This is a genomic window from Streptomyces sp. NPDC033180 (assembly GCF_055577645.1).
On record NZ_JBVIPU010000005.1, the window covers coordinates 380,691 to 431,351 of the forward strand.

At 69.4% G+C, this 50,661-nt stretch carries 42 protein-coding genes and 1 pseudogene (1 of these 43 cut by a window edge); 23 read left to right on the forward strand and 20 right to left on the reverse strand.

Features of this window, described 5'->3' with window-relative positions; all coding sequences use genetic code 11:
- The 5 genes from ACZ5WE_RS18305 to mce all read right to left on the reverse strand — a co-directional run.
- Positions 1 to 21, reverse strand: partial view of an ABC transporter permease gene (locus ACZ5WE_RS18305; protein WP_467689116.1) — the start only. Its footprint begins 750 nt before the window's first position; only the first 21 of its 771 coding nucleotides appear in the window; the start codon lies at positions 19 to 21; the stop codon falls past the left edge of the window.
- 3 nt (positions 22 to 24) lie between these two features.
- Positions 25 to 1,020 carry an ABC transporter ATP-binding protein gene (locus ACZ5WE_RS18310; RefSeq protein WP_467689118.1) on the reverse strand — a complete coding sequence of 332 codons (996 nt, stop codon included), beginning with the start codon at positions 1,018 to 1,020 and terminating at the stop codon, positions 25 to 27.
- 77 nt (positions 1,021 to 1,097) lie between these two features.
- On the reverse strand, positions 1,098 to 2,033 hold the full coding sequence (locus ACZ5WE_RS18315) for a coiled-coil domain-containing protein (protein WP_344529168.1): 936 nt from the start codon (positions 2,031 to 2,033) through the stop codon (positions 1,098 to 1,100).
- Positions 2,034 to 2,214: 181 nt separating this feature from the next.
- Positions 2,215 to 6,132: a polarized growth protein Scy gene (gene scy, locus ACZ5WE_RS18320; protein ID WP_467689120.1), complete on the reverse strand. Its 3,918-nt coding sequence runs from the start codon at positions 6,130 to 6,132 to the stop codon at positions 2,215 to 2,217.
- A 266-nt stretch (positions 6,133 to 6,398) separates the two neighbouring features.
- The gene (gene mce, locus ACZ5WE_RS18325) at positions 6,399 to 6,839 is read right to left on the reverse strand and encodes a methylmalonyl-CoA epimerase (RefSeq protein WP_160507259.1); all 441 of its coding nucleotides are present in this window, start codon (positions 6,837 to 6,839) and stop codon (positions 6,399 to 6,401) included.
- Between the two features lie 136 nt (positions 6,840 to 6,975).
- On the opposite strand from mce, the gene ACZ5WE_RS18330 reads away from it, so the two are divergent.
- Positions 6,976 to 8,178 carry an acetyl-CoA C-acetyltransferase gene (locus ACZ5WE_RS18330; RefSeq protein ID WP_467689122.1) on the forward strand — a complete coding sequence of 401 codons (1,203 nt, stop codon included), beginning with the start codon at positions 6,976 to 6,978 and terminating at the stop codon, positions 8,176 to 8,178.
- 52 nt (positions 8,179 to 8,230) lie between these two features.
- Positions 8,231 to 9,187, forward strand: coding sequence for a methylmalonyl Co-A mutase-associated GTPase MeaB (gene meaB, locus ACZ5WE_RS18335; protein WP_467689124.1), 957 nt, complete (start codon positions 8,231 to 8,233; stop codon positions 9,185 to 9,187).
- A 144-nt stretch (positions 9,188 to 9,331) separates the two neighbouring features.
- Here the strand turns inward: meaB and ACZ5WE_RS18340 are convergent, their stop codons facing one another.
- Positions 9,332 to 10,039, reverse strand: a complete 708-nt coding sequence (locus ACZ5WE_RS18340; RefSeq protein ID WP_467689126.1) for a PepSY domain-containing protein — start codon at positions 10,037 to 10,039, stop codon at positions 9,332 to 9,334.
- Positions 10,040 to 10,184: 145 nt separating this feature from the next.
- Between ACZ5WE_RS18340 and ACZ5WE_RS18345 the strand changes: the two genes are divergently transcribed.
- Together ACZ5WE_RS18345 and ACZ5WE_RS18350 are read left to right on the forward strand one after the other, a co-directional pair.
- Positions 10,185 to 10,871 carry a response regulator transcription factor gene (locus ACZ5WE_RS18345; protein WP_467689128.1) on the forward strand — a complete coding sequence of 229 codons (687 nt, stop codon included), beginning with the start codon at positions 10,185 to 10,187 and terminating at the stop codon, positions 10,869 to 10,871.
- Entirely contained in the window at positions 10,868 to 12,304 is a 1,437-nt protein-coding gene (locus tag ACZ5WE_RS18350; RefSeq protein WP_467689130.1) for a sensor histidine kinase, read from the forward strand. Before ACZ5WE_RS18345 ends, ACZ5WE_RS18350 begins: the two co-directional genes overlap by 4 nt.
- A 3-nt stretch (positions 12,305 to 12,307) precedes the next feature.
- Here ACZ5WE_RS18350 and ACZ5WE_RS18355 read toward each other — a convergent pair whose 3' ends face one another.
- The 4 genes from ACZ5WE_RS18355 to ACZ5WE_RS18370 all read right to left on the reverse strand — a co-directional run bounded on the left by ACZ5WE_RS18355 (position 12,308) and on the right by ACZ5WE_RS18370 (position 14,998).
- Positions 12,308 to 12,784, reverse strand: a complete 477-nt coding sequence (locus tag ACZ5WE_RS18355) for a MarR family winged helix-turn-helix transcriptional regulator (RefSeq protein ID WP_467689132.1) — start codon at positions 12,782 to 12,784, stop codon at positions 12,308 to 12,310.
- Between the two features lie 117 nt (positions 12,785 to 12,901).
- Positions 12,902 to 13,699 (reverse strand): AIM24 family protein, encoded by a 798-nt coding sequence (locus ACZ5WE_RS18360; RefSeq protein WP_467689224.1) that lies wholly within the window; start codon positions 13,697 to 13,699, stop codon positions 12,902 to 12,904.
- An 8-nt stretch (positions 13,700 to 13,707) separates the two neighbouring features.
- Positions 13,708 to 14,358 carry an AIM24 family protein gene (locus ACZ5WE_RS18365; RefSeq protein ID WP_467689134.1) on the reverse strand — a complete coding sequence of 217 codons (651 nt, stop codon included), beginning with the start codon at positions 14,356 to 14,358 and terminating at the stop codon, positions 13,708 to 13,710.
- A gap of 1 nt (position 14,359) precedes the next feature.
- Complete coding sequence (locus ACZ5WE_RS18370) at positions 14,360 to 14,998, reverse strand: AIM24 family protein (RefSeq protein WP_467689136.1); 639 nt, start codon at positions 14,996 to 14,998, stop codon at positions 14,360 to 14,362.
- 168 nt (positions 14,999 to 15,166) lie between these two features.
- On the opposite strand from ACZ5WE_RS18370, the gene ACZ5WE_RS18375 reads away from it, so the two are divergent.
- The 7 genes from ACZ5WE_RS18375 (at position 15,167) to glxA (ending at position 22,024) form a co-directional block, all read left to right on the forward strand.
- A complete protein-coding gene (locus ACZ5WE_RS18375; protein WP_467689138.1) occupies positions 15,167 to 15,511 on the forward strand; it encodes a DUF3817 domain-containing protein in 345 nt (114 codons plus the stop codon).
- Positions 15,508 to 15,801 (forward strand): MTH1187 family thiamine-binding protein, encoded by a 294-nt coding sequence (locus tag ACZ5WE_RS18380; protein ID WP_160507269.1) that lies wholly within the window; start codon positions 15,508 to 15,510, stop codon positions 15,799 to 15,801. Before ACZ5WE_RS18375 ends, ACZ5WE_RS18380 begins: the two co-directional genes overlap by 4 nt.
- A gap of 152 nt (positions 15,802 to 15,953) precedes the next feature.
- Complete coding sequence (locus ACZ5WE_RS18385) at positions 15,954 to 16,646, forward strand: hypothetical protein (RefSeq protein ID WP_467689140.1); 693 nt, start codon at positions 15,954 to 15,956, stop codon at positions 16,644 to 16,646.
- The gene (locus ACZ5WE_RS18390; protein WP_467689141.1) at positions 16,646 to 17,329 is read left to right on the forward strand and encodes a DUF4166 domain-containing protein; all 684 of its coding nucleotides are present in this window, start codon (positions 16,646 to 16,648) and stop codon (positions 17,327 to 17,329) included. The genes ACZ5WE_RS18385 and ACZ5WE_RS18390 overlap by 1 nt, the downstream gene beginning before the upstream one ends.
- Entirely contained in the window at positions 17,326 to 17,958 is a 633-nt protein-coding gene (locus tag ACZ5WE_RS18395) for a TetR/AcrR family transcriptional regulator (protein WP_467689142.1), read from the forward strand. The genes ACZ5WE_RS18390 and ACZ5WE_RS18395 overlap by 4 nt, the downstream gene beginning before the upstream one ends.
- A gap of 271 nt (positions 17,959 to 18,229) precedes the next feature.
- Positions 18,230 to 20,056 (forward strand): glycosyltransferase family 2 protein, encoded by a 1,827-nt coding sequence (locus ACZ5WE_RS18400; protein WP_467689144.1) that lies wholly within the window; start codon positions 18,230 to 18,232, stop codon positions 20,054 to 20,056.
- 3 nt (positions 20,057 to 20,059) lie between these two features.
- Positions 20,060 to 22,024, forward strand: a complete 1,965-nt coding sequence (gene glxA, locus ACZ5WE_RS18405; RefSeq protein WP_467689145.1) for a radical copper oxidase GlxA — start codon at positions 20,060 to 20,062, stop codon at positions 22,022 to 22,024.
- A 28-nt stretch (positions 22,025 to 22,052) separates the two neighbouring features.
- Here the strand turns inward: glxA and ACZ5WE_RS18410 are convergent, their stop codons facing one another.
- On the reverse strand, positions 22,053 to 23,084 hold the full coding sequence (locus ACZ5WE_RS18410; protein ID WP_467689147.1) for a glycoside hydrolase family 6 protein: 1,032 nt from the start codon (positions 23,082 to 23,084) through the stop codon (positions 22,053 to 22,055).
- Between the two features lie 91 nt (positions 23,085 to 23,175).
- On the opposite strand from ACZ5WE_RS18410, the pseudogene ACZ5WE_RS18415 reads away from it, so the two are divergent.
- The 5 genes and pseudogenes from ACZ5WE_RS18415 to ACZ5WE_RS18435 form a co-directional block, all read left to right on the forward strand.
- Positions 23,176 to 23,607: pseudogene (locus tag ACZ5WE_RS18415) on the forward strand (MFS transporter); the annotation flags it as partial.
- A 10-nt stretch (positions 23,608 to 23,617) separates the two neighbouring features.
- On the forward strand, positions 23,618 to 24,130 hold the full coding sequence (locus ACZ5WE_RS18420; protein ID WP_467689149.1) for a MarR family winged helix-turn-helix transcriptional regulator: 513 nt from the start codon (positions 23,618 to 23,620) through the stop codon (positions 24,128 to 24,130).
- Positions 24,131 to 24,273: 143 nt separating this feature from the next.
- Entirely contained in the window at positions 24,274 to 24,606 is a 333-nt protein-coding gene (locus tag ACZ5WE_RS18425) for a DUF3817 domain-containing protein (RefSeq protein ID WP_467689151.1), read from the forward strand.
- A 105-nt stretch (positions 24,607 to 24,711) separates the two neighbouring features.
- On the forward strand, positions 24,712 to 26,412 hold the full coding sequence (locus ACZ5WE_RS18430; protein WP_467689153.1) for an acyl-CoA mutase large subunit family protein: 1,701 nt from the start codon (positions 24,712 to 24,714) through the stop codon (positions 26,410 to 26,412).
- Between the two features lie 171 nt (positions 26,413 to 26,583).
- A complete protein-coding gene (locus ACZ5WE_RS18435; protein ID WP_467689155.1) occupies positions 26,584 to 27,684 on the forward strand; it encodes an alpha/beta fold hydrolase in 1,101 nt (366 codons plus the stop codon).
- Between the two features lie 14 nt (positions 27,685 to 27,698).
- Here the strand turns inward: ACZ5WE_RS18435 and ACZ5WE_RS18440 are convergent, their stop codons facing one another.
- Both ACZ5WE_RS18440 and ACZ5WE_RS18445 read right to left on the reverse strand, forming a co-directional pair.
- The gene (locus tag ACZ5WE_RS18440) at positions 27,699 to 29,084 is read right to left on the reverse strand and encodes a sensor histidine kinase (RefSeq protein ID WP_467689157.1); all 1,386 of its coding nucleotides are present in this window, start codon (positions 29,082 to 29,084) and stop codon (positions 27,699 to 27,701) included.
- On the reverse strand, positions 29,081 to 29,821 hold the full coding sequence (locus ACZ5WE_RS18445; RefSeq protein WP_467689159.1) for a response regulator transcription factor: 741 nt from the start codon (positions 29,819 to 29,821) through the stop codon (positions 29,081 to 29,083). The genes ACZ5WE_RS18440 and ACZ5WE_RS18445 overlap by 4 nt, the downstream gene beginning before the upstream one ends.
- Positions 29,822 to 29,900: 79 nt before the next feature.
- On the opposite strand from ACZ5WE_RS18445, the gene ACZ5WE_RS18450 reads away from it, so the two are divergent.
- Together ACZ5WE_RS18450 and ACZ5WE_RS18455 are read left to right on the forward strand one after the other, a co-directional pair.
- Positions 29,901 to 31,082, forward strand: coding sequence for a UDP-N-acetylglucosamine--N-acetylmuramyl-(pentapeptide) pyrophosphoryl-undecaprenol N-acetylglucosamine transferase (locus ACZ5WE_RS18450; protein ID WP_467689226.1), 1,182 nt, complete (start codon positions 29,901 to 29,903; stop codon positions 31,080 to 31,082).
- Positions 31,079 to 32,098, forward strand: a complete 1,020-nt coding sequence (locus tag ACZ5WE_RS18455; protein ID WP_467689160.1) for an SDR family NAD(P)-dependent oxidoreductase — start codon at positions 31,079 to 31,081, stop codon at positions 32,096 to 32,098. The genes ACZ5WE_RS18450 and ACZ5WE_RS18455 overlap by 4 nt, the downstream gene beginning before the upstream one ends.
- A 634-nt stretch (positions 32,099 to 32,732) precedes the next feature.
- On the opposite strand, the gene ACZ5WE_RS18460 is transcribed toward ACZ5WE_RS18455, so the two are convergent.
- Positions 32,733 to 33,380 carry a TetR/AcrR family transcriptional regulator gene (locus tag ACZ5WE_RS18460; protein WP_467689162.1) on the reverse strand — a complete coding sequence of 216 codons (648 nt, stop codon included), beginning with the start codon at positions 33,378 to 33,380 and terminating at the stop codon, positions 32,733 to 32,735.
- Positions 33,381 to 33,752: 372 nt separating this feature from the next.
- Here ACZ5WE_RS18460 and ACZ5WE_RS18465 point away from each other — a divergent pair, with 372 nt between their 5' ends.
- From ACZ5WE_RS18465 to ACZ5WE_RS18480, 4 genes are all read left to right on the forward strand, one after another.
- Entirely contained in the window at positions 33,753 to 34,739 is a 987-nt protein-coding gene (locus ACZ5WE_RS18465; RefSeq protein ID WP_467689164.1) for a tetratricopeptide repeat protein, read from the forward strand.
- Positions 34,740 to 35,330: 591 nt separating this feature from the next.
- Positions 35,331 to 35,948, forward strand: coding sequence for a DUF6230 family protein (locus ACZ5WE_RS18470; protein ID WP_467689166.1), 618 nt, complete (start codon positions 35,331 to 35,333; stop codon positions 35,946 to 35,948).
- 141 nt (positions 35,949 to 36,089) lie between these two features.
- Complete coding sequence (locus tag ACZ5WE_RS18475) at positions 36,090 to 36,644, forward strand: DUF6114 domain-containing protein (RefSeq protein WP_467689167.1); 555 nt, start codon at positions 36,090 to 36,092, stop codon at positions 36,642 to 36,644.
- Positions 36,634 to 37,998, forward strand: coding sequence for a hypothetical protein (locus ACZ5WE_RS18480; protein ID WP_467689169.1), 1,365 nt, complete (start codon positions 36,634 to 36,636; stop codon positions 37,996 to 37,998). Before ACZ5WE_RS18475 ends, ACZ5WE_RS18480 begins: the two co-directional genes overlap by 11 nt.
- Positions 37,999 to 38,116: 118 nt before the next feature.
- Here ACZ5WE_RS18480 and pyk read toward each other — a convergent pair whose 3' ends face one another.
- From pyk to pta, 3 genes are all read right to left on the reverse strand, one after another.
- Entirely contained in the window at positions 38,117 to 39,547 is a 1,431-nt protein-coding gene (gene pyk / locus ACZ5WE_RS18485; protein ID WP_467689171.1) for a pyruvate kinase, read from the reverse strand.
- A 110-nt stretch (positions 39,548 to 39,657) separates the two neighbouring features.
- Positions 39,658 to 40,869 (reverse strand): acetate kinase, encoded by a 1,212-nt coding sequence (locus tag ACZ5WE_RS18490; RefSeq protein WP_467689173.1) that lies wholly within the window; start codon positions 40,867 to 40,869, stop codon positions 39,658 to 39,660.
- A 64-nt stretch (positions 40,870 to 40,933) separates the two neighbouring features.
- A complete protein-coding gene (pta, locus tag ACZ5WE_RS18495; RefSeq protein WP_467689175.1) occupies positions 40,934 to 43,012 on the reverse strand; it encodes a phosphate acetyltransferase in 2,079 nt (692 codons plus the stop codon).
- Positions 43,013 to 43,313: 301 nt separating this feature from the next.
- Between pta and ACZ5WE_RS18500 the strand changes: the two genes are divergently transcribed.
- Positions 43,314 to 44,339, forward strand: coding sequence for a 6-phosphofructokinase (locus tag ACZ5WE_RS18500; protein WP_467689177.1), 1,026 nt, complete (start codon positions 43,314 to 43,316; stop codon positions 44,337 to 44,339).
- Between the two features lie 39 nt (positions 44,340 to 44,378).
- Here ACZ5WE_RS18500 and ACZ5WE_RS18505 read toward each other — a convergent pair whose 3' ends face one another.
- The 3 genes from ACZ5WE_RS18505 to ACZ5WE_RS18515 form a co-directional block, all read right to left on the reverse strand.
- The gene (locus ACZ5WE_RS18505; RefSeq protein ID WP_467689178.1) at positions 44,379 to 45,122 is read right to left on the reverse strand and encodes a helix-turn-helix domain-containing protein; all 744 of its coding nucleotides are present in this window, start codon (positions 45,120 to 45,122) and stop codon (positions 44,379 to 44,381) included.
- 780 nt (positions 45,123 to 45,902) lie between these two features.
- Complete coding sequence (locus tag ACZ5WE_RS18510) at positions 45,903 to 46,469, reverse strand: hypothetical protein (protein ID WP_467689180.1); 567 nt, start codon at positions 46,467 to 46,469, stop codon at positions 45,903 to 45,905.
- Positions 46,470 to 46,650: 181 nt separating this feature from the next.
- Entirely contained in the window at positions 46,651 to 50,595 is a 3,945-nt protein-coding gene (locus ACZ5WE_RS18515; RefSeq protein ID WP_469157296.1) for a DUF6531 domain-containing protein, read from the reverse strand.
- Between the last annotated feature and the right edge of the window lie 66 nt (positions 50,596 to 50,661).

Here is a 50,661-nt window from a genome sequence, read left to right on the forward strand (position 1 = left end):
CAGTACCTGCGTCGCGGCCATCGTTCAGGACCCCTTCTTCGGCTGCTGCCAGCTCTCGCCCCAGCCCGCGGCCTGCGCGGAGGGCGGCGGGGCGGCGCCGCCGGGGCCCGCGTGGTCGGCATGCGCGTGATACTCCACCGACTCCGCGGTGAGCTGCATGAACGCCTCCTCGAGCGAGGCCCGCTGGGGGCTGAGCTCATGGAGTACGAGCTGATGGCGGGCGGCCAGCTCACCGAGGTCCTCCGAGGGGGTGCCGTCGACCTCGAGGGTGCCGTTGCCCGTCTCGACGGCGGTGACGCCCTCTTGGTGCAGCACGTCGAGGAGGCGCTCGCGCTGCGGGGAGCGCAGCCGGACGTAACTGCGCGAGTTCTGCTGGATGAAGTCCGCCATGGACGTGTCCGCCAGGAGCCGGCCCTGCCCGATGACGACGAGATGGTCGGCGGTCAGCGCCATTTCACTCATCAGGTGGGAGGAGACGAAGACCGTGCGGCCCTGGGAGGCGAGGGACTTCATCAGGTTGCGGATCCAGTGGATGCCCTCCGGGTCGAGGCCGTTGACCGGCTCGTCGAACATGAGGATCTCGGGATCGCCGAGCAGCGCGCCCGCGATGCCGAGCCGCTGCCCCATGCCGAGCGAGAAGCCCTTGGCCTTCTTCCTGGCGACCTGCGTCAGGCCCACCGTGTCGAGGACCTCGTGGACGCGGGCCCGCGGGATGCCGTTGCTCTGCGCGAGGCACAGGAGATGGTTGAAGGCGCTGCGCCCGCCGTGCATGGCCTTGGCGTCGAGCAGGGCGCCGATGTACTTGAGCGGATCCTTCAGCTGGGCGTACCGCTTGCCGTCGATCCGCGCAGCGCCCGCCGTGGGGTTGTCGAGCCCGAGCATCATCCGCATCGTCGTGGACTTGCCGGCGCCGTTGGGCCCGAGGAAGCCGGTGACCATGCCCGGACGCACGGTGAAGGTGAGGTCGTTGACGGCCAGCTTCTCGCCGTACCGCTTGGTCAGCCCCTCGAGCTCGATCATGCGGCCACGCTAAAACGGGACAGAGCCCCCTGCCACTTGGACAGAGGGCTCTGACAGTGCCCCGAGGGGCTACGTACTCAACGCGTCTGCTGAGCAGGCACCCCACGAGACACCGGCTCGTCCTCGGCAGGCGTACCCGCGGCAGCCACAGCCGCACCGGTGAGCGTGGCCAACATCTCGCGCACGTTGGTGAGCTGAGCGTTGATCGAGTCCCGGCGGTTGGTGAGCGCGGCGAGCTCCCGCTCGGACTCGCTCCGGATCCGGTCCGCCTTGGCGTTCGCGTCTGCCACGATGTCCTCGGCCTGACGCTGAGCCGTCTCCACCGTCTGACGGGCGCGACGCTCGGCGTCCGTGCGGAGCTTCTCGGCCTCCAGGCGCAGCTGCTCGGCCCGGTGCTCGATCTCCGCGAGACGCTTCTCCGCCTTGGCCTGACGCGATGCCAGGTCACGCTCCGACTGCTCGCGGCGCTTGGCGAGGTTCGTCTCGAAGTCGGCCGCGGCCTGGGCGGCCTTGGCGCGGGTCTCCTCGAAGAGGGCGTCCGCCTCCTCGCGCTTCTGCTGGGCGTCCTTCTGCGCCTCGCTGCGCAGGGTGCCCGCCTCGCCCTTGGCCTTCTCGACGATCCGGACGCCCTCGTCCTCCGCCTTGGCCTTGCGCTCGGCCGCGAACGACTCGGCGTCGTTGCGCACCTGCTGGGCCGCCGACTCGGCGAGTTCACGGTGCTGCTCGGCTGCGCGACGAGCCTCCTCGCGCAGGTCCTTCGCCTCCTCCTCGGCGAGGCGGAGGATCTTCTCGACGCGGGCACCGAGGCCCGCGTACGACGGTTCGGCGTCGGCTACCTGCGCCTGCGCGTTCTGCGTCTCGAGGTGCAGCTCCTCAATGCGCTTTTCCAGAGCAGTGATACGAGCAAGAGCGCTGTCACGGTCGGAGACGAGCTTGGAGATACGTTCGTCCACCTGAGCGCGGTCGTACCCACGCCGCACAAGCTCGAAGCCGTAGGGGGAAGTGTCGCTCATGGGGTTCCTGTCGAATGAGACCGGTGAGGTGATAGGGGAATCCTAGGGGTCCAAGCGGCGTGTCATCGAGCAGATGCCCGTTTGATCTGGAGAATGACACCCCTTTTGAGTGGCTAACCGCCGGAGCACTTGCCAGCGACAGTGCCGAAGGTCCTTACGATGCACGCGAGATGTTCTTTGGCTAGCCCTCAGAAGGCTTGCCACCCGATCGGGTTGACCCTGCCGCCGCACCGGCCTTGACGCCACCATCCTTCGGGCCGGGGACCGATGGGGCCTCAAAAGACTCCAACGCCTCCAGTACGTCCTGGACACGGGAAATCTCGGCGTTGATGTCCTCGCGGCGCCGCACGAGAACCTCGAGCTCGCGTTTGCCCTCATCAACCGTCCGCTCGGCCTCGGCCTGCGCCTCCGCCTTGACGCGCTCGGCCTCGCGCACCAGCTCGGCCACCTTCGTCTCGGCCTCCTTGAGTAGCGCCTCGGCCCGCTTCACGGCGGAGATACGGACCTTGCCGGCCTCGGAACTGGCGTCCGACACCAGCTCCTTGGCCTTCGCCTCGGCCTCGGCACGCTGCTCCTCGGCGGCCTTCACCAGGGCGTCGCAGCGCTCACCGGCCGTCTTCATCGCCTCGGCGGACTCGCGGCGCGCACGCTCGTGCAGCTCCTCGATCTCCGTGGTGAGGCGGTCACGCTGCTCCTCGGAGCGCTCCCTTATGGCGGTCGCGTCCCTGCGGGCGCCGACGAGCAGCTCGTCCGCGTCCGTACGGGCCTTCTCCACCAGGGAGTTGCCCTCGACCCGCGCCTCGGAGACAAGCCGGTCGGCCTCCGTGCGGGCGGCGCCGACCATCGTGTCGGCCTGCGCCTCCGCGTCCGTGGTGGCCTTGAGCGCCTTCTCCTGGGCGTCGCTCGTCAGCTTCTCCGCCTCGGCCGCCGCCTCCGTGATGAGGGTGTCGACCTGCTCGGCCGCCTCGGAGCGGCGCTTGTTGGCCGCCTGGCGGGCCTCGTCCAGGGTGTGTTCGGCCTCGTCCCGCGCCTGCGAGGTGAGCCGCTCGGCCTCGGCGGCGGCCTCCGCCTTGACGCGCTCGGCCTCCGACCGGATGCGCTCGGCGTGCTGCTGGGCGGAGCCGACCGTCTCGGCGGCGTCCGCGCGAAGCCGCTCGGCGTCGCCCGTCGCGTCCGAGATGAGCTTCTCGGCCTTGGCCACCGACTCCGAGCGCACCCGCTCGGCCTCCGAAACCGTCTCACTGCGCAGCCGCTCGGCCTCGGTACTCGTCTCGGCCCTGAGCCGCTCGGCCTCCGCGACCGTCTCGTTCTGCAGCCGCTCCGCCTCGCTGCGCGCCTCGCCGATCAACTGGTCGGCCTGGCTCGCCGCGTCGCTGCGGATGCGGTTGGCGTCCTCACGGGCGTCGGCACGGGTACGGGACGCGTCCTGCTCGGCCGACGCGATCGCGTCCGAGGCCTCCGTACGCGAACGCTGGGCGTACTCCGAGGCGTCCGAACGCAGCCGCTCGGACTCCGTGATCGCCTCCGAAACGGTGCGCTCGGCAAGCGACTTGGCGGCCTCGGTCTCTTCGTTCGCCTCGCGTCGGGTACGGGTGGCGTCCTCGGCGGCGCGCTCCCGCTCGGCGTACGCGTCGGCGCGGACGCGGTCCGCCTCCTCCTGCGCCTCGGTCCTCGTGCGCTCCGCCGCGTGCTCGGCGGCGCTGCGCAGGCCCGCGATCTCCTCCTGTGCCGACTCCTGCAGGCCCGCCACCGAATCCCGTACGGACTGGGCGGTCTGCTCGGCGGTGGAGACCATCTCCGTCGCCCTGCGGTCGGCTTCCTCGACGAGGCGGACGGCCTCGGCCTGTGCCTCCTCGACGCGGTTGCGGGCGGACGCGAGGAGCTCCTCGCTCTGCTCGCGGGCCCGCTCGCGCTCCTGGTCGGCCTCCGCGCGCGCGGAGCTGAGGGTTTCCTCGGCCTCACGGCGGCGCCTCGCGGCCTCCTCCTGGGCGGCGGACAGCGCCTCGGCTGCCTCCGCGCCCACCCGCTCGGCGGCGGCCGCGGCCTCCGAACGGAGCCGGTCGGCCGACTCCTGGGCCTCGGTCTTGAGCCGCTCGGCCTCGGCGGCGGCGTCCGAACGCAGCCGCACGGCGACGTTCTCGCCCTCCGCGCGCGCCTGCGAGGCGTCGGCCGCGGCCTCGGTGCGCAGCCGCTCGGCCTCGGTCTCGGCCTGCGACTGAAGGGTGCGGATCCGCTCGGCGGACTCCGAGCGGAGGCGGTCCGTCTCGTCCGCGGCTTCCTTGCGGATGCGCTCGGCCTCGGCGCGGGCGTCGGTCAGCCCCTGCTCGGCGGATGCGACACGCTCCTCGGCCTCCGTGTGCAGGCGCGTCAGCTCGTCGGCGGCCTCGGCCTGACGTGCCGCTATGGCCCGCTCGGTCTCCTCGTGCAGGGCCCGCGCCGCGTCCTCTGCCTCGGACTTCGTGCTCTCCGCCTGCTCGGCGGCCTCCTCGCGGTGCCGCTCGGCCTCCGCGCGAGTGCGCTCCAGGGTCTCCTCGGCCTGTTTGCGCAGGGTCGTGGCGCGCTCGATGGCCTCCGTGCGCAGGCGCTCGCTGTCGGCGGTGGCCACCGACCGCAGCTCGTCCGCGTCGGCCTTGGCCTTGGCGAGCAGCTCCTCGGCGGACCTGGCCGCCTCCTCGATCTGCTGGACGGCCTCGCGCCGGGCCTCGCCGCGGATCCGCTCACCCTCGGTGACCGCGTCGGCCCGCAGCTGCTCGGCCTCGCCGCGCAGCCGGCGTGCCTCCTCCTGCAGCTCAACGGTCTTGGCGCGGTACTCCTTGGTGTCGTCCTTGGCCGTGCCCTTGAGCTGCTCGGCGATGTCGTGCGCCTCGGCACGCAGCCTGTCCGCCTCGGCCTCGGCCTCGGTGCGGATCCGCTCGGCCTCCTCGGTGGCGGCCTTCGTCGTGTCCTTGGCGTCCTTGGACGCCTTCTCGAGTACGTCCTCCGCCGTGCGGGCGGCCTTGGCGAGCTGGCCCGCGGTCTCCTCGGCGGTGATCGTGCGCGCCTTCTCGGAGGCGTCCTTGACCAGCTGCTCGGCCTCGGCGCGGGCATCGGCGACGAGCTGCTCGGCCTCGGCCTTGGTGGCCTCGACCTCCTTCGTGGCCTCGCCGACCAGGCGGGCGACCTGCTCCTTGGCGGTGCGCGTGCGCTGTTCGTTGGCGCCCTCGGCGGCCGAGAGCTGCTTGGAGGCGGACTCCTTGGCCTCGGCGAGGACCTTGTCGGCCTCGGCGCGCGCCTCGCGCAGAGCCGTCTCGGCCTCCGTCATGCGCTGCTCGGCGGCCCGGCTCGCCTCGGTGGCCTGGCGGCGTGCCTGCTCCGACTCGGTGGCCGTGGTCGAACGCAGCTGCTCCGCGTGGTCGGTGGCCTCCTGCGCCTGCGTGGACGCGGCGTTCAGGAGGCGCTCGGCGTCCGAGCGGGCCCGGCGCAGGATCGCCTCGGCATCGGCGCGGGCCGACTCGGCGTCGCTCGACATGCGCTGGCGGGCCTCTTCGGCCACGCGCTCGGCCTCGGCGCGGGCGGCGGCCAGGGCCTGGTCGGCCTCGGCTCGCGACTCGTCGAGCAGGCGGCGGGCCTGCTGTTCCGTGCGCGCCCGCAGCTGCTCGGCCCACGCCACGTTCTCGTTGACGTGCGACTCGACGGTCTGGCGGCGCTCGGACAGCTCCTGGTCGAGCTGCTGACGGCGTGACACCGCCTCGGAGTGCAGCTCGGACTGGAGCCTGGCCTGCTGCTCGGCGTGCTCCTGGAGGATGCGCTGGGTCTGCGCACGGGCGTCGCGCAGCTCACGCTCGGCGTCCTGGCGCAGCTGGTCGGCCTGGATCTGGGCATTACGGAGCAACTGCTCGGCCTGGTAACCGATGTCCGCGCCGTCGTAGGCCGGGCGGGACGCGAGGTTGCGACGCGCCTCGTGCAGCTTGGCGCGCAACACCTCGACCTGGTAGCCGAGGTCTTCGGCGTGCTGAACAGCCTTCTCTCGCTCGGTCTTCAGCCGGTCCATCTCGGCCTCGAACCGCGAAAGATGGTCCGTCTCAGCCCGCGAGCTCTCTTGGCGTTCGTAGCCCCGCACTGCGCGGTCCCATCCTTCCCCAAGCTCTGAACTTCGTTCGAGCAGGGGAGACCCCACTCCGGTCGCACGTTTCGTACGAGCCCTGTCCATCCGCCGAACGGGGCCCACGGGGAATGGTGTCAGATCAACAGCAGAGCTTGGGCTGCTGCCCTGACGCTCGTCCCCCGAAACCCGGACCCCGGCAAGCGGCCGCCCAGCGTACGGACGGCCGGCCGCCCGAACTTCGGACGGCCGCCCCCAACCCTACCGGCCCAAGTATGCGGAGGTCAGTGCTCCGGTGACTCCTGGGCCGCCGAGGTGACGAGTTCGGTCAGCACACCGTGGCAGTCCTTGGGGTGCAGGAAGGTGATGCGGGAACCCATGGACCCGATGCGGGGCTCCTCGTAAAGGACGCGTACGCCCTTGTCCTTGATGGCCGCGGCGTCGCCGTCCACGTCCGCGGTGCCGAAAGCGATGTGGTGCACACCCTCGCCGTTCTTCGCCAGCCACTTGCCGACGGCGGAGTCATCGCGAGTGGGTTCGAGGAGCTGCAGGTAGGAAGCGCCGCCGTCACCCGTCTCATTGATCTTGAGCATGGCCTCGCGCACGCCCTGCTCTTCGTTGACCTCGGTGTGGAACACCGTGAAGCCATATGTCTCCCGGTAGAACTCGACGGTCTTGTCGAGGTCGAAACAGGCGATCCCGATGTGATCGATTCGCGTCAGCATGTTTTAAGTGCAGCCCTTCCGGCGGTGATTACGCAACGTGCGCGCGATCACACCTAACGCCCGATGACGCGCGGCGTACCGCTCAGTACATTCAAGTAAACCCTCATTAACTCCTCCTCCCAAGGGGCCGTGGCACATGTCTGGAACGACCGGTACCACCTCAGTGATCGTCGCGGGCGCGCGAACGCCCATGGGCCGCCTGCTCGGCTCCCTGAAGTCCTTCTCCGGCGCCGACCTGGGCGGTTTCGCGATCAAGGCCGCGCTGGACCGGGCCGGGATCGGCGGCGACCAGGTGCAGTACGTGATCATGGGCCAGGTGCTCACCGCCGGGGCAGGGCAGATCCCGGCACGCCAGGCCGCCGTCAAGGCGGGCATCCCCATGAACGTCCCCGCGCTCACCGTCAACAAGGTGTGCCTCTCCGGGCTCGACGCGATCGCGCTCGCCGACCAGCTGATCCGCGCGGGCGAGTTCGACATCGTCGTCGCCGGCGGCCAGGAGTCGATGACGAACGCGCCGCACCTCCTGCCCAAGTCGCGGGAGGGCTACAAGTACGGCGCCATCGAAATGCTCGACTCCATGGCGTACGACGGCCTGACCGACTCCTTCGAGGACATCGCCATGGGCGAGTCCACGGAGAAGCACAACACCCGCCTCGGCATCGCGCGCACCGAGCAGGACGAGATCGCCGCAGGCTCCCACCAGCGCGCGGCCGCCGCCCAGAAGAACGGCATCTTCGAGGCCGAGATCACCCCGGTCGAGATCCCCCAGCGCAAGGGCGGTCCGGTCCTCTTCTCCCAGGACGAGGGAATCCGCGCCGAGACGACCGCCGAGTCGCTCGGCAAGCTGCGCCCCGCCTTCACCAAGGACGGCACGATCACCGCGGGTACCTCCTCGCAGATCTCCGACGGCGCCGCCGCGGTCGTCGTGATGTCCAAGGCCAAGGCCGAGGAGCTCGGCCTCGACTGGATCGCGGAGATCGGGGCGCACGGAAACGTGGCGGGCCCGGACAACTCGCTCCAGTCGCAGCCGTCGAACGCGATCCAGCACGCCCTGAAGAAGGAGGGCCTGGACGTCGCGGACCTCGACCTGATCGAGATCAACGAGGCCTTCGCCGCGGTCGCGGTGCAGTCAATGAAGGACCTCGGGGTGTCCTCGGAAAAGGTGAACGTCAACGGCGGGGCCATTGCCCTGGGTCACCCGATCGGGATGTCCGGCGCACGCGTCGTCCTGCACCTCGCCCTGGAGCTCAAGCGCCGTGGCGGCGGCGTGGGCGCTGCCGCGCTGTGCGGTGGCGGCGGGCAGGGTGACGCGCTGATCGTGAAGGTGGCGAAGGCCTGACGCGCTGCGCGCGTGTATGCCTTCCCTACGTCTTGGAACGGAGCTGTCTGACATGCAGGACGTCCCCTCCCTGGTGGAGCAGGCCCGCGAGGGCAGGCCGCGGGCCGTGGCCCGGCTGATCTCACTGGTCGAGGGGGCTTCCCCGCAGCTCCGCGAGGTCATGGCGGCGCTGGCTCCGCTGGCGGGCCACGCGTACGTGGTGGGCCTCACGGGTTCGCCCGGTGTCGGCAAGTCGACTTCGACGTCGGCGCTCGTGTCGGCCTACCGCAGGGCGGGCAAGCGGGTCGGCGTCCTGGCCGTCGACCCCTCGTCCCCCTTCTCCGGGGGCGCGCTGCTCGGCGACCGGGTCCGCATGTCGGAGCACGCGTCCGACCCCGGCGTCTACATCCGCTCCATGGCGACGCGAGGGCACCTGGGCGGCCTGGCGTGGTCGGCGCCGCAGGCGATCCGGGTCCTGGACGCGGCGGGCTGCGACGTGATCCTGGTCGAGACGGTCGGCGTGGGTCAGTCCGAGGTGGAGATCGCCTCGCAGGCGGACACGTCGGTGGTGCTCCTCGCCCCCGGGATGGGCGACGGGATCCAGGCGGCGAAGGCGGGCATCCTGGAGATCGGCGACGTGTACGTCGTGAACAAGGCGGACCGGGACGGCGCGGACGCGACCGCGCGCGAGCTCAACCACATGCTGGGGCTCGGGGAGTCCCGCGGAGCGGGGGACTGGCGCCCGCCCATCGTGAAGACGGTGGCCGCGCGGGGCGAGGGGATCGACGAGGTCGTCGAGGCCCTGGAGAAGCACCGGGCGTGGATGGAGGAGCGGGGGGTCCTGGCCGAGCGCCGCGCGGCGCGGGCGGCCCGCGAGGTGGAGACCATCGCGGTCACGGCCCTGCGGGAACGGATCGCGGACCTCCATGGGGACGCGCGGCTGTCGGCTTTGGCGGAGCGGATCGTGGCGGGGGAGCTGTCCCCTTACGCGGCGGCGGATGAGCTGGTGGCGAGTTTGACTGCCGGGTAATCGGGTGGTTGGGCGGGAAAGATCCGCCGCGAAGCGGCGGTCGGGGTGTACCGGTCGACGAATCCGCACCCATGACACGACACGAACCGCCCCGCAGGGAAATCCCTGCGGGGCGGTGGGGCTGACTGACGGAGGGGGGATCCGTCAGTCGTCGGAGCCGTCGTCGTCCGAGTCGTTGTCGTCGGAGTCATTGTCATCGTGGTCATCGTGGCTGTCCGACTTGTCGGCGCTGACCTTGCCCGACTGCAGGTCGACCTTCCAGTCGGACTCCGCACCCTTGCCGGAGGCGGTCTCCGCCTCCCAGGCCTTGGCCGTGCCGTCGTCGTCCAGGTCCACGGACGTGACCGTGCCCTTGGCGGCGGCAGCCTTCGCCGCGTCCTCCGCCGTGGTGGACGCACCCTTCAGGGCGGCGGCCACGCGGTTCGCGTCGCCGTCCTCGTCCTGCTCGGTGTGCGAGCCCAGGACCTTGCCGGTGCCCGGGTCGACCTGCACGCTGTGCCAGGTGTTGCCCTTGCCGAGCACGTCGACGTCCCAGACCAGGCCGCCGTTGTCCTCGTCGTCCAGCTCCGCGGAGACCGCCGTACCGGACTTGTCGGCCAGCGCCGCCTTGATCGCGTCGGCGGCCGTCACCTTGGCGGCCTTCGCCTCGGCGGTGTTCTCCTTGGCGTCGTCCTGGTCGTTGTCCCGGTCGTCGTACCGGTCGTTGTCCGGGTTGTCGTCCTTCAGCTGGACGCTCGACTTCTTTGCGGCGGCCGACGAGTCGTCGTCGCCGGTGGCAGCGAGCGCTGTCGCCGTACCGCCCCCGGCCAGGGCCAGGGCTGCGACGGTGGCGATGACGATGTTGCGCTTCATAAGGGGTTCCTCCCGAGACGGTGGCTGTGCGGCCCGTGGGCCGCTGCCGTTCGCTTTCGACAAGAACCAATCTGGCCGATCGACCCTGAAGCCAGCCTGAAGCCACCTGAAGAACTCTTCAGCTTCGCTCTGCCACCCTGAACGCATGCGCCTGTTGATCGTGGAAGACGAAAAGCGCCTCGCGCTGTCCCTGGCCAAGGGCCTGACGGCCGAGGGTTACGCCGTGGACGTCGTGCACGACGGCATCGACGGGCTGCACCAAGCGAGCGAGGGCACGTACGACCTGGTCATCCTCGACATCATGCTGCCCGGCATGAACGGCTACCGCGTCTGCTCCACCCTGCGCGCCGCCGGACACGACGTACCGATCCTGATGCTCACGGCCAAGGACGGCGAGTACGACGAGGCCGAAGGGCTCGACACCGGCGCCGACGACTACCTCACCAAGCCCTTCTCGTACGTCGTGCTCGTTGCCCGTGTGAAGGCGCTCCTGCGTCGCCGTGGCAACGCGGGGCCGTCCCCCGTCCACATCCTCGGCGACCTCAAGGTCGACACCGCGGCCCGCCGCGTCTTCCGCGGCGAGGACGGCGGGGACGGCGAGGACGTCGAAGTGACGCTCACCGCCAAGGAGTTCGCGGTGCTCGAGCAGCTCGTCCTGCGGTCGGGCGAGGTCGTCTCCAAGGGCGACATCCTGGAGCACGTCTGGGACTTCGCCTACGAAGGCGATCCCAACATCGTCGAGGTGTACATCAGCGCGCTGCGGCGCAAGCTCGGGGCGTCGCTGATCAAGACGGTGCGCGGCGCCGGATACCGCCTGGAGGCCCCCCGATGAAGCGCTTCCTCAGTTCCGTCCGTGCCAGGGCCACGATCGGCGCCACCCTCGTCGTCGCCGTCGCGCTGGTAGCCGCGGGCGCCGCCGTCCTGCTCTCGCTGCGCGCGAATCTGACGGACCAGGCGAGCGGCCAGGCCGAGTCCGCCGCTCGCGGGGTGGCATCGCAGCTCGCCGCGAACAAGGACTACGGCGAGCTGGACCTGGACGACGACAACACCCCGGTGCAGATCGTCGACAGCGACGGGCGACTTGTCGCCGCCAGCGAGGACCTGGAGAGCATCAGTGGCACGGGGACCGGCGCCGTCAAGCCGCAGCCGGCATCCAGCACGCCCGCCAAGGGCGACGACGATGACGACGACGCGAGCGAGGGCGACGCGCTCGACCCCGGGGAGATCTCCGATGACCCGCCCGACGTCACCTCCGGCACCGCCACGGTCGACGGCGAGACGAAGGACTTCCGCTTCGCCGCGGTCGAGGTGAACGTCGAGCAGAAGGGCGGCGACCTCACCGTCTACGCGGGCGCCTCGCTCGCCGCCCAACAGGGCGCGGTGTCCACGGCGTTGACGTCCATGCTCATCGGTTTCCCGCTGCTCCTGGCCGTCATCGCCCTGGTGACCTGGCTGGTGACGCGCCGCGCCCTGCGCCCGGTGGACGCGATCCGTTCCGAGATGGCGGCGATCACCGCGTCGGAGGACCTCTCGCGCCGCGTGCCCGAGCCGGACACGCACGACGAGATCGCCCGCCTGGCCACGACGACGAACGAGACGCTCGCCGCCCTGCAGAGCTCGGTGGAACGTCAGCGCCGCTTCGTGGCCGACGCCTCGCACGAACTGCGCAGCCCCATCGCCTCCCTGCGCACCCAGCTCGAAGTGGGCTCGGCCCACCCGGAGTTGCTGGACGTGGACGGTGCGGTCGAGGACACCGTACGACTGCAGGAACTGGCCGCCGACCTGCTCCTCCTCGCCCGCCTCGACGCGGGTGAGAAGCCGGGCGGTGGGCATGTGGACCTGGCGGCCCTGGCGCGCGAGGAGCTCTCGCAGCGCACGCGGGACCGCGCCGACGTCCGGATGGATCTGAAGAACGTCGACGTCACCGGGTCACGGAGCCAGTTGGCGCGCGTGCTCGGCAACCTCGTGAACAACGCGCAGCGCCACGCGCGCTCGCACGTCACGGTCACCACCCGCGCCGAGGGGGCGTGGGCCGTCCTCGAGGTCTCCGACGACGGAAACGGTGTGCCGGAGAGCGAACGCGAACGGATCTTCGAGCGCTTCGTCCGCCTCGACGACGCCCGCACCCGGGATGACGGCGGGGCGGGTCTGGGCCTCGCCATCGCGCGCGATGTCGCCGTACGCCACGGCGGGACCCTTTCGGTCCGTGAGGCCCCCGGCGGGGGAGCGCTCTTCGAGCTCAGGGTCCCTGCCGCCGCTCCGTAGGGGTCAGGGCTTGCCCCGCTGGGCACGGAGGTGTTCCGCGATCGGGGACAGGGCCTTGTGGAGTTCGCCGAGCGCCTCGGGGGAGATCAGGTCGACGAAGTGCTGGCGGACCGAGGCCACGTGGTGCGGGGCGACCCGCTGCATGGTCTCCATGCCCTCGTCCGTGAGGACGGTGTAGAGCCCGCGCCGGTCGGACTCGCAGTTCTCCCGGCGGACCAGGCCCGCGTTCTCCATACGGGTGATCTGATGGGACAGGCGGCTCTTGGACTGCAGTGTGGCGGTCGCGAGATCGCTCATACGCATCCGCTTCTCTTCCGATTCGGAGAGATGCACGAGGATGTCGTAGTCGTTCATGGTCAGGTTGAACGGCTGGAGGTCCTTCTCGAGCTGATAGGTCAGCATCCTGTTGACCTCTACGTGGGTGCGCCAGGCGCACTGTTCCTCGTTGGTCAGCCACTGCGGGGCCGTATCGGTCTCCATGGAATCGATTCTACCTAAGAAGTTGAAAGGTGAACGAATGTGGGTGTGTGACGCGCGCCTCTAGCCCCCCGGGAAAGGGGGTACAGGCGTTCGCCGTCACACTCCGCAGACTACCGCTCACAGGCCGAAGCGACGCTGGAGGTCCCCCAGTTGTCCGGGAAGGCGCGGTTGCCCCGGCTGCTGGCCGTGTGGACTGCCCTGACCCGGGGCGCCCCGGCCGCCCGGCACACCCGCCTGCTGCGGCACCGCGCCCGTCGCCTGCTCGGCCATGAGTGCCTCCGAGGACTGCAGGAGCACCGTGCCGGCCCCCACGAACTCGAACTGGTGCTCCTCACCTGAGGTTCCACCGACCCCGGTCAGTGCCCGTACGCCCCCGATGACTCCGGTCAGATACCCGTGGTCGTAGTGATGGCAGGGCGAAGGGCAGTCGGCCCAGCCCACCAGGGCCTGTGGATCGACCCGGATCGGCGGCTCCATGAACACCACCGGGCCGTTCGACGCGGCCACGAACTTTCCGGTTCCGATCAGGGTCAGAAAGCCCGGGACGATCGATTGCTTCAGTGCGAGAGTTGGCTGAAAAGCGAGGAGGTTGCCCGAGCGAATGGTCAGGTTGCCGTCCTCCAAGTCGTACGAATTCACGTCGAAGGCCCGGTCGGCGAGGAGCATCTTGCCCTGGCCGTCGGCCACCACCCAGTCGCTGGCGTGCAGGGGCGAATGAAAACTCGTGCGCACCAGACCGTCCAGGCGGCCGTGCCCGATGCCGTTGAACTCGATCGACCCGTAGTAGGCGATCATCTTCCCCTTCTGCAGGAACCACTGGCTCCCCTTGAGCTCCACGCAGAAGGTGTACGCGTTCACGCTGTCGTCGCTCGGCAGCGTCATCGGGTCGAGGGCCGCGGGCGCTCCCACGGGCATTGAGGGGTTCACAGCTTCTCCTCCGACGCCTGGACGTACACCGAACCGCTACCGGACAGCTCCAGTTGGAACGCCTCGCCCGAGCCCCGCCCCACCATGTCGCGCCAGCCGAGCGCGGTGGAGAGCTTGTTGCGTACGTCGCCGTGGTGCGCCACATAGGCCTGCGGGTCGACATGGACCGGGCGCTGCGGGGTGATCGGCACCTCGATGACTCCGCCGTGCGCCATGACGGCGGCCGCGCCCTGGCCCTTGAGGGTGGTCGTGAAGAGGCCCTGGCCGGTGACCTGCCCGCGGACCATGCCCATGACGCCGCCCTGCGAGCCCAGGAACATCGTGCCCTGCTGGAGGGTCCCGTCGAAGGCGAGCAGCCGGTCCGCCTCCACGTAGAGGGTGTCCCCGGAGAGGCTGATCACCTGGATGTGGTGGCCGCCGTGCCCGAAGAGGACCGTGCCGCTGCCCTCGACTGTCATCAGGGGCGTCGCCTCATTGGCCACGCGGCGCCCGATCATGGAGGCCAGGCCGCCCTGCCCGCCCTGGATGTTGGGCGTGAACGCCACATCTCCCTTGTAGGCGAGCATGGCGCCGCGCTGGCTGAACAGGCGCCGGCCCGGAAGGACCGTCGCCTCGACCATCTTCGAGTTGATCTCTCGGAAGGGCATGTCAGACGTCCCCCGCGATCGTGTTCCGTTCGCTGGGCTGGACGTAGACGAGCCCGTCGCCCTCGAAGCGGATCTGGAAGGCCTCGCCGCCGCCCTCGCCCAGCAACGTACGGAAAGTGACGCCCGACTGGAGGTGCTGGTGGAGGTCTCCCTGATGCGCGACATACGCCCCCGGGTCCACCGTCAGCGGATACTGCCGGCTCACGCGCAGCACCACCGCGGGCCCGTCGGACATGATCGCCGCCTGGCCCGAGCCCTCGACGGTCGTGGTGAACAGGCCATTGCCCTGCGAGGCGCCGCGGACGCCGGTGAAATGCGTGCCGGTGCGCAGGCCCCCGTCCGTGCACAGGAGATTGCCGGCCTCGACGAAGAGCTTCTCGCCGCGCAGCTCCACGAGGTTGATCTCGGTGGCGCGGTCGGCGAACCAGCACGTGCCGTGCCCCTTCACCTCCATCACCGTCATCTGCTCGCCGGTGACGCGGCGGGTCACCATGCCCCGTATGCCCTCGCCGCCGCCGGTCATCTTCTTGAAGGCCATCTGGCCGTCGTACGCGACCATCGAGCCGTTCTTCGCCTTGACGGCGTCGCCGGACATGTCCACGGCGAGCACCCTGCTGCCTTGCAGTCGGAACGTTGCCACGTATCGACGGTAGCCGTCGGATATGGGGTCGGAACAGGGCAACGGCCCCTGAGCGAACCCGGAGAGCACCCCGATGTCACAATAGGGGTCGCTTGTGCGCGCATTCACAAGATCAACGCCGCCGAGCGGCCCCGCCCCTCGCTCCCACCCTCCCACCGAAGGTGATCCGTGGACATCAAGACCGCTTCCGCACTCCGCCGCCTCCGTCTGGTCTCGGCCCCCGAGGCCGTCTCCTTCCTGCTCCTGATCATCTGCTCGGCGCTCAAGCGGACCACGGACTTCAACGCCGTGCCGGTGATGGGCATGGTCCACGGCCTGCTCTTCATCCTGTACGTGCTGTTCTGGCTCGACGCCTGGAACCGCACGAAGTGGAACCTGAAGACGGCCGCCCTCTACTTCGTCCTCTCCGTCCTGCCGACCGGCGGTTTCTTCGCCGAGCGGAAGCTGAAGCGTGAGGCCGAGGCCGCCGTGATCGCGTCGCGCGCCCGCCGCGAAGGTGTCGTGAGCGCATGATCGTCGCCTTCTCCGTGACCCCGCTGGGCGTCGGCGAGGACGTGGGCGAGTACGTCGCCGACGCGGTCCGTGTCGTCCGTGAATCCGGCCTGCCCAACCGGACGGACGCGATGTTCACCTCCGTCGAGGGCGAGTGGGACGAGGTGATGGACGTCGTCAAGCGCGCCGTCGCCGCGGTCGAGGCGCGGGCGCCGCGTGTCTCCGTCGTCATGAAGGCGGACATCCGCCCCGGGGTGACGGACGGGATGACGTCGAAGGTCGAGACGGTGGAGCGACACCTTTCCGCCTAGCCGACCCCGTAGCGAACAGCCGCTTCCGAGAAGAGCCCCCGCCGTCAGTCGGCGGGGGCTTCTTCTTCGCCCGCGGACTTGAGCGACCGCTCAAAATTCCCTACGATCGCCTTGAGCGGTCGCTCAAAACTGCACTGACATGGGGGAATGTCGTGAGCCTGTACGTCGAAGCACGCATAGCCGCCGACCTCGAGGAGCTCTGGGCACGCACCCAGGAGCCGTCCCAGCATCAACGCTGGGACCTCCGCTTCACCGAGATCGACTACCTGCCGCAGGTGCCGGGCGAGCCGCGGCGCTTCCGGTACGCCACGCGCGTGCTGCCCTTCCTCACCATCGCCGGCACCGGGATCTCCGCGGGCGAGAAGCGCCGCGCGGACGGCACCAGGACGTCGGCACTGCGCTTCGCGTCACCGCACCCGCTCTCGCTCCTCCAGGAGGGCTCGGGCTACTGGCGCTACGTCCCCGTCCCCGACGGCGGCATCCGGTTCCTCACCGGCTACGACTACCGGCCGCGCTGGGGCCGCTTCGGCTCGCTCGCCGACCGGGTCGCCTTCCGTCCCCTGATGGGCTGGGCCACGGCCTGGTCCTTCGACCGCCTGCGGCTCTGGCTGGAGCGGGGCATCACGCCCGAGCGCCAGCTGCTGCACGCGCTGGCCGAGGCGGGGGTGCGCGCCGGGTGCGTGCTCCTTGCCGCTGTCACCGCGCCGATGGTGGCGCCGGCCGCCCTGGCCCTCGCCTTCGTGCTGCCGCCCCTGCCGACGACACCGGCGGCACGCCGCTGTCTGCGTAATCCACCGCCACGCACGCGTGCGCCGCGCGTCCTGACGGCCCTCCAGGAGTCCTGATGCCGACATCGATCTTCCGTACGGTGATGGGCGACGACTTCGACCGCCTGCACCCCCAGCTGCAACGCCGCTTCTCCGTGGGCCTGGCCGGCGGCGAGGCGTGCACGGGCCGAGGCGTCATGGACCGCATCTGGCACGGCAGGGGCTTCGTGAAACCGTTCCTGGCCTTGGGAGGCACCCGCAACATCCTCGTCCCGCGCGCGGGACGCCACGTGCCCTTCACCATCGAGAACGTGCCGTACCTCGACACGTTCGGCCGTGAGACGGTGAGCTTCGTGCGCACCTTCGATCTGCCAGGCCGCTCCCGCCGCTTCGACGCCCAGATGGTTCTGGGCCCCAAGGGCGACCGGATCCTCGACTACCTGGGCACTCACCAGCACCTCGCGAGCGACCTCCACCTGCGGGCGGAGCCGGACGGCTCCCTGCTGATCCGCTCCGGGACGCACCGCTTCCGGGAGGGGCCGGTGGACGTCCGCGTCCCCGGCCTGATCGGCGGCGACGCCGAGGTGCGGGAGTCCTACGACGACGCCACGGGCCGCTTCCGCATCCGGGTCAGGGTGGTGAACCGGCACTTCGGGCCGCTCTTCGGGTACGAGGGTTCCTTCACGGCCCAGTACGCGGATGTCCGCGGCTGCGGTGTGCGGCCTGGGCTGCGGCCCGTGCGCGAGGAGGCGAGGGCGTGAGCGCCGAGACGAAGCAGAAACTCCTCGAAGGGGCCCTGCGCACGCTGACGGAGCAGGGCATCGCGAAGACGTCCGCGCGGACGATCGCGGCTGCCGCAGGGGTCAATCAGGCACTGGTCTTCTACCACTTCGGGTCGGTCGACGAGCTTCTGGCGGCGGCCTGCCGTCATGGCTCGGAGCAGCGGGTCTCGCGCTACCGGGAACGGCTCGACGCGGTCTCCTCGCTGGGCGAACTCCTCGAATTCGGCCGCGAGATGCACGAGGAGGAGTGGGCCGCGGGGCATGTCGCGGTCCTCGGCCAGCTTCTCGCCGGAGCGCAGACGCAACCTCGCCTCGCGCCCGCGACGGCGGCGGGCCTTGCCCTGTGGATCGAGGAGATCGAGAAGGTCCTGGTGCGCGTCTTCGCGTCGACGCCGCTGGGGGAGTTCGCGGACCCCGTGGGGCTCGCGCGAGCGGTGGCGGCGTCCTTCGTGGGGATGGAGCTGTACGAGGGGGTGGACGAGGCCGGGGCGTCCAGGGCGTTGGACGCCCTGGAGCAACTGTCCCTCCTGGTGGCGGCGGTTGAGGACCTGGGGCCGATCGCGCAGCGGGCCATGCGGCATCGCCTACGGCGGGTTGCGCGGTCCTGAGGTCCGCCCTGCGCGGGGCGAGCCTTGTCCGCCGGGCCCCGGCGGTGCGCTGACGTACAGACTTTTCCCGTACGCCCGCCCGTTTCCCCGCATCCGATCACCCCGCACCCCGGCGCTTGTCCCGCAACCGCAGCCGAACCGGGCAGCATAAAACCCCTCGCACGGACGCACCCCGTTCGACACGCCGAGGAAACTCCACTTTTGTGTGGGTATCGGCTCGTTCGCACCTGAACCTGCCAGACCCAGATCACCCCACGACCTGGAGGGCGCTGTGCGGCCGGAGGGCTACGACTACGACACCCACAGCACACTCGCCGGACCGCTCACCGAGCCGGACGGCGGCAGCGGCGACGGGGGGCACTATCGGGTGCAGTACAACAAGCTTCTCTCCGGTGAGCCCCACCGAATACGAGCCGTCATCCTGATGACGCTCGCCCCCGTCCTCACCGGCCTCCTCCTCGTGTACCTCGTGTGGCCGACCCACTGGACGGAACGCGAGGGCGCAGACCGCTGGCTCATCGGCCTCGACGTCACGATGCTCGTGGCCATCGGCCTGATCGAGCTCTTCATGCTCGTCAATGTCATATCCATCGCCCACGCGACGATGGTGGCGAGGGACCCGATCCCGGTCACCCCCGAACCCGGCACCCGCGTCGCGTTCCTCACGACGTACGTTCCGGGCAAGGAACCCCTCAGCATGGTCCGCGCCACCCTCGAGGGCGCGAAGGCCGTACACCACACAGGCCCCCTCGACGTCTGGCTCCTGGACGAGGGCGACGACGTGGACGCCAAGGCGCTGTGCGAGGAACTGGACGTACGTCACTTCACCCGCAACGGAGTGCCCGAGTGGAACCGCGAGAAGGGTGTCCACAAGGCCCGCACCAAGCACGGCAACTACAACGCCTGGCTCGCGATGCACGGCGGCGACTACGACTTCTTCGCCTCCGTGGACACCGATCACGTTCCGCTTCCGAACTTCCTCGAGCGGATGATGGGGTACTTCCGGGACGATGACGTCGCGTTCGTCGTCGGGCCCCAGGTCTACGGAAACTACGACTCACCCGTCACCAAGGCCGCCGAATCCCAGCAGTTCCTCTTCCACGCCCTGATCCAGCGCGCCGGCAACCGCTACCGCGCGCCCATGTTCGTCGGCACCAACAACGTCGTACGTATCCAGGCGCTCCGCCAGGTCGGCGGCCTGTACGACTCCATCACCGAGGACATGGCGACGGGCTTCGAACTGCACCGCCACAAGAACCCCGTCACCAGGCGCCACTGGCGGTCGGTCTACACCCCGGACGTGCTCGCCGTCGGTGAGGGGCCCGCCTCCTGGACGGACTTCTTCACGCAGCAGATGCGCTGGTCGCGCGGGACGTACGAGACGCTGTTCAAGCAGTACTGGAAGGCGCCGTTCACGATGCCGCCCGGCCGCCTCTTCTCGTACACGATGATGCTCGTCTACTACCCCATGACGGCCGTCAACTGGGTGCTGGGCGTGCTGAGTTGCATCCTCTTCCTCTGGTTCGGCGCTTCCGGTACGCAGGTCGCCGCCTCCGTCTGGCTGATGCTCTACAGTGACGCGGCGGCGCTCCAGGTGGGCCTCTACCTCTGGAACCGCAGGCACAACGTCTCCCCGCACGAACCAGCGGGCTCCGGTGGCCTCGCCGGCATGGCGATGTCCGCGCTCTCCGCGCCCATCTACGCCAAGTCGCTCGGCGCCGCCGTCGTGCGCCGTCCGAGCCGCTTCGTGGTCACGCCCAAGGGCGGCGACGCGAGCCCCGACCGGGTGCTCACCTTCCGGATCCACCTCTGCTGGGCGGCGGTGCTCGCCAGTTCCCTGGCCGCCTCGTTCGTGCTCGGCCACACCCACGCGGCGATGCGCACCTGGGCCGTCCTGGCACTGGTCATCGCGCTCGCCCCGGTCGCCATCTGGAGCTTCTCGCTGGTCAGGGAGCGCAGGGCGGGTGCGGTGCGCGAAAAGGCCCGCGAGCGGATTCGCCAGCGCGCCAGGAAAGACGCGGAAGGCCTCGGCACCCAGGGCGCGGACGGCGAGCCGGAGCCGGCGTTCGCCACCGGTACGACGACAGGAGGGAACTGACCCATGGCTTACCGGCCCTCTCAGCGGACGAAGAAGACACTCCTCGGAGTCGGGGCGGGCGCGCTGCTCGTCGGGCTCAACGCACCGGCGGCACTCTCCTTCGCCGAGGAGAGGTACCACGAGTACAAGATCGCCCAGCCCGGATACAAGGCCAAGTACGGCTCCTGGAAGCAGATCGGCATCCCCGAGGAGTTCCGCACCAACGCCATCCACGCCGCGCTCCTGCACACCGGCAAGGTCCTGATCGTCGCGGGCTCCGGGAACGAGCAGAAGAAGTTCGACAAGGGCTCCTTCGACACGATCCTGTGGGACCCGAAGACGGACACGTTCAAGAAGGTCAGGACTCCGGAGGACTTCTTCTGCGCGGGCCACGCCCAACTCCCCGACGGCCGCCTCCTGGTGGCGGGCGGCACGGCGCGATACGAACTCCTCGACGGCGAGATCAACCGGGCCGGCGGCGGCATGCGCGTCAAGAACGAGAACCCCGACAAGGCCATCGTCCTCAAGAAGGGCACCCGTTTCCGCTCGCCGTCGGGCATCGAGTACGTGAGCAAGTTCGACGTCAAGGTCCCCAAGGCCGAGCGGGACTACGAGATCAGGTACTCCAAGACCGGTGTGATGCAGCCCTGGAAGACGACGGTCAAGGCGAGCGAGGCGCGCGTCTTCGTGGAAGCCGCCCAGGAGGGCGACGGGTTCGTCACGGATAAGTCCGCGCAGTACGAGATCGAGGGCCTCACCGGCAAGGCGGCGGACAACGCGTACGGGATCGCCGAGAAGATCACCATGGACAAGCAGGACTTCCAGGGGATCAAGGCGGCGTACGAGTTCGACCCGAAGGCCGAGAAGTACATCCCCGTGGAGCCGATGGACAAGGCCCGCTGGTATCCCACGCTCGTCGGTCTCGACGACGGGAAGGTGCTCGCGGTCTCCGGTCTCGACGACGTGGGCATGATCGACCCGGGCGACAACGAGATCTACGACCCGAAGACGAAGAAGTGGACCGACGGCCCCAAGCGCTACTTCCCGACCTACCCGGCGCTCTTCCTCACCAAGGGCGGCAAGCTCTTCTACCCGGCGTCGAACGCGGGCTACGGACCTGCCGACAAGGGCCGTGAGCCGGGCCTGTGGGACGTGGAGACGAACAAGTTCGAGAAGATCCCCGGCCTCGTCGACATGGACCAGACCGAGACGTCCGCGTCCCTCCTGCTGCCCCCGGCGCAGGACCAGAAGGTGATGATCCTGGGCGGCGGAGGCGTCGGCGAGTCCGAGAAGGCGACCCGGCGCACGGCCGTGGTGGACCTCAAGGAGAAGAACCCCGCCTTCAGGACCGGCCCCGAACTTCCGCAGGGCACCCGCTACTTGAACAGCGTGATCCTGCCGGACGACTCGGTGTTCACGTCCAACGGATCGAAGGACTACCGGGGGCGCGGCGGCAGCAACATCCTCAAGGCGCAGTTCTACGACCCCAAGACGAACAGCTTCCACGAGGCGGCGTCCCCCAAGGTGGGCCGCAACTACCACTCCGAGGCGCTGCTCCTGCCCGACGGGCGGGTCGTCACCTTCGGCTCCGACCCGCTCTTCGACAACCAGGAGAACACCAAGCTCGGCCACTTCGAGCAGCGCATGGAGGTCTTCACGCCGCCCACGCTGCACAAGGCGGGCAACAACCGTCCGGTCCTCGGCGAGGGCCCGGAGGAGCTGGCGGCGGACCACCGCGCCACGTTCCGTACGGAGAATCCCGAGAAGATCGCCTCGGCCCGTCTGATGCGCCCCAGCGCGGTGACGCACACGACGGACGTCGAGCAGCGGTCGATCGCCCTCGGCCTCACCAAGGGCAAGGGCGAGGTGACGGTGCAGGTGCCCAAGGGCGACACCGCGCTGGTGCCGCCGGGCTGGTACATGCTGTTCGTGACGGACCACAACGGGACGTCGTCGGAGGCGAAGTGGATCCACGTGAGCCAGAAGTAACCGCGCCCGCCGTGTCGGGTGGCCGCGGTCAGGCGGCCTTCGCGTTGCGCGCGAGACCGAGCGCGTAGTCGGGCCACCACTGGCCCGCCGCCGGGCCGCCCCGGCACGGTCCGTCCGAGTCGCCGGGCCGTTTGATCCACAGGACCGCGTCGAGCAGTGCGTCACCGGTCTTGTCCGTGGGCGGGGTGCCAAGACCCCGTCCCGGCGGATTGCACCAGGCGTCCTCACGGTCACCGGCGAGCGGGCCCTTGCCGTTGCGGCTGGTGTCCATCACGAAGTGCTTGCCGCCGACGAGCCCCGACAGGCTGCGGCCGTACGACTTGATGGTCTCGTCGCTCTGGAAGTTCGACACGTTCAGCGAGAAGCCGTCCGCCTGCGCGATCCCCGCCTGCTGGAGCGGCTCGGCGAGCTTGCCCGCCTGGGTGATCCAGCTGGGGTTGCCCGCGTCCAGGTAGACCTTCACCTGGGGCTGCTGCTTGAGCCGCTGGATGGCTTCGGAGAGCAGTTGATAGCGGTCGGCGTGGTACTCGGCGGGAGTGCAGCCGTCCACGATGTGCGGGATCGCGTCGGGCTCCAGGATGACGACGGCCGGTCGGTCGCCGATGGTGCCGGCGAACTTGTCGATCCACTGCCGGTAGAAGTCCGAGCTGTGCGCGCCGCCCGCGGAGTGCTGGCCGCAGTCGCGGTGCGGGATGTTGTACGCGACGAGCACGGCGGTGCGGTCGCCCTGCGCGGCGCCGTCGACGGCCGCCTTGATGTCGGGGACCGGGTCGTCGCCCGCGGGCCACACGGCCATGGGCTGCTCGGAGATCCGCTTGAGCGCGTCGGCGTCCTGGGTGCGGCCCTCCTGCTCCCACTGCCTGACCTGCCGGGCGGCGGCGCTCTCCGGGTCGACCCAGAAGGCGCTTCGCGCGGCCTGCTGGGTGGCCCGCGCGGAGGGGCCGGCCTCGGTGGCCGTCCGCTCCTTGCTCTTCGTGCCGGATTCGGAGGAGCACCCTGCCGTGAGCCCGAGGGCCGTGAGGGCCGTGAGTGCGGTGAACGTGCGGAGCAGCCGGTACATCCAGCCCCCTTGGGCGACGGTGACCGGGCAATCGTTACATAACGGTCCAATCACCCTTGGTTACGACACCGGGCGGCCCCGTCGGATCTGGCGGGCCCGCATCGCCCTGCCCCTCGCTTCGATCACGCTCCTGCCGCTCACGGTGTACGCCCTCACGCCGGGGCTCCTGTGGGCGATGCTCGCCCTCGTGCTCGCCGGAGCCGGGTCCGCGTACACGCTGGGCGTCGATCGGTGGTTCGTCGACGCCGTGCCCGAGGAACTGCGCGGGCGGGCCATGACCGTGCACACGGCGGGGCTCATGACGATCCAGGGGGTCGGAATGGCGCTCGCCGGGTTCGCCGCGGAGTTCTTCGCGGTGAGCACCGTCGTCACGGCGTCCGGCGTGCTCGGCACGGTCTGCTGCCTCGCGCTTGCCGCCGAGGTCCGCGCCACGCACCGTACGGCCGACGGCGAACCCGTCAACCTGCGGGAACAGGCGACCGAATCGCGAGACGGGGCTGACCGCCATGTGACCGGCGGGTAAGGTCTTTGGCGTGCCGAAGCCGCTCAGCCTTCCCTTCGATCCCATCGCCCGCGCCGACGAGCTCTGGAAGCAGCGCTGGGGATCCGTTCCGGCCATGGGCGCGATCACCTCGATCATGCGGGCGCACCAGATCCTGCTCGGTGAGGTCGACGCGGTCGTCAAGCCGTACGGACTGACCTTCGCGCGGTACGAGGCGCTGGTCCTCCTCACGTTCTCGCAGGCGGGCGAGTTGCCGATGTCCAAGATCGGCGAGCGGCTCATGGTCCACCCCACGTCCGTCACCAACACGGTCGACCGTCTCGTGAAGTCCGGTCTCGTCGACAAGCGCCCCAATCCGAACGACGGGCGCGGCACCCTCGCCTCCATCACGGAGAAGGGCCGCGAGGTCGTCGAGGCGGCCACCCGGGAGCTGATGGCGATGGACTTCGGGCTCGGGGTGTACGACGCCGAGGAGTGCGGGGAGATCTTCGCGATGCTGCGGCCCTTGCGGGTGGCGGCGGAGGACTTCGAGGACAGAGGCTGAGGGCCGTGCTTACGATCCCTGTGGGTCAGCACGCGTGCGCCCCGCGTATGCGGGGATGGTCCCCATGCAGGTGCACAGCACGAGCGGCATGACGGGTGCTCCCCGCGTCCGCGGGGGTTTTCCGGGCGGTTACGCTCGTATCCATGAAATCCAGCGTGCTGACCCGCTATCGGGTGATGGCCTACGTCACGGCTGTCATGCTCCTCATCCTGTGTGCCTGCATGGTGGCGAAGTACGGCTTCGACACAGGCGAGGGCCTGACCCTCGTCGTCTCCCAGGTCCACGGCATCCTCTACATCATCTACCTGATCTTCGCCTTCGACCTGGGCTCCAAGGCGAAGTGGCCGTTCGGCAAGCTCCTGTGGGTGCTCGTCTCCGGCACCATCCCGACGGCCGCGTTCTTCGTCGAGCGCAAGGTCGTGCGCGAGGTCGAGCCACTGATCGTCGACGGCTCCCCGGCCACCGCGAAGGCGTAACGCCGCCCCCGACAGCCGCCACGGACCTGCCCGTGGCCCCGCTGCGGAGCGGTTGATGCCGCAGCGCCTCGACATTTACTAGGACGTCCAAGTAAATTCGAGGGTATGGACGCTGACGCCATCGAGGAAGGCCGCCGTCGCTGGCAGGCCCGGTACGACACCGCGAAGAAGCGCGACGCGGATTTCACCACGCTCTCCGGCGACCCGGTCGAGCCGGTCTACGGCCCACGGCCCGGGGACACGTACGAGGGTTTCGAGCGGATCGGATGGCCCGGCGAATACCCCTTCACACGCGGACTGCACCCCACCGGCTACCGCGGCCGGACCTGGACCATCCGCCAGTTCGCAGGATTCGGCAACGCCGAGCAGACGAACGAGCGCTACAAGATGATCCTGGCCAACGGCGGCGGCGGCCTCTCCGTCGCCTTCGACATGCCGACCCTGATGGGCCGGGACTCCGACGAGCCCCAGTCCCTCGGCGAGGTCGGACACTGCGGGGTCGCCATCGACTCGGCCGCCGACATGGAGGTCCTGTTCAAGGACATCCCGCTCGGTGACGTCACGACATCGATGACGATCTCCGGGCCCGCCGTCCCCGTCTTCTGCATGTATCTGGTCGCCGCCGAACGGCAGGGCATCGACCCGGCCGTCCTGAACGGCACGCTCCAGACGGACATCTTCAAGGAGTACATCGCGCAGAAGGAGTGGCTCTTCCAACCCGAGCCGCACCTGCGCCTCATCGGCGACCTGATGGAGCACTGCGCGCGCGACATCCCCGCGTACAAGCCCCTTTCGGTCTCCGGCTATCACATCCGCGAGGCCGGGGCGACGGCCGCGCAGGAGCTCGCGTACACCCTCGCGGACGGCTTCGGATACGTCGAGCTGGGGCTGAGCCGCGGCATGGACGTGGACGTCTTCGCACCCGGACTGAGCTTCTTCTTCGACGCGCACCTGGACTTCTTCGAGGAGATCGCCAAGTTCCGTGCCGCCCGCCGCATCTGGGCCCGCTGGATGCGGGACGTGTACGGCGCGCAGACCGACAAGGCCCAGTGGCTGCGCTTCCACACGCAGACCGCGGGCGTCTCCCTCACCGCCCAGCAGCCCTACAACAACGTCGTACGCACCGCTGTCGAGGCCCTCTCCGCGGTCCTCGGCGGTACGAACTCCCTGCACACGAACGCCCTCGACGAGACCCTCGCGCTGCCGAGCGAGCAGGCCGCCGAGATCGCGCTGCGCACACAGCAGGTGCTCATGGAGGAGACGGGCGTCGCCAATGTGGCGGACCCGCTCGGCGGCTCCTGGTACGTCGAGCAGCTCACCGACCGCATCGAGGCCGACGCCGAGAAGATCTTCGAGCAGATCAAGGAGCGGGGGCGCAGGGCGCACCCGGACGGGCAGCACCCCATCGGGCCCATCACCTCCGGGATCCTGCGCGGCATCGAGGACGGCTGGTTCACCGGGGAGATCGCCGAGTCGGCGTTCCAGTACCAGCAGTCCCTGGAGAAGGGCGACAAGCGCGTCGTGGGCGTCAATGTCCACCACGGGTCCGTCACCGGTGACCTGGAGATCCTGCGGGTCTCCCACGAGGTGGAGCGGGAGCAGGTCAAGGTCCTTGGCGCTCGCCGCTCGGCGCGGGACGATGCGCGGGTCCGGGCCTCGCTCGACGCGATGCTGGCCGCTGCCCGGGGCGGGGCGAACATGATCCCGCCCATGCTGGAGGCAGCCCGAGCCGAGGCGACCCTCGGGGAGATCTGTGACGCGCTGCGGGACGAGTGGGGGATCTACACCGAGCCGCCGGGGTTCTAGTTCCGGTTCTCTGGGTGTGTGGGGATCTGCCGACCGTTGTGGCTGGTCGCGCAGTACCCCGCTCCCCTGAAGGGCCCCCTTCGGGGCCCCGTCGAAACTCGTGGGTGTCAGATGCAAGTAGCTGGGTAGGCGCGCGCTCGCGTCAGTCCGTCCTGCCCCTGGAGTCAGCCTGTGTCACCCGTGAGCCTGCCCGGCCCCACCCGCACCGCCGTGATCGCCATCGGAGCCGCGACGCTCACCCTTCTCGGGGCGCTGACGGTGTACGGCTCCGGCGAGGTGAGCGCGAGCCCGCCGGCCGAGCCGAAGGTCCAGGACACCTTCGACTCGCTGGGCCCCGACGTGCACGCGGCGAAGCTCTCGAACGGCCGGACGGCTCACTACTCCGACACCGGGAACAAGAAGGGCAAGCCCGTCCTGTTCATCGGCGGCACCGGCACGAGCGCCCGCGCGGCGCACATGACGGACTTCTTCCGCACGACCCGCGAGGACCTGGGCCTGCGCCTCATATCCGTCGAGCGCAACGGCTTCGGTGACACGGAGTACGACGAGAAGCTCGGCAAGGCCGACTTCGCCAAGGACACCCTCGAAGTCCTCGACAAGCTCGGCGTGGACGACGTGAGCGTGATCGCGATCTCCGGCGGTGGCCCCTACGCGGCGGAGCTCGCCGGGCGTGCCCCCGAGCGGATCTCCGCCCTGCACCTCGCGGCGGCCCTGCCGCCCTATGGCACGAAGCCCGCGTACTGCTCGATGTCCGACGACGAGCTCGCCGCCACGGTGAAGGACTCCATCAAGGACCCGCGCAAGTGGTGGGCGTTCCCCGACGACAGCCCCGTCAAGTCGATACCGGGCTTCGCCGACACGGCGTACGAGGAAGGCGCCCGCACCTACAACCAGCGCGGCCAGCAGGCGGACCCCGCGCCGCAGGTGCACGAGCAGAAGCTGTACTGCGGGCGGCCGGGCCCGGACCTGAAGAAGCTCGACGCCCCCGTCTACCTCTACGGCGGCAAGAAGGACACGACCGTGCCGCCGGCCACCCTCAAGACCTGGCAGGACGAGCTGCCGGGCAAGGCGACCGTGCGTACGTACGCGGACTCCGGACACGACGTGCAGTACCGCCACTGGGACCAGATCCTGGTCGACCTGGCGGGCCACGGCGACCGCACGGTCGTCTGCAAGGGGAAGCACACGCGCGTACTGCCCGCCGACGAGGCCGACCGGCTCCTCGCCAAGGACAAGGCCACGCTGGGCAGCTGCGCCTGGAAGAACAACTAGCCACCCGCGGACCATCAGCCGGGCAGCGTCAGCCTGAACAGCGCGCCCCCGCCGGGCGCCCCCTCCGCCGAGAGCTCCGCTCCGTGCGCGTGGGCGATCTGGCGGGCCATCGCGAGACCGAGGCCCGAACCCGGCAGGGCGCGGGCCTTCTCCGCGCGGTAGAAGCGGTCGAAGACGTACGGCAGATCCTCCTCCGCGATGCCGGGGCCGTGATCGCGGACCGTCAGGGCGGTGGAGGTCAGGGAGACCTCCACGGGGGTGCCGGGCGGGCTGAACTTGGCCGCGTTGTCCAGCAGGTTGGTGACCAGGCGCGAGAGGCGTGCGGGGACACCGGGGATGCTCGTCCCGTCGGCGCCCGGCGTCACCTGGAGCGTGAAGGGGACCTGCGGCCAGTGGCCGCGCGCCGCGTCCACGACATGCGTGACCAGGGGAGCGAGCCGCACCTCCTCGAGGAGGGGCTGCGGCTCCTCGTCGCGTGCCAGCTCGATCAGGTCGTTGACCATGCCCGTGACTTCGCGGAGCTGGCGGGCCAGCGCACCGGACGCCCGTTCGCGCTGCGCGTCGCTCAACCGGTCCGCGCGGGCGAGGAGTTCGGCGTTCGTCCGCAGCGCGGTCAGCGGCGTACGCAGCTCGTGCGACGCGTCCGCCACCAGGCGGCGGCGCGCGGTGACCGACTCCTCCAGCTCGGCCAGCATCGCGTTGAACGAGGCGGCCAGGCGGGTCACCTCGTCCTCGCGGCCCGGCGGACCCGGCGGCAGCTCGATGCGGTGGCGGGCGTCACGGGTCGCCGCGATGCGCTCCGCGGTGGCGGTGAGGCGGGCGACCGGAGCGAGGCCCGTGCGCGAGACCCAGTAGCCGCCGAGCCCCGACAGGAGCACTCCGGCGCCGCCCACCGCGGAAAGCAGCCCCGCGGCCTGACGCACGCCCCGCTCGGCGATGTCGGCGCGCAGGGCGACCTGAACGGCGTTCCCTGTGCCGTAGTTGGTGGTGTACATCCGGGTCGGCTTCCCGTACAGCGTCAGGCTCGTGTAGTACGGGGCCGCCCGGCCCCGCGCGACCTCCCTGGTGGACTCGGTGACCGGGAGCAGATACGGCTTCGACGGGTCCTTCGCGGCGTCCGCGGGGACGATCTGGGAGCAGGCGGGGGTGCCGGGGTAGCGGCACTCGTCCGTGACCACGCCCGGCTCGGCGTCGTAGTCCCGCTGCTGGGCGATGAGGGTCGCCGACTGGGCGAGGTTCTGGTCGAGCTGCTGGTAGAGCTTGTAGCGGATGACGAGGAACGCGGCCACGCACACCCCGACCGCGACCAGCGCGACGGCCGCAGCCGCGGCGAGCGCGAGCCGCGTACGCAGCGGACGCCTGCGCCGCCACCGGGCGCCGAGCCTGCGCCGGGCGCTCACGGGCTGCCCAGCCGGTAGCCGACGCCGTGCACGGTGTGCACCAGGCGTGGCTCGCCGCCCGACTCCAGCTTGCGGCGCAGATAACCGACGTACACCGCGAGGGAGTTGGAGTCGGGCCCGAAGTCGCGCCCCCAGACCGACTCCTGGATGAGCTCGCGCGGAAGCACCTGCCCGGCGTTGCGCAGGAGCAGTTCGAGCAGGGCGGCCTCGGTGCGGCTGAACTCGACCGTGCGGTGGCCGCGGCGGCCGGTGCGGGTCGACGGGTCCAGGACAAGATCGCCGTACGCGAGGCCGTCGCCCTCGGCGGTGGAGTGCTGCTCCGGTGCGGCGCGGCGCAGCAGGGCGCGGACGCGGGCGACGAGCTCGTCCAGGGCGAAGGGCTTCACCAAGTAGTCGTCGGCGCCCGCGTCGAGGCCGTCGACGCGCTCGCTGACCGAGCCGAGCGCGGTGAGGACCAGGACGGGGGTGCGGTCGCCCGCGGCGCGCAGTTGGCGACACACGGCGAGGCCGTCGAGGACCGGCATCATCACGTCGAGGACCAGCAGGTCGGGTTCCCAGCGCGCCACCGCCGAGAGCGCACGCTGCCCGTCCGGGGCGCCACGGACCAAGTGGCCCTCGATCGTCAGGGCGTCCTCCACCGCCGCTCGGACCTCGGGGTCGTCGTCGACGACCAGGATCTTGGCCGCCGGTGGGCCGCCGCTGGTCACGGGTGCGCCCGGCCTGCTCGTGAAGCTCATGGACCCACGGTGCCAAACGCGGCTCTTAAAACCCTCTTAGACCTGCTCGTGATGCTCCATTGCCATGCGAACACCCGATATGCGATACCCCGAGTCAGGAGCCCCGGCGGGCGGCCGGGCCCCTCTCTCCGTCGTCATCGGCGCGGGCGGCACCGGTGGACACATCTATCCCGGGCTCGCCCTCGCCGACGCCCTGCGCCGTGCCGTGCCGGGCGCGGTCGTCTCCTTCGTCGGCACGGAACGGGGCCTGGAGACCCGGCTGATACCCGACGCCGGGTACCGCCTCCACACCGTCGACATGATCCCGTTCGACCCCTCGCTCGGCGCCAAGCGGTTCCTCCTGCCCGCCGCCCTGGTGAAGTCAGGCGCCCAGTGCCGGGCGATCCTTCGTGAGCAGGGGGCGCAGGTCGCGGTCGGGATGGGCGGCTACCCCAGCGCCCCCGTCATCGTCGGCGCCCGGATGGCGGGACTGCCCAGCCTGATCCACGAGTCCAACGCGGTGCCGGGCCGGGCCAACCGCTTCGCGGCCCGCCTCACCCCGAACATCGCCGTCGCCTTCGACCGCAGCCGGGAGCATCTGCCGGGCGGCGAGCGCGCGTACACCACCGGGATGCCCATCGCGGCGCCGCTCGCCGCGCTCGACCGGGGGGCGCTGCGGGCCGAGGCCCGCCGGGAGTACGGGGTGCCGGACACGGCCCGCATGCTGCTCTTCAACGGCGGCAGCCTCGGGGCCGCCAGGCTGACCGAGGCGGCCGTGGGGCTCGCGGCGCGCTGGCGGCACCGCACCGACGTACAGCTCCTGATCAAGACCGGCCCCGCCGCGCTCGACGAGACGCGGCGGCGCCTGACAGCGGCGGGCGTGGAGGGCATCGCCCGCGCCGTTCCCTACCTGGACCGGATGGACCTCGCGTACGCCGCCGCCGATCTGGTCGTCTGCCGCGCCGGTTCGGCGACCGTCGCCGAACTCGCCGCCACCGGGGTCCCCGCGGTCCTCGTCCCCTATCCGCACGCACCCGGCGACCACCAGACGCACAACGCGCGGGTCCTCTCCGACGCGGGCGCGGGCCTGCTCCTGCCCGACGGCGAGACGACGGCGGCGCGGCTCGAGGAGCTCGTCGGACCGCTGCTCGCCGATCCGGCGCGGCTCGCCGCGATGAGCGGGGCGGCCGATCCGGGCCCCCACGCGCGGGCGGCCGACCTCCTCGCCGAGCGGGTCATCCACCTCACCCACCACCACACACAGCACCTGGAGTACGCATGAGCAGCACCGACGTCACCGTGGACACCCCCTTCAGCTGGGCCGACCGCACGGTCCTCGTCACCGGAGCGGAGGGCTTCATCGGCTCGACGCTCGTGGACCTGCTCCTCGAACAGGGCGCGAAGGTCCGCGCCTTCGTGCACTACAAGCCGTACGCGGAGAAGGGCCACCTCGCGCATCTGCTCGGGGACCCGCGGGTCGAGATGCTCGCGGGCGACGTCCGTGACGCGGGGCGCGTGATGGACGCCGTCGAGGGCTGCGACACCGTCTTCCACCTGGCCGCGCTGATCGGGATCCCGTACTCGTACGACTCCCCGGGGGCCTACGTCCAGACGAACGTCGTCGGCACGGAGAACGTGGCGGAGGCGTGCCGGCGGCACGACGTGCGGCGGCTCGTCCACACCTCCACGAGCGAGGTGTACGGGACGGCGCTGACGGCCCCCATCAGCGAGGACCACCCCCTCCAGCCCCAGTCCCCGTACTCCGCGTCGAAGATCGGCGCCGACATGATGGCGCTGTCGCACTGGCACGCGTTCGAGCTGCCGGTGACGGTGGTCCGCCCCTTCAACACCTACGGCCCGCGGCAGTCGGCTCGGGCCGTGATCCCCACGATCCTCGCCCAACTGCACTCCGGCGCACGGGAGATCAAGCTGGGCTCGCTGAGCCCCACGCGGGACTTCACGTACGTGACGGACACCGCGCGGGGCTTCATGGCGCTGGCGGGGTGCGACGCGGCCGTGGGCCACGCGGTGAATCTCGGGGTGGGCCGGGAAATCTCGATCGGTGACCTGGCGGACGCGTTGATCGAGGCGTCCGGGCGCCAGGCGAAGGTGGTCGTCGACCCGTCCCGCCTCCGCCCTTCGGGCAGCGAGGTCCAGCGGCTGCTCTCGGACAACTCCCGGGCGAGGGAGTGGGCGGGCTGGACTCCGTCGGTCTCCTTGACGGAGGGACTGAAGCGGACGTCGGCCTGGGTCGCGGAGAATCTCCACCTCTTCGCGGTGGACCGCTACCAGGTCTGAGTTGTCGCCTGGGGCGGCCTGGGCGATGCCCGAGCCCGCCGCTTCGCGGCGGGTGCCTTCCGGATGCGCCGGTCGCGGGTCGTTTACCGCTTTCGGCCCGCTTCGCGGCGGGCGCTTGCCGGTTGAGCCGGTTCGGGGTCGAATTCCGCTCCTACGTCTGCTGCGCGGGCTGCCCCTTCGGGTGCGCCGGGCGTGTACTGCTTTCCGCCCGCTTCGCGGCGGATGTTTCCCGCCCACCCGCCCGATTGCCCCGGGTCGTGCGCTGGGTGTCTTTGGCTGGCCGTTTCGCTGCGGGTTTCAAGTCGCCGCTTCGCGGCGGTTTTTCCCCACCCACCCACCCGATTGCCCGGCAGTGAACCGCGAAGCGGTGGGGCGGGGCGGATCGCGGTCGACACCTGAGCTGGGCTACACCACCCAAGCCGTGATCGTCGCGGGTGTGCTGCGGGGTGAACGGGCGGGTGGGAGGGGCGCATTCGCCGCGAAGCGGCGGCTTTGATTCGCGGCAGCCGCAGCCGCAGCCGCAGCCGCAGGGCAGCCCCACCCCACCCCAGCCCCACCCCAGCCCCAGCCCAGCGCCACCGGCAGGGCACCGGCCGGGCACCGGCAGGGCACCGGTAGGGCGTCGGCCGGCCGGTCAGGGGCTGGTGAAGGCCCCGGGGCCAGTTGCCGTGGCCAACCCTCCCAGCAACAGCAACGTAAAGCGGCGGGCCCAGTCCTCGTCCACCGGCTCCGCGCTGACCAGGGCGCGGTGGACCACCGCGCCCGCGATCACGTCGAAGATGAGGTCCGCCGTGCGGCCGGCCGCGGCGGGGTCGGGTTCCGCGGGGAGCTCACCCCGCTCCTGCGCCCGCTTGCGCCCCGCGAGGACCAGCCGCTTCTGGCGGTCCACGATCGACGTACGGATCCGCTCCCGCAGCGGCTCGTCCGACGTCGACTCGGCCACCACCGCCATCAGCGCGGTCTTCGTCTCGGGACGGCCGAGCAGCGCCGCGAACTGGAGCACCACACCCTCGATGTCCGCCGCAAGGCTGCCGCGGTCCGGCAGCTCCAGCTCGTCGAACAGCTCCGCCACCGCGTCCACGACCAGCTCGCTCTTGCCCGCCCAGCGCCGGTAGAGGGTTGTCTTGGCCACGCCCGCACGCGTGGCGACGTCGCCCAGGGTCAGCTTGGACCAGCCCAGTTCGACCAGGGCCTGCCGGGTCGACTCCAGGATCGCGGTGTCCGCCGCGGCGTTGCGGGGGCGGCCGCCGGTGCGGGCGGGTGCGGGGATGCGGCTCTGCATCCCGTGACCATACCGGCCAGTACGGAACGGGCCGGATCGGTGGCGAGTGAGGCAGATCACCGTAGTTCGCGCAGGCCCGCCGCCCACACGTCGGCGCTCGACAGTTACGCTACGACTCGTAGCGAAAGAGGCGTGGACGGGACGAACGGCAATTCCTCCTCGGCGCCCACCCTCGATCGCTGCGAGAGCGGCAACCACAGTGACAAGCACAGCGACACCACAGCGGCAGGCCCTGGTACGGGGTGGGGACCCCGTACCGACAACCAGCGGTCCTCCTCGGGACCTTGGCGCCGCGACCGTCCGCGGCCCCGCAATCCGGCGGGGGGCCTCGGACGGGCGCGGTTCCCGCACGGCTTGGGGGAGGATGTACTCATGCAGCCACGGAACATGTCCATGAGCGGAGTCGTCGACCTCGCCGCCGTGAAGGCGGCCCAGGAGGCCAAGGCGAAGGCGGAGCAGGCGCGCGCCGAAGCGGCCCGGCAGGGCGGGGGCGCTGTAGCGGGCGTCTCGCCGTCGAGCCTTGTCATTGACGTAGACGAGGCCGGCTTTGAGCGCGACGTCCTGCAGCGCTCCACCGAAGTGCCCGTCGTCATCGACTTCTGGGCCGAGTGGTGCGAGCCGTGCAAGCAGCTGAGCCCGCTGCTCGAAGGCCTCGCGCGGGAGTACAACGGCCGTTTCGTCCTCGCCAAGATCGACGTGGACGCCAATCAGATGCTGATGCAGCAGTTCGGGGTCCAGGGGATCCCGGCGGTCTTCGCGGTGGTGGCCGGACAGGCCCTGCCGCTCTTCCAGGGCGCGGCCCCGGTGGAGCAGATCCGCCAGACCCTGGACCAGTTGATCCAGGTCGGCGAGGAGCGCTTCGGCCTGACGGGTGTCACCGTCGACCCGGACGCCGCCGAGGGCGGGGAGCAGGAAGCCCCCGTGGCCGAGGAGCCGGCCGGGCCCTACGACGCCCTGCTCGAAGCCGCTGTCCAGGCGCTGGACGCGGGCGACTTGGGCGGCGCTGTCCAGGCGTATCGCAACGTACTGAACGACGACCCGGGCAACACGGAGGCCAAGCTCGGCCTCGGCCAGGCCGAGCTGCTGCAGCGCGTCCAGGGCCTTGACCCGCAGCAGGTCCGCAAGGAGGCCGCCGACCGGCCCGCGGACGTGGCCGCGCAGATCGCCGCCGCCGACCTGGATCTGGTGGGCGGTCATGTGGAGGACGCGTTCGGGCGGCTCATCGACGCGGTCCGGCGCACGGCGGGCGAGGACCGCGACGCCGCGCGCGTGCGGCTGCTCGAACTCCTCGAGGTGGTCGGCTCGGACGACCCGCGGGTGACCGCGGCGCGCACGCAGCTCGCGCGGGTGCTCTTCTGACCCGTCCTGCGGTCTGTTCGCTGACCAGTCGCTAAACGCCGGGGCTTGTGATGCCCGAGTGAAAATTCGCCGCACAGGCGTCACAGTGGCCGCGCTTTACCAAAACTTGGTAAACGCGGCCACTGTTACTTGGAGTAAGCCCAGGCCGGCCTTCTGTCCTGGTGTGCCCTTCAACATCCCGGTCTGTTCCTGCCCATGGGTGCACCGTCCGTGGCCGACCGATACCGGGCGGTCGTGGTTCGGTTATCGCGCCGTTACTAGCCAGTAACGAACCCCCTTGTGCGAGGACCGAGAATGCACCACGATCGGCGACGCTCGGTCCAATAACCCGCAGCCCGAAAGCCAGTCGGGAGCGGGCTTTCTGGGTCCCCACCGAGCAGGCCGGAGACACCCCGTCGCCGGTCTTGGACAGGGGGGTCTCTGCCATCCGGCAGGGCCTGTCCGGCAGGTTGTGCGTGTCGCGTGCGACCAGTGGTTGTCGCTCGGGGGTGATCTCCCGAGGACGTAGCGCTTCTCCCATCCCTGCCCGGCTGAGCCGCCCGAACGGGATCAGTCAGGGCCGGAGATGTACGTCCGAGAAGGAGGAAAGTCATGGAGTCCGTGGCTCGTGGCGGAACCAGATGGAAGCGGTTCGCCGTAGTCATGGTGCCGAGCGTCGCGGCGACTGCCGCGATAGGCGTGGCCCTCTCGCAGGGTGCACTCGCGGCATCGTTCAGTGTGTCCGGTCAGCAGTTCAAGGTGACTGCCGACCAGCTCGACGGTACGGGTTTCGTCCAGTACGGGGCGCTTGACAGCGGCAAGTCGGGTAACCACCCGGTCGCCGTCGTCGGCCTCAACTCGGCCAAGATCACCAACCTGTGTCAGTCCGTCGTCGTTCCGGTCCCCGTCTTCGGCGATGTGTCGATGACCCTCAAGGCCGGCGGCAAGGGCGGCCCGAGGGTCGAGGCGAAGAAGCTCTACATCGACGCCGACGACCTGAAGGCCGACGCGACGTTCACCAACGTCGACATCGGTGTCTCGGTCGACCGGACCACCAAGGGCCCCGGCCCGTCGAAGGGCGACAAGTACGCCCCCGACTCGTTCGCGCAGCAGGCTGACAAGGTGCGGTTCACCGACGTCAAGCAGCGCGCGTGGGCGACCACCGCCGGCACCTTCAAGCTCTCCGGTCTGGCCATGTCGGTCAAGAAGGGCAAGCACGAGTGCTACTGAGGCAACTGATGCCTTGACAGCGGTACTTGTAGCGAAAAACGGCAGGGCGCGGGGGCGCGACGGATCTTGACCTCAAACCGTCCCCGTGCCCGAATCCGCAGGACACAGAACCAAACGCCATTCCCCGAGGAGCTGTACGACATGAGCGCCGAAGCGCAAGTGGGACTGGGCGACAAGCTCGGCCGGATGCGCCGATCGTTCCGAGGGTGGCGCGGTCAGCGCCCGTTCTGGGGTGGTCTGCTGACGTTGCTCGGCGGCATCCCGATCATGTACTTCCCGTACGCGAACCTCACGATCGGCACCATGACGATCCGGATGGCGACGACCGCCGGTGCCGGTTCGCTGATCATCGGCGTCCTGCTTGTCGTGCTCGGCCTGACCATGTGGTTCCAGCCGCATTCCCGGATCTTCGCGGGTGTCGCGGCGATTCTGCTCGCCCTGGTCTCTCTGGTGGTCTCCAACTTCGGCGGCTTCGTCATCGGCTTCCTGCTCGCTCTGCTCGGCGGTGCCCTCGGCATCTCCTGGGCGGCGGCCAAGCCGGTGAAGGGATCCGCGAAGCAGCGGACCGAAGGCTCTGACGACGGGGCGCCGGAGCCCGCGGCCGCGGGGGCCGCGAACGGGGTGAGCGGCACTACGGACGATCTGTCAGGAACGAGCCCGGACAACGGGACGAACGGGAGGCACCGTGCCGGCTGACGAGGTGCACCAACTGGACTCCGCGGGGGAGCCTCGCGCGAGATCCGGGCCGCGCCACGCGGCACCCAGAAAGCCGCTCCTCACCCGCCTGCACGTCCCGGCGGGCAAGGCGATAGCCATCGCGGCCATGCCGACCGCGGTCCTCATGGGCATGGGCCTGACCCCCCAGCTCGCGCAGGCCAAGCCGCTGCCGAAGAACCCCTTCCAGGACGGCCCGTGCGTCACGGCGCCGGACGACGCCTCCAAGGACACCGAGAAGGAAGCCGACAAGGCTGCCGAGGAGAAGGCGGAGAAGGAGAAGGCGGAGAAGGAGAAGGCCGAGAAGGAGAAGGCCGAGAAGGAGAAGGCCGAGCAGGACGCGGCCAAGAAGGACGAGGCCGCCGAGCCGACGCCTTCGCCCTCCGCCGGTGACAAGGCGGGCTCGGACTCCGGCAGCTCCGACAGCGGCGACAAGGCCGAGCCGACCCCGTCCCCTTCGGACGGCAAGGACGACAAGGCCGAGGAGCCCGCTCCCGAGCCCTCCGAGACCAGGAACCCGCTGGACCCGCTGGGTGTCGGTCCCGCGCTCAAGGACCTCTTCACGCCCGACGAGAAGGAGTCCGCGAGCCCCACGCCGACCCCCTCCGCCTCCAAGGAGAGCAAGACCTCCGAGGAAGAGGCCAAGGACTCGGCGAAGGACACGGTCGACGACGTCACCAAGCCCGTCAAGGACACCGTCGACGGAGTCACGGACGGCGTCAAGGACGGTGCCGACAAGGCCGGGGACGCGGTCGACAAGGCCGAGGAAGATGCCGAGAAGGCCGCCGAAGAGGCTGCCGACAAGGCCAAGGCCGAAGAGTCCGCGGACCCGATGGCGCCGGACGAGAACGGCAAGAAGCCGTTCCCGTGCGTGGTCGAGAAGAAGGTCGACGGAGAGGCGGAGCAGACGCCCGCGCCGATCCCGAACCAGCCGTGGAACCTGGAAGCCAGCTCACTCACCCTCAAGGGCGCGGACTACCAGGGCGTCGTGAACCTGACGATGCCCAACGGCAAGACCAAGCAGGCCCTGAAGTACGTCGTCCAGAACACGGACATCGGCGACCTGCACCAGATCGTCGAGGGCCCGGCCGGCAAGAAGTACCACGTCCAGGCCGAGAAGGGCTCCACGTCCACCATCCGTGGCGGCGAGACGACGATGTACACCGAGTCGATCTCCGGCAAGCTCTTCGGCCTGATCCCGATCACGTTCGACCCGGAGCACCCGCCGCCCCTGAACATCCCGCTGATCTACTTCACGGACGTGAAGGTGCAGCAGGCAGGCCAGTTCGGCGGCAACCTGCACGTCCCCGGCCTGAGCCAGACGATCACCGACTGATCCTCGTAAGATCACCGGCCGGTCCTCTCCAGCCTCCCCCGGGAGCCGCAAAAGCGCTGAGGGCGCCCCCTGTCGCAGGGGGCGCCCTCAGCGTCGTATCCGACGAGAACCAGGAGTCCTAGTCGCGGCCGACGCCGCCCAGGTGGTGCACCCGGACCATGTTGGTGGTGCCGGGGACGCCGGGGGGCGAACCCGCCGTCATGATCACGGTGTCGCCGTCGTTGAAGCGGTTCAGCTTGACCAGCTCGGCATCGACGAGGTCGACCATCGCGTCGGTGTTGTCGACGTGCGGCACGACGTACGAGTCCACGCCCCAGCTCAGCGTGAGCTGATTGCGGGTCGCCTGGTCGGTGGTGAAGGCCAGGATCGGCTGGGCCGCGCGGTAACGGGACAGACGACGGGCCGTGTCACCGGACTGCGTGAAGGCGATCAGCGCCTCGGCGCCCAGGAAGTCCGCGATCTCGCACGCGGCACGCGCCACCGAACCACCCTGCGTACGCGGCTTCTTGCCGGGCACGAGCGGCTGCAGACCCTTGGAGAGCAGCTCTTCCTCGGCCGCGACGACAATCTTCGACATCGTCTTGACGGTCTCGATGGGGTACGCGCCCACGGACGACTCGGCGGACAGCATGACCGCGTCCGCGCCGTCCAGGATCGCGTTGGCGACGTCGGACGCCTCGGCGCGCGTGGGGCGCGAGTTGGTGATCATCGACTCCATCATCTGGGTCGCGACGATCACCGGCTTGGCGTTGCGGCGGCACATCTCCACCAGGCGCTTCTGCACCATCGGGACCTTCTCGAGCGGGTACTCGACGGCCAGGTCACCACGGGCGACCATGACGGCGTCGAAGGCCGCGACGACGCCCTCCATGTTGGCGACGGCCTGCGGCTTCTCCACCTTGGCGATGACGGGGACCCGGCGGCCCTCCTCGTCCATCACCTTGTGGACGTCCTTGACGTCACTGGCGTCGCGCACGAAGGACAGGGCGACCATGTCGCAGCCCATCCTCAGGGCGAAGCGCAGGTCCTCGACGTCCTTCTCGGAGAGCGCGGGCACGTTCACGGCCGCGCCGGGCAGGTTGATGCCCTTGTGGTCGGAGATGACACCGCCCTCGACGACGATCGTCTTCACCTGCGGGCCGCTCACCTCGACGACGCGCAGCTCGACGTTGCCGTCGTTGATCAGGACCTGGTCGCCCTTGGAGACGTCACCGGGCAGGCCCTTGTAGGTGGTGCCGCAGATGGACTTGTCGCCGGGGACGTCCTCGGTGGTGATGGTGAACTCGTCACCGCGCACCAGCTCGACGGGGCCCTCGGCGAAGGTCTCCAGACGGATCTTCGGACCCTGCAGGTCGGCGAGGACGCCGACGGCACGGCCCGTCTTCTCGGCAGCGGCACGGACGCGGTCGTACCGCCCCTGGTGCTCGGCGTGCGTGCCGTGGCTGAAGTTGAAGCGGGCCACATTCATGCCGGCTTCGATCAGCGAGACGAGCTGCTCTTCGGAGTCGACGGCGGGGCCCAGCGTGCAGACGATTTTGGAACGGCGCATGGGGGCGATCCTATCGGTTTGTTTCGCTACGGAATATTCCGTCTGGTGGAATCTACAAATGGGCGGAAGTGCGCTCAGGCGTTGCGGTAATGAATTGCTGAGAACTGCGGTTATGACGGGTTTCCGACCAGTGCGTAGGTCTGCTGCGCGATCTCCAGCTCCTCGTCGGTGGGGACGACGGCGACCGCGACCCGCGCGTACTCCGGCGAGATCAGCCGCGCCTCGTCGGAACGTACAGCGTTGAGCTCTCCGTCGACCGCGAGCCCCAGCTCCTCCAGACCCGCGACGGCAGCCTCCCGCACGGGCGCCGCGTTCTCACCGACCCCCGCCGTGAACGCGATGGCGTCCACCCGGCCGAGCACCGCGTAATAGGCGCCGATGTACTTCTTCAGACGGTGGATGTAGATGTCGAAGGCGAGCGAGGCGGCCTCATCACCCTCATCGACCCGACGCCGGATCTCCCGCATGTCGTTGTCGCCGCAGAGACCGACCAGACCGCTCCTCTTGTTGAGCAGGGTGTCGACCTCGTCGATCGACATCCCGCCGACGCGGGCCAGGTGGAAGACGACCGCCGGATCCACGTCACCGGAACGGGTACCCATCACGAGCCCCTCAAGCGGCGTGAGCCCCATCGAAGTCTCCACGCACCTGCCGCCCCGCACGGCGCTCGCGGACGCGCCGTTGCCCAGGTGCAGCACGATGACGTTCACCTCCTCGGGCGCCTTCCCGAGCAGCTCGGCGGTCCCGCGGGACACGTACGCGTGCGACGTCCCATGGAAGCCGTAGCGCCGCACGCGGTGTTCATCGGCGGTGGCCACGTCGATCGCGTAGCGCGCCGCCGACTCCGGCATCGTCGTGTGGAACGCCGTGTCGAAGACGGCGACCTGCGGGAGGTCCGGGCGCAGCGCCTGTGCCGTGCGGATGCCCGTGATGTTCGCCGGGTTGTGCAGCGGCGCCACCGGGACGAGCCGCTGGATCTCCGCGAGCACCTCGTCCGTGATGACGGTCGGCGCGGTGAACCTCAGGCCGCCGTGCACCACGCGGTGGCCGATCGCGGCCAGCTCGGGGGAGTCGAGGCCGAGCCCGTCGGCGGTCAGCTCGGCGGCGACCGCCTTGAGGGCGGCCTCGTGGTCGGCGATCGGCTCCTCGCGCTCACGCTCGTCGCCGCCACCCGTCAGAGGGGTGTGCTTGAGCCGCGAGGTCTCCTCGCCGATGCGCTCGACCAGGCCGACCGCGAGACGAGAGCTGTCCCGCATGTCGAGCAGCTGGTACTTGACCGACGAGGAGCCGGAGTTGAGGACGAGGACGCGGGTGGCGGTCACGGGGAGGTGCTTTCTGTAGGCGTTTTACGGAGTTGGATATCTGTCATCTGATATCTGTCATCGCTCAGACGGTGACGGAGCCCTGGGCCTGGATCGCAGTGATCACAACCGTGTTCACGATGTCCTGCACGAGAGCACCCCGTGACAGGTCGTTGACCGGCTTGCGCAGGCCCTGCAGAACCGGTCCGACGGCGATCGCGCCCGCCGAGCGCTGCACGGCCTTGTAGGTGTTGTTGCCGGTGTTCAGGTCCGGGAAGATCAGCACGCTGGCCTGGCCCGCGACCTCCGAGTCCGGCAGCTTCGTCGCCGCGACCGAGGGTTCCACGGCGGCGTCGTACTGGATCGGACCCTCGATCTTCAGGTCGCCCCGGCTCTCCCGCACCAGCTCGGTCGCCTCGCGCACCTTGTCGACGTCGGCGCCCGAACCCGACGTACCCGTCGAGTACGACAGCATCGCGATCCGCGGCTCCACCCCGAACTGCTCGGCGGTGGCGGCCGCCTGGACCGCGATGTCGGCGAGCTGCACGGCGTTCGGATCCGGGTTCACCGCGCAGTCGCCGTACACGAGGACCTTGTCGGCGAGGCACATGAAGAAGACGGACGACACGATCGAGGCGTCCGGCTTGGTCTTGATGATCTCGAAGGCGGGCCGGATGGTGGCGGCCGTGGAGTGAACGGAACCCGACACCATGCCGTCGGCGAACCCTTCCTGCACCATCAGGGTGCCGAAGTAGTTCACGTCCGCGACGACGTCGTACGCGAGCTCGACGGTGACGCCCTTGTGGGCGCGCAGCTCGGCGTACTTGGTGGCGAACGCGTCCCGCAGCTCGGCGGTCTGCGGGTCGATGAGCTGCGATCCTGCGAGGTCGACGCCGAGGTCGGCGGCCTTCTTGCGGATCTGCTCGACGGGGCCGAGCAGCGTCAGGTCGCAGACACCGCGACGAAGGAGTACGTCGGCGGCGCGCAGGACGCGCTCCTCGGTGCCTTCGGGCAGAACGACGCGGCGCTTGTCGGAGCGGGCCTGTTCCAGGAGCTTGTGCTCGAACATCATCGGCGTGACGCGGTCGCTGCTGGGGGCCTGGATGCGGGTGCGCAGCCCGGCCGTGTCGACGTACCGCTCGAAGAGCCCGAGGGCCGTCTCCGCCTTGCGCGGCGTGGCGGCGTTCAACTTCCCTTCCAGGGCGAAGAGTTCACCCGCGGTGGGGAAGGAGCCGCCGGATACCGCGATGACCGGGGTGCCGGGCGCGAGGCGGTCGGCGAGCTTCAGGATCGCCTCGCCCGGCTGTTCGTTGAGGGTGAGCAGGACGCCCGCGATGGGCGGCGTACCGGCGCTGTGCGCGGCGAGCGAGCCCACGACGAGGTCGGCGCGGTCGCCGGGGGTGACCACCAGGCAGCCCGGGGTCAGGGCGTTCAGGAAGTTCGGCAGCATCGCGCCGCCGAAGACGAAGTCGAGCGCGTCACGCGCGAGCCCCGCGTCGTCGCCGAGTACGACGCGGCCGCCGAGCGCGTGGGTGATCTGGGCGACCGTCGGCGCGGCGAGGGCGGGCTCGTCCGGCAGGACGTAGCAGGGCACGGGGAGGCCGGCCGCGAGGCTTTCGCGGATCTCGTCGCGGTCGGCGGGCGCCACCCGGTTGGTGACCATCGCGAGGACGTCGCAGCCCAGGCTCTCGTACGCGCGGTAGGCGTTCCGCGTCTCGGCGCGGACGGATTCGGCGGTCTGGTTCTTGCCGCCGACGACGGGTATCACCGAGGCCCCGAACTCGTTGGCGAGGCGGGCGTTGAGGGACAGCTCGTCCGGGAGCTGGGTGTCGGCGAAGTCCGTGCCGAGCACGAGGACGATCTCGTAGTCCCGCGCCACCCGGTGAAAGCGGTCGACGAGCTGGGAGACCAGCTCGTCGGTGCCCTGCTCGGCCTGGATCGCGGAGGCCTCGTGGTAGTCCATGCCGTACCCGGACGCGGCGTCCTGCGCGAGCCGGTAGCGGGCCCGCAGGAGATCGAAGAGACGGTCAGGACCGTCGTGGACGAGCGGACGGAAAACCCCCACCCGGTCGACCTGACGGGTCAGGAGTTCCATGACTCCCAGCTCGATGACCTGGCGGCCGTCGCCCCGGTCGATCCCGGTCACGTACACGCTGCGCGTCACGCGTGCTCTCCCCTTCTTCGCTGCGGTGTCCCTGCGTGCCCGGCGGGACCGGGCGAGGTCGCTCAGGGCCGGACAAATGACCCGATATGGTTGCCGTGCCCTGTTGACAATACCTCTGTGGCTGGCTAGGTCGCCCGCCGGACGAAAGGCCTCGTGGAGCGGGCCCAAGGGCCTCCTCCCCCGGAATGGGCGGAGCAGCCGTGGGCCGGGAGTGCTTACTGTGTGAGCAGCGACCCCTGCGCGGTCATGGAACAATCGGACCGGCTCACACGCATCAACAGCGAGCAGGAGACACAGCACGATGCGCATCGGAATTCTCACCGCAGGCGGCGACTGCCCTGGCCTCAACGCAGTGATCCGGTCGGTCGTGCACCGAGCCGTCACGCACTACGGCGACGAGGTCATCGGCTTCGAGGACGGTTACGCGGGTCTGCTCGACGGCCGCTACCGCTCCCTCGGTCTCAACGAGGTCAGCGGCATCCTCGCCCGTGGCGGAACGATTCTCGGCTCATCGCGCCTGGAGCGCGACCGCTTCCGGGCTGCCTGCGAGGACGCGCCCGCGCTCGCCAAGGAGATCGGCTTCGACGTCCTGATCCCCATCGGCGGCGAGGGCACGCTCACGGCCGCGAAGATGCTGTCGGACGCGGGCCTGCCGGTGGTGGGGGTCCCGAAGACGATCGACAACGACATCTCCTCCACGGACCGCACCTTCGGCTTCGACACCGCGGTGGGTGTCGCGACGGAGGCGATGGACCGCCTCAAGACGACGGCCGAGTCCCACCAGCGCGTCATGGTGGTCGAGGTCATGGGCCGGCACGCGGGCTGGATCGCGCTCGAGTCCGGCATGGCGGGCGGCGCCCACGGCATCTGCCTCCCCGAGCGCGCCTTCGACCCCGCTGACCTGGTGAAACTGGTCGAGGAGCGGTTCTCGCGCGGCAAGAAGTTCGCGGTGATCTGTGTGGCGGAGGGCGCGCACCCGGCCGACGGCACCATGAACTACGGCAAGGGCGCGATCGACCAGTTCGGCCACGAGCGCTTCCAGGGCATCGGCACGGCGCTCGCATACGAGCTGGAGACCCGCCTCGGCAAGGAGGCCAAGCCGGTCATCCTCGGTCACGTCCAGCGCGGCGGCACCCCGACGGCGTACGACCGCGTCCTCGCCACCCGCTTCGGCTGGCACGCGGTGGAGGCGGCGCATCGCGAGGACTTCGGCCGCATGACGGCGCTGCGGGGCACGGACATCACCATGGTGCCGCTCGCGGAGGCGGTCACCGAGCTGAAGACGGTGCCGAAGGACCGGATGGACGAGGCGGAGTCGGTGTTCTAGGGGCGGTCTCCCTCCTGGCCGGGGTTGTCTCAGCCCCGGCTAGCGCCCCCGTCCCCCGTCTCCGTCCCCCGTCCCTGTCCCCCGCACCTGGGCCCAGAAGTGCTCGAGGATCTTGTCCAGGAAGTCCTGCCCGGCGCTCCCCGACGCGTCGGCCCCGGCGCCGCCGCCCCAGCTGAGCGTCCGCACCATGCGTGACTGGTAGTCGGCGTGCAGCTGCTGGAGAACATCCTCGAGATGCCGCTTTCGCACGGGCAGCATCTTGCTGACGGGCCGCACGTAGCCCTGCCAGCGGGTGGTCACCGCCCGGCGCAGCAGATCGGCGAGGTCGTCGGCACGCCCGGTGACGCTGATGAAGTCGGGCAGCGGGAGTTGCAGCACCTCGGCGAGGGCGGCGGACTGCCGCTCGTTGCCGCGCCACGTGTTGGTCTCCTCCATGTGCAGATAGACCTGAATCTCCAGCCCTGACCCCCGGGCCACGTCCTCGGGCGCGAGTCCTCGGGCGAGCCGGTGCTCGCGCAGGGTGGTCGCGGCGCCCATGAGCTCCCCCGGCGAGCACCACAACGTCCCCGCCAGGGCGGTGAGCTCGACGGACGTGGGCGCGGCGAGCCCGCGTTCCCAGGCGGCGATGGTGTCGGGGGTGATGTAGGAGAGCCCATAGCTCGCCCGCATTCCATAGGCGACATGCCCGTGCGCCATCCCCAGGGCCTCGCGGAGGCGCCGGGCGACGGGGAAGTTGAACGGGGGTGTGGGCTGGTGCGGTGGTTGGCTCGGTTGCACGGGCACACGGTATGGGGGCGGGGGGCTGGCGACTACGGTGCGTTCATACGAGGTTGCGGATTGGTACGAAGCTACGGGGGGGGTCCCGGTCCGGCGAGCCACACGGATCTTGAAGCCACGCTTTGACCCTTCCGTTCGGGGCGGGTGTCCACCGGCCGGCGTCGATGGCCGTGGCGCCGAAGCGCGCGTCGAGTCCGGAGTCTCAGGACTCAGATGAAGCAAATAGCGCTCGGTGGTAAAGCCGAGTCTCTCTGCGTTTTTGTAGAACTGCTTGTCGTTTGTGATGACGGAGAGGCCCTCTTGCTGCACGGAATGCAGGACGGAGGCGTCGGCGTCATGTATTACGGGTCTGAATTACCTTTCCGCATGGCTTTTAGTCTGCCTTGAATGTCTGCGACGCCTTCAGGTGTGGAGTCAGGGCCCATCCGTCCACCGCGCTCTGAAAGCCACTTGTTGATCGCTTCCGGGGAATGCCCGTCATCCAATAGCGTCGCCCCCGCGCCCACGGGCGCGGGGGCAGGGCGCAGGGCGCAGGCGAGGATCCCCATGACCGGATCCCCGAAGTCCCCGATCTCCCGCACCACTTCGAGGAGCCGCGCCACATCGCTCTGCCGTGTAGACACGAACTCCCCCAGGGACACGTCCGGCAGGTCCCGGCTGCGGCGACAGCGCCGATCTCGACGATGCCGCCGAGCGGGGCGAAGACGGAACGGGCGAGCATGTCCTCGGGGACAGTCGCGCTGCAGGAACCTGTGGGTATCGAACAGGGAACCCCGCAAGTCGACTTCATCTGTAGGAAAGATCACCGCCCGCTTCGATGAACTGGTTGATCAAGTCATTCCCTGGGGCCCCGCCCAACACATCTCCTGGCAGGGCGACGCTGTCCAGGATTTCCGGGAGCGAAGACCGGGCGGTGAAAATGACAAGTCCGCCGTGTGTGGTCTTGTCGACCGGGAGGACGGGCATGAAACCCAGCTCCAGGGAAATCTCGACGTACAGTGAGACGATACGCCGTCGAAAACCCTCCATCTGGGGAGAGTTGGCGGTTTCGGAAGCAAGAGTGAAGTGGGTCTCGAGGATCTGAGCCACGGTTGACCAGGCGGCGATGTCTGTCTCGGCGGAGGCGATTCCGATGGCGAATCCAGAACTTCGACGCAATAGCGGTCGGACTCGATCGTAGAGTTCCCCCCCGACCTCGTCCAGCTTCTCCAGGCGAGACTCCAGGTACGGCCTGCTGGGGAAGGATCGGAGGCTGGTCCTGCGCGTCACCTTCTTGATTGTCCGGGAGGCGTCGTTGAGCTCCTGTTCCTCTTCAGGTGGAGCCTCGAGTAGGCGCGTGGACCAGGTGAACACGGCACGGCCATGGAGTAGCGGGCGGAGGCGACTCCAACAAGAGAACTCGGCGGAGGGTTCCGAAAGAAGCCAAGCCGAACCGACCGAATCGGGGAGATCCTCCAGCGCGTCAAGCCGTGAATTCGCACCGCTCCCGCTCCATGGAGATCGACCAACTACCGTGACACCATCAGCGGATCCCTCATCCTGCACCCCTCGGCCTCCCTTGCAATCCATATCCGGAATTCATGTCGCCGTAGTATACGTGTTCGCCGTTGGGGCCGTGATAGTGCGGAAGTGACCACTGAGGTTGGGCGCCGTCAGTGAAATGGTGGCCGTTGGCGTGGTGGTGAATATTTACGAGGTTTCCTTGCGAGTCGATTGCGGTCACCTCTTCCCAGGGTTCCCCGCGAGGGCCCGTCAGGTTGGGATTCCGTCCCCACATCGGTTGCCTTGAGACCAGCGACGGATCAGATACGTCGAACCGCCTGAGTACTTCATTGAAGGCTTCATCATGACTGCCCAAACGCACGTCCCCGCGTGGGGCGTCCAAAGGAATGTGACTGTCCGGGCCCCCCGTCTCGTAGGGACTCAGCCCACTTGGGTCCGCCAGCACGTGGGGGTTGTCGACATACGTACTCGAGTTTGGGGCGGGCGCAAGACCCAGGGGGTCAGGCGTGGTGTAACGCCCGAGTTCCGGGTCGTAATAGCGAAAGCAGTTGTAATGCAGGCCGGTTTCAGGGTCGAAATATTGGCCAGGGAAACGCAGCGGTGTGTACGCGCTGCTGTTACGCGGCCACGTGGTCACGCCCCAGGCCGTCTTGCGTGCGCGCCACGCGATGCCGCCTGATTCATCCACCAGTTCGCTGGGGGCGCCGATCAGATCGGTGACGATGGCGAAGAATCGGGAATCGACTTCTTTCTGGGTCGCCGAGTCGAGGAGGCGTTCGGTCTGAGCGACTGGCTTCAGGCCGTCGTGCTCCCAAGTGAGCACGACGGGATGAGGAGCATCGGACGACACGGTGATCTGCTCGGCAAGGGTGTACCCGTCCCAAGTGAAGGTGATCTCCTCAGCCACCTCGCCGCAGTCATGGAGGCACCGCTTGGAGATGCGCCGACCATATGGGTCGTATCGATAGCGCCACGCTGTGCCGTCCGGCAGGGTGGCCGACACGAGCCGGTCTTCCGAGTCCCAGACGTATCGCCACACGTCTGGCTTGCGGGAGACCCGCGTTCTGCGTCGGGCGATGACACGTCCCGCGGCGTCGTACTCGTAGCGCACTGTGCCGGCGCCGAGCACGTGGCTTCCGTCATACCGGCGCTCGCCTTGAAGCTGGTCTTCACCGGGCTGGTGCGGCCAGGAGGCGCGCGTCTGGTTCCCCAATTGATCGTAGGCATACTTTTCGCTCCAGCCGTGGGCGTCGACCCCGGTCACTCGCCCGATGGCATCGAGGCCGATGGAAATGTCGCCTTGAAGCGGGTCCTCCATGGCAGAAAGCCGGCCATCAGGTGAATAGAAGTACGACCTGCGCTGGATCAGGCCCCGGGAGCCGTCGCTCAGTGTCTGATCGGTCAGGCGTCCGGCGGCGTCCCGCCCCTGTGTCAGGGAGAGGGTGTTACTCAGGAACCGCTCGATCTCGCGACCGGCTTCATCGTAGGAGAATCTCAGGGCGCGGCCCGATGAGGCAATGGAGACTTGGCGCCCGGTCACGTCGTGCGTATACGTCGAATGCGCGCCAGTAGGAGTCGTTCGGCTGGTACGACGACCGACGACATCGTAGGTAAGGGACAGCGCCTCACCGTCTACAGTCTCTTTGAGGAGCCTGCCTGCCGCGTCGTACTCCCAGGCCAGTTCAGAGTCCGGGCCAACGGTGCGTGTCCGCCGGCCCGTGGGGTCGTATTCGTACCGAGTGCGCATCCCATCGGCGTACTTTTCGACGATGCGACCCATCACGTCGTATTCGAAATTGATGGACTGCCCCAGAGCATTGACCCGCTCAGTCACTCTTCCCGCCGCGTCGTGCACGTAGCTGAGAGTGCGATCATCGAAGTCTGTCTCAGATATCAGGCGGCCGACCGCGTCATAGTAGTAGTCCCAGGTCTCACCCCTCGGGTTCACCACCTGGGTCAATCGTAGAGCGGCGTCATGTTTGAAGACGTATCGCGCTCCGTCGGCGTACGTGCGAGCGGCGAGGAGGTCGAAGTGTGTGTACTCGTAGGAAGTTACCGCTCCTGAAGCGGAGGTATGACTGACGCAGTTGCCCTCGCCGTCGTACGTCCACGACTCGGAATTTCCCTCCGGGTCGACCCGGCGAGCGAGTTTCCCTTCGATTGTCCACTCCATGCATGTGGCCTGGGAAAGCGCGTCGATAAACTTGGTGACCCGCCCAAAGGGATCGTACTCGTATCGAATTGTGGCGGAGAGCGGATCCGTCACTTCAACTGGAAGCCCCGCCGGGTTGCAGCGCACCCGTGTCGTCGAATCGTGGGCGTCAATGACAGCCGTCAGGTGACCACGTGCGTCGACCATGCTTCGAGTCGTGGCGCCCGCCGGATCCGTGGTGCTGACTCGATTTCCCCGTTCGTCGTACTCCGCCGACCACGTCGAGCCATCTGGGAGAGTGATGGTGACCGGCTGTCCCAACTCGTTGTAAGCGAAGCCTCTTGTGCTTCCATCGGCGTGGGATACCAAGAGCGGTCGCCCTTGAGCATCATTGAGGAACTCAGTCCTGGAACCGAGTGGGTCGGTGCGGGAGAGAACCTCGTGACGAGTTCCGTACTCGACTCGGGTGATGCCGCCACGAGCATCGACTTCGCCGACCACCAGGCACTCGTCGTTGATGGCGAATCGAGTGACGGCGCCCTCGGCGGTGGTGAGGGTGGTGATGCGACAGCCCGGCCAGGTCTCGTCCGTCCCGTCGTAGTCGAGAGTGAGAGCGATGTGCCCGGCTTCGCCACCTTCGGCTATGCAGCGATCCTGGTCGTCGTAGGTGTAGTCGTAGCGGCTGTGGTTGGTGTCCGTCCAGGAGGTGGCGCGCAGCCGATCGTCGTACGTGAACTTCAGGGACGATCCGGAGGAGTTGATGACTTCCGTGAGATTCCCGTCGGTGTAGCCGTACCGCTTGATCGTGGCGTCTGAGCCGTCTTCGGCTCCCCCTGCCAGGTACAGCCCAGTGACTCGTTCCTCTTCGACCAAGAGCTTGAGGTGATAGCCGCCAGAGTGCCGGACCGCGAGCGGTACGCCGTCGCTGTCGTAGTCGAAGTCAATGGTGTTGCCGTTGCGGTCGGCTATGCGCTCCACGAGTGCCAGGCCCTCGGTCGGGGTGCCGAAGTAGCGGCTGTGCCCCGTGAGTGGGTCATCAATGCGATAGCCGCCGTTGTCCAGGCGGACGAGGGGCCAGCGGGGACCCACCTCTGGCAGCACTGCCGTCTGGGACGTGTCGGCGTGAGGGTAGGCAAGCAGCAGGCCGTCTTCGGAGACGAACACCACCCCCTGGTGGTCGACTTCGAGGCGCTGGTCGATAGTGGAGGACCATGTAGGGCCGAACCACCAGCCGGTGCGGTAATCGGAGGCGACGCGACGCCGGAAGGCCAGCGGGAGGGCGCCGGGCAGTTCGATGTCGGTCTGCGGCAGGAACATCTGGCCGGTGGCGAGGTCGACCGGGTCGGTCAGCTTCTTCCAGACCGCCTTGGCGCCGCGTGCGAATGCGTCTTTGCCCCGGCCGAGCATGCTGCGTGCGCTCTTCAGACCCTTGAGGCCGCCCTTCAGGCCCTTCATGCCCTTGGCGAGGCCGCGGAGGCTGGTCAGTCCCTTCATGCCGGGTATGCAGTCCAGGGCGGCGAAGGCGACGTCGAGTAGGCCTGCTTCTCCGTTGGCGTATTTGTGGAGGGTGTCGGCGAGGACGACGAGGGCGGCGATGAGGACGATGGCGCCGAGGATGGGGCCGCCGATGATCATCGCGATGACGCCGAGGACGGCGACGACGACTTTGCAGACGGCGACGATGGTGTCCCAGTTGTCGGTGACCCAGTCGCCGACTTCTTCCCACCACTTGCGGTTCTGGATGCCCGCGTCGGAGGCGTCTTCCAGCTTCTTCTTCGCCGTGCCGGCGGCGTCTTCGCGCATCTTGCGGGCGTCCTCGGCCATCTTCTTCGCGGCGTCGAGGTTGTTCTTGGCGGCGGAGACGTCCGACTGGGCGGTTGTCTGGGCCTT

Coding starts and splice junctions, on each gene's coding strand:
- ACZ5WE_RS18365 (WP_467689134.1), bottom strand. CDS start 14,358: ATGCCCTTCCGAGAGATCAACTCGAAGATGGTCGAGGCGACGGTCCTT.
- ACZ5WE_RS18350 (WP_467689130.1), top strand. CDS start 10,868: ATGAAGCGCTTCCTCAGTTCCGTCCGTGCCAGGGCCACGATCGGCGCC.
- mce (WP_160507259.1), bottom strand. CDS start 6,839: ATGCTGACGCGAATCGATCACATCGGGATCGCCTGTTTCGACCTCGAC.
- ACZ5WE_RS18360 (WP_467689224.1), bottom strand. CDS start 13,699: ATGCCCGTGGGAGCGCCCGCGGCCCTCGACCCGATGACGCTGCCGAGC.
- glxA (WP_467689145.1), top strand. CDS start 20,060: ATGGCTTACCGGCCCTCTCAGCGGACGAAGAAGACACTCCTCGGAGTC.
- ACZ5WE_RS18345 (WP_467689128.1), top strand. CDS start 10,185: ATGCGCCTGTTGATCGTGGAAGACGAAAAGCGCCTCGCGCTGTCCCTG.
- ACZ5WE_RS18430 (WP_467689153.1), top strand. CDS start 24,712: ATGGACGCTGACGCCATCGAGGAAGGCCGCCGTCGCTGGCAGGCCCGG.
- ACZ5WE_RS18410 (WP_467689147.1), bottom strand. CDS start 23,084: ATGTACCGGCTGCTCCGCACGTTCACCGCACTCACGGCCCTCACGGCC.
- ACZ5WE_RS18455 (WP_467689160.1), top strand. CDS start 31,079: ATGAGCAGCACCGACGTCACCGTGGACACCCCCTTCAGCTGGGCCGAC.
- ACZ5WE_RS18425 (WP_467689151.1), top strand. CDS start 24,274: ATGAAATCCAGCGTGCTGACCCGCTATCGGGTGATGGCCTACGTCACG.
- ACZ5WE_RS18515 (WP_469157296.1), bottom strand. CDS start 50,595: ATGGCCGAGGACGCCCGCAAGATGCGCGAAGACGCCGCCGGCACGGCG.
- ACZ5WE_RS18465 (WP_467689164.1), top strand. CDS start 33,753: ATGCAGCCACGGAACATGTCCATGAGCGGAGTCGTCGACCTCGCCGCC.
- meaB (WP_467689124.1), top strand. CDS start 8,231: ATGCAGGACGTCCCCTCCCTGGTGGAGCAGGCCCGCGAGGGCAGGCCG.
- ACZ5WE_RS18450 (WP_467689226.1), top strand. CDS start 29,901: ATGCGATACCCCGAGTCAGGAGCCCCGGCGGGCGGCCGGGCCCCTCTC.
- ACZ5WE_RS18390 (WP_467689141.1), top strand. CDS start 16,646: ATGCCGACATCGATCTTCCGTACGGTGATGGGCGACGACTTCGACCGC.
- ACZ5WE_RS18315 (WP_344529168.1), bottom strand. CDS start 2,033: ATGAGCGACACTTCCCCCTACGGCTTCGAGCTTGTGCGGCGTGGGTAC.
- ACZ5WE_RS18355 (WP_467689132.1), bottom strand. CDS start 12,784: ATGGAGACCGATACGGCCCCGCAGTGGCTGACCAACGAGGAACAGTGC.
- ACZ5WE_RS18380 (WP_160507269.1), top strand. CDS start 15,508: ATGATCGTCGCCTTCTCCGTGACCCCGCTGGGCGTCGGCGAGGACGTG.
- ACZ5WE_RS18470 (WP_467689166.1), top strand. CDS start 35,331: ATGGAGTCCGTGGCTCGTGGCGGAACCAGATGGAAGCGGTTCGCCGTA.
- ACZ5WE_RS18330 (WP_467689122.1), top strand. CDS start 6,976: ATGTCTGGAACGACCGGTACCACCTCAGTGATCGTCGCGGGCGCGCGA.
- pyk (WP_467689171.1), bottom strand. CDS start 39,547: ATGCGCCGTTCCAAAATCGTCTGCACGCTGGGCCCCGCCGTCGACTCC.
- ACZ5WE_RS18460 (WP_467689162.1), bottom strand. CDS start 33,380: ATGCAGAGCCGCATCCCCGCACCCGCCCGCACCGGCGGCCGCCCCCGC.
- ACZ5WE_RS18475 (WP_467689167.1), top strand. CDS start 36,090: ATGAGCGCCGAAGCGCAAGTGGGACTGGGCGACAAGCTCGGCCGGATG.
- ACZ5WE_RS18310 (WP_467689118.1), bottom strand. CDS start 1,020: ATGATCGAGCTCGAGGGGCTGACCAAGCGGTACGGCGAGAAGCTGGCC.
- ACZ5WE_RS18445 (WP_467689159.1), bottom strand. CDS start 29,821: ATGAGCTTCACGAGCAGGCCGGGCGCACCCGTGACCAGCGGCGGCCCA.
- ACZ5WE_RS18500 (WP_467689177.1), top strand. CDS start 43,314: ATGCGCATCGGAATTCTCACCGCAGGCGGCGACTGCCCTGGCCTCAAC.
- ACZ5WE_RS18340 (WP_467689126.1), bottom strand. CDS start 10,039: ATGAAGCGCAACATCGTCATCGCCACCGTCGCAGCCCTGGCCCTGGCC.